The sequence below is a fragment of the Buttiauxella cochleicola genome (assembly GCF_021282435.1).
GTDB lineage: Bacteria > Pseudomonadota > Gammaproteobacteria > Enterobacterales > Enterobacteriaceae > Buttiauxella > Buttiauxella massiliensis.
The window spans coordinates 1,209,336-1,261,385 of the sequence record NZ_JAJSOT010000001.1; the positions used below are offsets into that span (position 1 = coordinate 1,209,336).

The following is a 52,050-nucleotide window of genomic DNA, read 5'->3' on the forward strand; positions in this document are numbered from 1 at the left end:
GCTAATTAACGCCAGTGTGCGGTAAAACGGCGTTGTAGAATGCGCTTCGACTTTGCCAAGGAAAGTGCCAGCCCACGGCATCAGATAGTCGTCAAACAAGCGAACTTGCGCTTCAAACTCATCTTCCTGTGACTGATCTTCAAGCCAGGAGGCTGCCAGCAACAAAGTACCAAAATGATCGGCAGGTGTTTCGGCAAGCGGCATGCCGCGCTGTTTTAGAAACTCGCGCACATCGCCCTCATTACTACCAGCTTCCCATACTGAGCGATAAGGCGGCACGCTACACTCTTCACCAATAAACAGCGCATTGTAATCAGCAGCCAGTTGTTGAGGATCGCAGCTCTGTTGCAGACGAGTCAGTAACTCATCTTGTTCCAGCGGCCAGTGCTCTGCCAGTTTGCCTTCGCGGATCATCGTCAACAATGGAACCAAAAGCGGATCCTGAGGCTGGCGATAATAAAGTGATCCTAAAATGCGGCAAATAATTGAAAACTCATTCATGCTAACGATCCATTTAGTAGAGATTTAACAAATAGAAATTAAAGTGTGGCGAACTCTTCGATTGGCGCCATACCGCGAGCTTCAAGGAAGCCAAGCATACGGGCGACTGAAACATTCAGAATACGATCTTCCGGGAACTCAACTTCGTCGAGAATTTTGCGGCACTCATCAAAATCCCCGAGAGTAAAGGCGGTGTGGGAATCTGAACCCAACGATAACCAGCCACCGGCATCACGCACTGCGGCAGCAATCGCACGGCAGTTCGGGCCGCTACCCTTACGTGAATGAGTAAATGAGGAGTTATTGAGCTCCAGCGCGACATTATATTTTGCTGCCGCCTGCGCTATAGCAGGAATATCGACCGGGAATTTCGGGTTGCCTGGATGGCTGATAATGTGGACATTGCCACTCGCCATTGCAGCAATCATCGCTTCGGTGTGAGTAGCACTATCCTGAGGCGGGAAAACAGGCTCATGGAAACCAGCGATAATCAGATCCAGTGAGTCCAACATCGGCCCGGTGCAGTCAATTTCACCAGCGGTATTTTTTATATTAGATTCGATACCACGCAAAATACCGACACCATCAACCAATCTCGGCCAGATGCGCATATTCACAAAGTGCCAGTAATGAGGCGCGTCAGCCATGTCCGGGCCGTGATCGGTGATAGCAAACAACTTGATGCCTTTGCTTTTAGCAATCGCAATGTAGTCATGAAGGGTGCTATAGGCGTGGGTGCTGGCGACGGTGTGCATATGCAGGTCAACGGGATACATGGCTCTCTCCTTATATGTCTTTCTCGCAAGGATAGCAGTTATCACCGTGGTTTTTTAGCCCGGCGCAAGCCGGGCTGTGCATTAATAACCGTGATGCAAAGAAACCTGGCCACTCGGCGACTCACCGTTTTCAATCTGGCGAATCGTTTTGGCAATATATTCCATTGCTTCCTGAGGACGAGTGACGGCTGCCAGATGCGGGGTTATGGCAATACGCGGGTGTTTCCACAGTGGGCTTTCCACTGGAAGCGGCTCCTTGGCGAAGACATCGAGCATCGCCCCTTTCACTTTTCCACTCTCAAGAGCGGCGAGCAAATCACTTTCAACCAGATGCACCCCACGCGCCAGGTTCATAACGTAAGCCTCATCCGCTAGTTGATTGAGCAACTGGCTGTTAATAATACCCACAGTTTGTGGAGTATTCGGCAGCAGGTTAATCAACACACGAGTGCCTTTAAGGAAGTCACCCAGTTGTTCAGTACCCGCAAAGCTGGTTACGCCCGGATACTCTTTTTTGCTGCGGCTCCAGCAACGCACCGGGAACCCCCAGGCCGCCAGGCTTTCTGCAACTTTCCCGCCCAGTACACCCGCGCCAAGCAGCCCGATAGTGAAGTCTTCACGGCGATAATCATCCAGCGGCTGCCATTTTGCCTGCTGCTTTAATGCCTGATAATCATCGAACCTACGGAACCAGTGCAATACCTGACTCACCGCGTATTCCTGCATCTGCAGCGCCATACCGGTATCTTCCAGGCGAAATAGTGGAACACCTGCTGGCAGCATATCCGGATGAGCCTGAAGCTTACTCAGAATAGAGTCCACACCCGCTCCCAATGCAAATACCCCCTTCAGCGTCTCGCGCCCACTGAGCATCTCCACCGGGGGATGCCACACCAGGGCGTAATCCGCAGGCTGGTTATCACCAGGATGCCATTGGCGAACCGTGACACCAGGAAGTTGCTGCTGCATACCTTCCAGCCACAGTTGCGTATTAAATGTTGGGTGATGAAAAATAATGTCCATGCTTTCTCCATTTATTCTTAGGCTTACGCGCAGCCCTAAACAATACATGAGATGAATGTAATAAAAAATCAGCGTGTAATGCTGTTTTAAGAAGCAAGTTGCTTGAAGTTTGGCTGAACGCACCAGATTTACTCAAAAGTGAATTGACGCAGGCCGTTCTTTTCCCTACATTAGCGCCCGTTCCAGATGTCAGGGAACAACAAAACGGTGAGGTGTCCGAGTGGCTGAAGGAGCACGCCTGGAAAGTGTGTATACGGCAACGTATCGAGGGTTCGAACCCCTCTCTCACCGCCATATTTAAAGAAGAGCTCGCATGTAAATGCGGGCTTTTTTTTCGCCCGAAACCCGTGGAGAGATGGGTGAGAACCCTCGACCCGAGGTTCGACAAATGCTTTAGCATTTGGACGTCAGGGACGCTTGCGGCCATGACGCCCGTAGGGCAAGCGCAGCGCAGTCAGCCCCTCTCTCACCGCCATATTCCAGGAGAAAGTCTGAATTCGCGTTCAGACTTTTTTTTGCCTAAAATCCGGCATCGTTCATGCCTTGACCAAACGGTATAGAAACAGAAGATTAAACTTGACCGAATGCGGTCTACTCCCTATAGTAGCGCCCCGTTGCCCCATGATATTGGCAACAGATTCAAAACGGTGAGGTGTCCGAGTGGCTGAAGGAGCACGCCTGGAAAGTGTGTATACGGCAACGTATCGAGGGTTCGAACCCCTCTCTCACCGCCATCTTCTAAGAAGAGCCCGCATGAAAATGCGGGCTTTTTTTCGTCTGGATTTTGTGTTCTGCCTGTCGGATGACGCTGCGCTTATCCGGCCTACCCGGTTTCAAATGGTTTTGTAGGGGTGCACGATTTACCATAAAAAAGCCCGAACCTTAGTTCGGGCTTGTCAGTGCTGTTATACCTTACCTTTGCTAAACCGTTTTCGTATCACCACAAAGAACACCGGCACAAAGAAGATGGCGAGCAAGGTTGCCGAGAGCATTCCGCCCATTACCCCTGTGCCCACTGCATTCTGCGCCCCGCTGCCAGCACCGCTGCTTAATACCAGTGGCATCACCCCCAGAATAAATGCCAGTGATGTCATCAGGATAGGTCGCAGACGCATACGCACTGCCTCAAGCGTGGCCTCTATTATCTCTTTGCCTTCCTTTTCCATCAGGTCCTTAGCAAATTCGACGATTAGAATTGCATTCTTCGCCGACAGACCAATAGTGGTCAACAATCCGACCTGGAAATAAACGTCGTTATTCATTCCCCGCATTACCGCCGCCAGAAGTGCGCCAACCACGCCTAATGGCACAACCAGCATGACCGAGAATGGTATCGACCAGCTTTCATAGAGTGCAGCCAGACAAAGGAACACGACCACTAACGAGATGGCATAGAGTGCAGGAGCCTGGTTTCCAGAAAGCCTTTCCTGATATGACATTCCCGTCCAGTCATAGCCTATTCCAGCGGGTAATTTTGAAGCCAATTGCTCCATTAACACCATGGCCTCTCCGGTACTTTTTCCCGGTGCTGCCTCGCCCAATAGTTCCATCGATGGCAAACCGTTATATCGCTCCAGACGCGGCGAACCATACATCCAGTGCGATGACGAAAATGCCGAAAGTGGAGCCATTTGCCCAGAGCTACCACGGACATAGAGATTATTAATATCCTGCGGCAACATGCGGAAGCGGGCATCAGCTTGCACATAAACCTTCTTCACGCGGCCGTGATCGATAAAATCGTTCACGTAAGTACCACCCAGAGCACTGGCTATGGTTTGATTAATATCCGCAAGGCTAATGCCAAGGGCTTGCGCCTTTTCCTGGTCAATTTCCAGCTTGTACTGTGGGGTGTCTTCAAGCCCATTAGGGCGAACACGCGTCAATATCTCAGGATGTTTGGCGATCATCGCCAATAATTGATTACGGGACTGCGTTAATTGCTGATGGCCAAGGTTTGCCTGGTCAATCAGTTCAAAGTCAAAACCCGTCGCCGTACCTAATTCGATAATCGCCGGTAAGTTAAACGGGAACACCAGTCCATCATGAATCCGACCAAATGCTTTGGTCGCGCGTTCAACAATCGCACCGACCGCATTCTCTTTTCCAGACCGTTCCTCCCAGGGTTTCAGGCTAATAAAGGCAATCCCGGAGTTTTGCCCCTGCCCGCTGTAGCTAAAACCATTCACCGTAAACACGGATTCGACGTTGGCTTTTTCGGTATTCAGGTAGTAATCGGTGATTTGATCGAGCACTTTTTGTGTTCTTTCCTGCGTCGCACCAGCGGGCAGCTGCACCATCGTCATAAACACACCCTGATCTTCTTCGGGCAGGAATGCGGTAGGTAAACGCAGGAATAGCACCGCCATTCCTGCAACAATAATCACATACACCAGTAAATAACGCCCGGTGCTGCGTAAAATGTTACTGACACTATCTGTGTAGTGATGAGCACTTTGGTTGAATTTCTTGTTAAACCAGCCAAAGAAGCCCGTTTTTTCATGCACCTGCGGGTCAACTGGTTTTAGCAAAGTCGCGCAGAGTGCTGGTGTCAGGATCAAAGCAACCAACACCGAAAGCGCCATTGCCGAAACGATAGTAATCGAGAACTGGCGATAAATTGCCCCGGTCGAGCCACCGAAAAAGGCCATCGGAATAAACACCGCCGACAGCACCATAGCGATACCGACTAACGCCCCCTGGATCTGGCTCATCGATTTCCTGGTGGCTTCTTTCGGTGAGAGATGCTCTTCGACCATCACGCGCTCAACGTTTTCCACCACCACGATCGCATCATCCACCAGCAGGCCTATCGCTAACACCATGCCAAACATCGTCAGGATGTTTATCGAGTAGCCAAAGGCAGATAGGACGGCAAATGTCCCCAGTAATACGACCGGCACCGCGATAGTCGGAATCAGCGTGGCGCGCAGATTTTGCAAGAAGAGATACATTACCAGGAACACCAGGATGATCGCTTCGAACAGTGTTTTCACCACCTCGTGAATGGATATTTTCACAAACGGCGTGGTGTCATAGGGATAAACAACCGTCATCCCTTGGGGGAAGTAAGGTTGTAGTGAGGCCAGCTTTGACTTGATAGCGGCAGCGGTATCCAGGGCATTTGCACCCGTCGCAAGCTTAATTCCCAGGCCTGCCGCCGCCTGGCCATTAATTTTCGCAACCGTATTGTAGTTTTCACCACCCAGCTCAATGCGCGCCACGTCGCTTAAATGAACAACTGAACCATCCGGGTTCACTTTCATGGTTACTTTGCCGAACTCAACCGGATCACGTAAGCGTGTCTGCGCAATAATCGATGCGTTAAGCTGCTGATTTTTAACCGCAGGCGTGCCACCGAGTTGCCCGGCAGCCACCTGGTCATTCTGCAATTTGAGCTGATTGACTACATCGCCCGGATTAAGCTGGTATTTGTTCAGCGCATTCGCATTAAGCCAAATACGCATCGCGTACTGGGCGCCAAATAGCTGCACATCCCCCACCCCGTTGGTTCGGCTGATTGCATCTTTAATATTCGATGCCACATAGTCGGAAATATCATCCTGTGTCAGGCTTGGGTTATTAGAGATAAAACCCGCTACCAGCAAGAAACTGCTCGAGGATTTTTCGACACTAATCCCCTGCTGCTGCACTTCTTGTGGCAGTAATGGCATCGCCAGTTGCAGCTTGTTCTGCACCTGGACTTGCGCAATATCCGGGCTGGTGCCTGATTTGAAGGTCATGGTAATAGTCACGCCACCCGCAGAATCACTGGTGGAGGACATATACATCAGGTTATCGATACCGTTCATATTTTGTTCGATAACCTGCGTCACGGTATCCTGCACCGTCTGGGCATCAGCACCAGGATAGGTTGCCGTCACCGCAACAGCCGGTGGCGCAATCGTTGGATACTGTGCGACCGGAAGCTGTAAAATTGCCAAGCCACCAGCAATCATCAAAATGATCGCCAGCACCCAGGCAAAAATTGGTCGTTCGATAAAAAACTTAGCCATTGTGCAAACCTTAGCGTGTTTGAGTGTCAGCGCTATCTGGCACTATCTGGACAGCGACCCCAGGACGCACGCGCTGAAGCCCGCTGACGATGATTTTATCGCCAGGCTTCACACCCTTGGTTACCAGCCATTTATCACCAATCGCCTGAGGGGCCACCACTTCGCGGACGACCGCTTTATTATTCTCGTCGACCACCATCACGGTGGCGTCACCACGCGGATTGCGCGTGACCCCCTGTTGCGGCACTAAAATCGCTTCGGGCTGAATGCCTTCATCGATTTTTGCCCGCACATACATACCTGGCAGTAATTGATGCTGCGGATTGGGGAATACGGCTCGCAAGGTAATGGAGCCAGTCGTTTGATCAACAGTGACATCGGAGAACTCCAGATCGCCATTTAGCGGATAAGGTTGACCATCCTCCATAAGCAATTGCACCGTAGTTTTACCGTTCGCTTTTTGCAAACTGCCCTTTTCCACAGCCTGTTTCAGTTGCATAAAGTCAGTGCTGGATTGCGTGACATCAACGTAGATTGGGTCAAGCTGCTGAACAGTAGCCAGCGACGAGGCCTGCCCGTTTGTCACTAATGCCCCTTCGGTGACATTCGATTTTCCAATACGCCCATCGATTGGCGAGGTGACTTTGGTATAAGCGAGGTTAATGCGCGCATTTTCCACTTCAGCCTGCGCAGCTTTCACTTCTGCATCAGCCTGTTGTGCGTTCGCGACGGCCTGATCGTATTCCTGCTTGCTGATGTAACTGGTACCGAGCAATGGCACATAACGTTTCACTGTTAAATGTGCAATGTTTGCAGCAGCTTTAGCCTTTGCGAGTGAGCCTTGTGCGCTATTCCAGGCGGCCTGATACGTGGCCGAGTCAATCTGATAGAGGGAATTTCCAGCAACGATATCGCTGCCTTCAACAAAGTTACGTTTCAGGATAATGCCGCTCACCTGCGGGCGAACTTCCGCCACACGAAAAGCATCGGTACGCCCTGGAAGTTCAGTCGTCACAGCCAGTGGCGCCGCTTTAACGGTAAACACATTGACCTGCGGCGTGGGCATTGCTGCCTTCTCGTCGCCTTTATCATTACAACCCGTTAAGGCACCCGTTGCTAACAACAGCATGGATGACAGGATGATGAACTCGCCATATTTCTTCATTACGATTCCTTAAAGCATGACTCTTAAAGTAAAAACCGAACGTCGATGGGGAAATGAAACCCACCGGCAACGTATTCCTGTTATTTCGCCTTACCAAAGCGGCGGCTAATCACGACAAAAAATACCGGGACAAAAAAGACCGCCAGCAGCGTTGCGGAAACCATCCCGCCCATAACGCCTGTACCGACGGCATTCTGCGCACCACTCCCCGCTCCGCGGCTAATCACCAGAGGCATAACACCGAGAATAAATGCCAACGAAGTCATGAGAATTGGGCGCAGGCGCATACGCACCGCGTCGAGCGTGGCTTCAATTAATCCTTTACCTTCTTTATCAATAAGATCTTTGGCGAACTCGACTATCAGAATGGCGTTTTTGGCCGACAGGCCAATGGTGGTCAACAACCCAACCTGGAAATAAACGTCGTTATTTAATCCACGCAGCGTGGCCGCAAGCAGTGCGCCGATGACGCCAAGTGGTACCACCAACATGACTGAGAACGGAATTGACCAACTTTCATAGAGTGCCGCCAGGCATAAGAAGACAACCAGCAACGAGATGGCGTACAGAGCCGGGGCCTGATTACCGGATAAACGTTCCTGGTAAGACATGCCGGTCCAGTCAAAACCAATACCCGCGGGTAATTTCTCGGCCAGACTTTCCATCAGTAACATAGCTTCACCGGTACTTTTACCCGGAGTCGCTTCACCAAGGATCTCCATAGAAGGCAGACCGTTGTAGCGTTCAAGTCGTGGTGAACCATAGATCCAGTGTGAACTGGCAAAAGCGGAAAACGGCACCATTTGCCCACTGCTTCCGCGCACATACCAGGTATTGATATCGCTCGGCAGCATACGGTTCGATGCCCGCCCCTGAAGGTAAACTTTTTTCACACGTCCGTGGTCGATGAAGTCATTGACGTAAGTGCTGCCCAACCCAGTGGCAATAGTCTGGTTAATATCGGAAATGCTAACGCCCAGCGACTGCGCCTTTTCCTGATCAACTACCAACTTAAATTGCGGTGTATCTTCCAGCCCATTAGGGCGCACGCGCACCAGCAAATCCGGGCGTTTGGAAATCATGCCTAAAAGTTGGTTTCGCGCTTGCGTCAACGCCTTATGGCCCTGACTTGCCTGATCGATTAATTCAAAGTCAAAACCTGTGGCAGTGCCCAGCTCCGTAATTGCGGGCAGATTAAAAGCAAATACCATTCCCTCGTGAATTCGGCTAAAAGCGCGGGTTGCGCGACCCACGATAGCGGTCACTTCATTCTCTTTGCCAGGGCGTTTACTCCAGTCTTTCAAACGCACAAAAGCCAGGCCGTTGTTCTGGCCTTTGCCGCTAAAACTAAAGCCATTAACGGTGAAGACTGAATCAACATTGGCGGATTCATGAGTCAGGTAGTAATCGGTTATCTGATCCATGATTTTCTCAGTTCTGGCCTGCGTCGCTCCTGCGGGCAAAGTCACCATAGTGAGGAAAACGCCCTGGTCTTCTTCGGGCAAAAATGAGGTAGGTAAATGAAGGAAGAGTGCTGCCATGCCCGCAACAATCAAGACATAAACCACCATATAGCGCCCGGTAGAACGTAAAATCAGCCTTATGCTATTGGTGTAATGGTGGGTACTTTGCTCAAAACGAGCATTAAACCAGCCAAATAGGCCACGGGGTTTACCATGGCTACCTTTGACGACCGGTTTGAGCAAAGTGGCACAAAGCGCAGGGGTGAGGATCAACGCAACCAACACCGACAGTGCCATTGCCGAAACAATTGTTATCGAGAACTGGCGATAAATAACCCCGGTCGAACCACCGAAAAACGCCATCGGAATAAACACCGCCGAGAGCACCATCGCGATCCCTATCAGCGCCCCTTGTATCTGCGACATTGATTTTTGGGTTGCTTCTTTAGGGGACAGTCCCTCTTCAGCCATCACGCGTTCAACGTTTTCCACCACCACAATGGCATCGTCCACCAGCAAGCCTATCGCCAGCACCATGCCAAACATCGTTAATGTATTAATGGAGTAACCGAACGCAGCGAGCACAGCAAAAGTGCCGAGCAACACAACCGGCACGGCAATGGTAGGAATCAGCGTTGCGCGGAAGTTCTGTAAAAATAGGTACATCACCAGGAAGACCAGAATGATGGCTTCAACCAGGGTTTTAAATACTTCGCGAATGGAGATTTTGATAAATGGCGTGGTGTCGTAGGTGTACACCACTTTCAAGGAGTGCGGGAAAAAGGGTTGCAGGCGGGCCATTTGTGTCTGGACGGCTTTGGCGGTATCCAGCGCGTTAGCACCCGTCGCCAATTTTATCCCAATACCCGCAGCCGGTTTTCCGTTGTAGCGGGCGATAACGTTATAATTTTCACCACCCAGTTCAATGCGGGCGACATCGTGTAATTGAACTTTGGAACCGTCTGCCTTCACCTTGAGCAAAAGGTGCCCGAACTGTTCGGGGTCGCGCAAACGAGTCTGCGCAATAATAGAAGCATTCAACCGCTGGCCCGGAATGGCTGGAGTGCCACCCAGTTGCCCCGCGGCTACCTGCGCATTCTGGGTTTTTATCTGGTTAATCACATCAAGAGTGGTGAGTTGGTATCTATTTAGCTCGTTAGGATCAAGCCAGATACGCATTGCATATTGCGCCCCGAAAAGTTGCACATCTCCCACCCCCGCCGTACGGCTAATCGGGTCTTTAATATTCGAGGAAATATAGTCAGCGATGTCGTCCTGACTCATGCTGCCATCTTCCGAGATAAAACCGGCAACCATCAGGAAACTGCTGGAGGACTTCTTCACACTGATTCCTTGCTGCTGCACTTCTTGCGGCAACAAAGGCATGGCGAGCTGAAGTTTATTCTGCACCTGAACCTGCGCGATATCTGGATCGGTGCCTGACTTGAAGGTAAGCGTCACCGTCACACTACCTGAGGCATCGCTGGTAGAAGACATGTACATCAGGTTATCCAGACCATTCATGTTCTGCTCGATAACCTGGGTCACGGTATCCTGAACAGTACTGGCGTCTGCTCCTGGGTAGGTTGCGTTAATGGCAACCGCAGGTGGAGCGATTGTCGGGTACTGCGCCACTGGCAAATTAATGATCGACAGGACACCCGCCAGCATCAAAATGATCGCCAGCACCCAGGCAAATATGGGGCGCTCGATAAAAAACTTCGCCATGTGAAAAGTTCTCTGTTTAAAGTCTAATTTTGTAATGGATATAGAGGGAATTAGCTTAACAGAGGCTTTATCGATTAATGATTCATGCTTGTATGTATAATCTTCCATATCGCTACTGGACATCGAAAAATTTAAAGCCCACAATAATTCTTTATTTAATTAGAAACCGTTTTTAAATAACACCTAAAAGAAAAATAATATTTAACCCTGTTAATTCTTGTAACTAACATCCAGAAAGAGTTAATTAACTATGGCCAGAAAAACTAAAGCTGAGGCATTAAAAACGCGTCAGCACCTGATCGATGTCGCAATCACACTTTTTGCTAAAAATGGCGTATCTACTACCACACTTGCTGACATTGCCGATGCAGCGGGCATGACTCGTGGTGCGATTTACTGGCATTTCGATAGTAAGGTCTCGTTATTTAATGAAATCTGGAACACTCAACCTTATATCGGTGAAGAGATAAGAAAGAAACTTAAAGCGAAATATCACGATAACGATTTAATACTGCTTCGTGAAATGATTATTGAGGCCTTAAGATTCATTGCTACCGATCGTTGCCAGCACGAATTACTACAAATTCTTTATCATACGTGTGAATTTACTGGGGAAATGTATTCGGAGAGGGAAATAAGAGAGCGTTTTTGGTTTAACCGGGAAAGAATGAGGAAGATATTACGCAATTGTATTTCGAAAGGTCAAATTCCTGTTAATACTAATATCGATCTCACCATAACGCTTATTCATGGCTATCTGAGCGGGATCATCAAAAACTGGCTAATGCAGCCGGAGAATCTTAATCTTTATGAGCAAGCACCTGATGTGGTCGACAGCCTTTTCATCATGCTGACAAAATCAGTGTGACAAAAAGGGCAATGGTTTGAACCATTGCCCCTGGAGACTACAAATCTTTAAACGAACCCAACCGATAGCCACGTTCCGCAATCGCATATTTTAACGACGCAGAAGTCAGTACATCCAGTTCAGCAAGACGTGGATAGCAATACTTGCTGTTAAGAATGGTGTTATCAATAAAGGAAGGGTGAGTCATTATTTCTAACGATTGCTCACCACGCGCCATGGAACGGTCAAGTGTATCGAGGAATAACGTTTCCGATATCGCCTCACCATAAAAACCACTGTCAAAACCTTGCGCCGTTTTTACGCCCTGGCACTCAAGCCCGCCAGGTATGGCAGCATCGTAATCAAAACGGATTGCCACGCCCTGCTCTTTCGCAAAGGCTTCGACGATCGGATAGATCTGCGGGATCATATGCACATGGTGATGGCTGTCGAGATGCGTAGGTTTGCGGCCAAATAATTCGACGAATCTCGCGAACTGGCACGCCAACTCTTGCTCGATTTCGGCAAGTGGCAGAGTGTCATCTTCCGCTCGCTGCCAAATCCATTTACCCAACTCGCCCTTTTCATCAACCAGGCCTGGCATTGCAGATAATGGTCGACCCAGCGTCAGTACAAAATGCATCCCAATAGCCAGACCTGGATGTTTTGCACTGAGTGCAACAGCATGTTCAATACCTGCGGCGTTAACCATCGCGGTGGTAGACGTCACTACACCGTTGGTGAATGCGTCGATAATTCCGTAATTTTGCGCCTTACACAGCCCAAAATCGTCCGCGTTAACAATTAATAACTTATCCATTGTCGCCTCGGTAAGCTGCCTTCCCTTTGCAGGGAAGGCCTCCAGTTATTTAAGTGCAGCGATTGCTTTTGCAAAGTTTGGCAGATTAGCTTCGTGAGCTAACAGCATATCGCGGGCAATTTTCTCGGCATCTTTATCAGAATGAATCAGCGGGCTTAGATTCAACGCCAGCAGAACATCATTAAAGTTTCCGCTAAGCGCCGCTTCACTGGCCGCCACTTCGAACCCTTTGATGGTGTAAATCAGGCCCAGCACTTTTTCATCAAAATGAGTGATGCGCGAGCTTGGGGTGGCGCCATCACGGCCGATGGTACAGGTCATTTCAACCGCCCAGTCAGCAGGAATATTATCAACATGCCCATGGTGTGGTACGTTAACGTAATGCTCGCTTTGCTTGTCGTTATAGATATCGCTGATAACTTCACAAGCCGCATCAGAATAGTAAGCCCCGCCACGCAGTTCCAACTCTTTTGGTTTCACATTCAACGCAGGGTCTTTGTAGAGTTCGAACAGTTGCTTCTCAACTTTCTGCACAACGGTTGCGCGCGCGCCGCCTTTGTAGAACTCGCCCATTTCGATAGCCAGCATCTCTTTTTGCTTGAAGTAGTAGAGCAAATAAGAGCACGGCAGCAGGCGCAGAGAACGAATCAGACCTTCACTGAATGGCAGATCAAAGATGTTTTTCACCGAACCTGCAGTCAGCGTACCGGACGCCACGCCATCAAGCAGTTCGTCAAAGCGAGAAGTGCCGTTAACGATGACATCTTTGATGAATACCATGTGGTTCAGGCCGAACAAATCGATATTCAACTCATCTGTTGGTGCGAGTTTCAATACATCCTTAATGAACATTTTCATGCCCACTGGAATGTTGCAAACACCGATGAATTTTTTGAAGTCAGTGTGGCGATATACCGCTTCGGTTACCATGCCGGCCGGGTTAGTGAAGTTGATAACCCATGCGTCTGGGCAGATCTCTTTCACATCATTAATGATGTCGAAAATCACCGGAATAGTACGCAGGCCTTTAAACAAACCACCCGCACCGTTAGTTTCCTGGCCCAAATAGCCATAGCTTAGTGGGATACGCTCATCAAGTTCACGGGCTTTAAGTTGCCCAACACGCAATTGCGTAGTAACAAAATCGGCATCAACCAAGGCTTCGCGGCGATCGAGGGTTTTATACAGTGCAATTGGCACTGCCGCGCGTTCAATCATACGCAAGCAGAGGTCGAAGATAATATCTTGTTTCTCTTTACCCGCCTCAACATCAACCAGCCATAATTCAGTAATCGGCAATTCTTCGTAACGTTTAATAAAACCTTCGAGTAATTCAGGGGTATAGCTGCTACCACCACCGATTGTGACGACTTTCAATTTTTTACTCATGAGGACTCCGCTAGAACTTTCGCTCGATATAAGTGAGATCTATAGATGTATTATTGAAGGTTATATCCAGTAATTAATTTTACTGGAGCCAAAGACCAACCATCATTAATACATTTACAAGTTATTTAATGCTGTATAACTGCTTCCGATAATGCTGCGGGGTAAAAGAAGTTAACTTCTTAAAGTTTTTAATAAACATACTGGCGCTGCTGTAACCGGACTCGAAAGCAATATCGGTGACAGAATAGTTCGTGATCTCCAGTTGTTTCTTGGCAAAATTAATTCTTATCTCATTGATAATTTGCATCGGTGTTTTGCCATAGTGGCGCTGTGTAGCACGGGTTAAGTACTCCTGTGACTTACCGGACAACTCCACCATATTCACTAATGCTTTATCACCAAACATCGACTTGCCATGCATCAACTCGATGGTGTTTTTTAACCAGCCAGGAATATCACCACCTGACTCAGATTCTTTATGATGACGCAGACGGTTCACAATATAAAACGTCACCATCTCAAGAAATTCACTAAACTCGCCCTGACGGAAGTTTAATGAAGCAGTCACAGATTCAATATAAGTCAAAAATTCATTCTTAATTTGATAAACCTGTGACGCAATAAAATACGCTGGGAATAACGGTAAATAATGCTGTTCAAAAAAGGCCTTACTAATACCAACATTCAAAATTCGGGTCGCACCAAAATCATAAAAACTTTGATGATAAGAACCGAGTGGAATGAAAACAAAACTCCCTCTTTCCAACAGCACACGTTTACCGTTGATTTCCTGGTAATAACGTCCCGTCAATACCACCGTGAATTCGTAATAATCATGCTGGTGCAGCCCGGAGACACTTTCGACTTTGTTGTGGATGAACATGTGGAAATGTTGACCATCAAAAAGCTGGCTCTCGCGTGCCGTATTGATTTCCATACTGATTACCGGTGGCTGCATAGGGACTCCAACTTATTTTATTTTTTCGTGAAGCTCAATAAGTTCTGTAACCAGCTCACGCGCCAGCATAGAAGTCATCAGGTGATCCTGTGCATGAACCAGCACCAGGCTCACTTTAGTTTTGCCTTCGCCCTGGTCACCTTCAATCAGTTTGGTCTGTACCAGGTGCGCCTGGTTCAGCGCTTCACGAGACTGCGCCATCAACTCCCATGCCTTTTCAAAATCACCGGTTTTAGCGATTTTGAGTGCGCCGTAAGCCAGGCTGCGGGCTTGTCCAGAGTTGATGATTAAACCCATTACCACTTCTTCAAGGTCGTTAGTATCTACTTCGTTTTCTACTGCATTTTCTAAATCAAACATCAAATTCTCTCCCGGTTTAAAACGGTTGGGGATAACCCTATCCCCAACCCAAGCTACTTAGAACTTCAGTGCGTTAGCAATATCTTCTTCGCTTTCTTCTTCTTCGATTACAGCCTGCGCTTTGTTAGACAGGATAACGAATGGGATGTAGACACATGTCGCGACACCCAAGTTAAACAGTGCGACTAACAATGCTGCGATACTACCGTTACTGTTGAAGAAGGCGCCCAGGCCTGTAGGCATCGTCCACGGTGCCAGGTTGGTAACCGGTGGAATAATTCCCAGAGAGTAAGCCGCAAGTGTGATAGCTGCCAGAATCGGCTGAACCAGCACAAACGGGATGAACATAACTGGGTTCATGATGATTGGCAGACCGAACAGGATAGGTTCGTTAATCTGGAAGATACCTGACGGCAGTGCCAGTTTCGCAACCTGACGGTGGTCGGCGCGACGTGAAACCATGAAGATTGCGATAATTAAGCCCAGTGTCGCCCCAGAACCACCCAACAGGATGTAGGAGTCGAGCATTGGTTTCGCCCAGAAGTGGAACTGTTTACCCGCGTCAAGTGCCGCTTGTACAGAGCCGTACTGGTTGTAGATTGCGATGTTTTCCAGCGCCCATGGGGTCATGATGCCGTTGTCCAGCGCAGTAAGCGCCAGCGAACCATGCACACCGAAGAACCACAGCAGGGAGTTGAAGATAACGTACGCCCAGCCCACTACCGCACCCATCGACGCCAGCGGCGTAGAGATAGAGTCCATAATGATCTGGTGGAAGTTGCTACCGTGATTTGCCAGCAGCCAGGAAATAATCCCGAAAATAGACAGGATAATAAAGCCTGGAATTAATGCAGAGAAAGAACGTGATACCGATGTCGGCACACTATCTGGCAAAGTAATTACCCAGTTTCGGCGGATAACGAAAGTAAATAGCTCCGCGACAACCAGACCAATAACAATACCGGAAATAATATTCTGACCACCTAACCAGTTAGCGCCAACAGCATAAGCTTCGCCTACGCTATATGGAGTAACAGTCATAAATGCCGCAACGGATAATAAACCGGCTGCAAGAGGGTCAACTTTACGTTCCTCAGCTAGCGCCATACCAATGAAAAAAGGAGCCATTAGCGACATAATACCTAACGTACCGTTATATACGTTGCCGCCAATGGCTTTTAACCCATTAAGGGTTTCAATGGTTGAGGGGTCTAAACGAATACCTAAAGAATAAAAAAATGAACCAGCGCCAAAACTCAGAAATACGTTATTGATTAATACAAACATGGCCCCGGCAAGGGTCAATGGCATTAATTTGATGAAACCATTTTTAATTGCGTTGACGTGCGGTTGCTTCCCAATTTTCACTGCGAAAGGAAGCAATATCTTTTCAAGTGAATCAATGACTTTACTCATTTGGAATTTCCTTTATTGCCGCAAGAGTCTTGCGGCCAGGTTGTGTAAGGTCGTTCTTTGACGGAAAAATAAAACAAAATATAAAATTAATTATTTGCTGCTTTCTTGATAGATGCGACTGCTGCTTTCAGCACGCCTAACCCATCAATTTTGCCGTACATTGCTGAATCAATAACTTCTACCGGTTTACCTGGTAATACTTTCTGAATTTCTGGCAGCATATAAGCGATCTGTGGTCCAAGTAATACCAGATCCGCATCCTTGCCTTTTTCAGCAGCCAGAGTTTCAGGCCAGGCTTCGATAATTACAGGCACTTCATACTTCTCTGCCTGCGCCTTCATTTTTGATACCAGCAATGAGGTGGACATCCCGGCAGAACAAAATAGGTAGATACGTCTTTTGGTCATAATAAATTCCTCACGTTGCAATAGCCTGCATGTCTGAAATCAGCACAACCCACGCCTGCAAAAGGGACTGATTGGAAAGTTCTGATTGTTTCTTGTTGAGAGAAGTATACGGCAACACGTCGGCGGGGAATAATATTATGGAGCCCAAAATTGTCTCTCCTTGACCATCCGTTTTGATACCCTTCACATTTTGGGTAAATAATTCGCGCAAAGAAAAAAGCCCAAACAGAGTTTGGGCTTTACAATTCTTTCACACCAGAAATCAGTCGTAGGCATTCAATGCGCGCTGGCAAAGGGCCGAGCGCACACAATCTTGTTTGCCAAAGCGAACTACACCTACCATTTCATCTTCTTCAAAACGTTCCAGAGCATCACTCAGGCCGGACTTAACACCCCGTGGCAAATCGCATTGCGTGATATCGCCATTGACGATGACCGTCACGTTTTCCCCAAGGCGCGTTAAGAACATTTTCATTTGCGCTGCGGTGACATTCTGCGCCTCATCAAGAATAACCACCGCATTTTCGAAGGTACGTCCGCGCATATAGGCGAACGGCGCAATCTCTACTTTGCCAATTTCGGGACGCAGACAGTACTGCATAAAAGACGACCCTAAACGTCGCACCAGGATGTCATACACCGGGCGGAAATAAGGAGCGAATTTTTCCGAAATATCCCCAGGTAAGAAGCCGAGATCTTCGTCAGCTTGCAGGACCGGGCGGGTGACAATTATCCTGTCGACATCCTTATGTATCAGGGCCTCAGCGGCTTTCGCCGCACTGATATACGTTTTGCCGCACCCGGCTTCACCGGTGGCGAATATCAGCTGCTTTTTCTCGATGGCGTTAAGATAGTGCTCCTGAGCCTCATTTCGCGCCGCTATCGGGGAGTTATCACGGCAATCTCTTGCCATACCGATAGATTCAACGCCGCTCATCTGCACAAGCGTTGTGACCGATTCCTCTTCGCGTTGTTTGTGGCTACGCGAATCCCGTCTCAGCACACGTTTTGCTTCACGACGAGCTTTGATCACTGCTTTCTGTCTTCCCATGGATGGCACCTTACAGTTGGTTTCATTTCCCGCGCCACAACACAGTGCGCGATTATGTTCACTAACGGATGAGGTTTGGCTTCCTTTTAAGCCATGAACTGCCGGTTGAGAGGATGCACCAGTTAGACGAATTACGCCGCTTAGCGCATCGTTAATACATTGAGTTGTAAAAGGATCAGGTTTTTTAGCGGTGAAGATAGCGAAGCCGGAGGAGACACCTCCGCGCTGGGTAGTGCGGGTAAGAAGTTTGCTCAATCGTCCAGTACAGGACCCTACCATTCGCGATCTCCATTGTGATTAAGATTCACAGCCGGGAACTACCGCTCGTGCTTTAATTACATCAAAAATTATCTAAATTGCAACTTTTATTTTACTTTAAATCAACATTCGCGTTTCGTCATTCGCTTATTAAATTTATGACATAAAAATATTACACTTTTATATCAATGATGTAGACATATAGAAATTGAATGAATACCTGGCAGGCAAATTGTTAGCAAAAGAAAAATTAGCAGGAGAAGAGAAAGTTAAGCATCCCCTTCTTATATAGAAGAAGGGGATGCTTAGGATGAAGTGATTTCGAGATTACAGAATCAAGCTTCCAGAAGCCCTTGCCCTAAATAGTGCTGCTTATCCACAACACCCGGCAATACAAAGAAGTACCCACCGCCAATCGGCTTCACGTACTCCTCCAGCGCTTCGCCGTTAAGACGTTGCTGCACAGCCAAAAAACCCTTCTCAAGGTCATGCTGGAAGCAGACAAATAACAATCCCATATCCAGTTGCCCGGACTTTGATACACCCAATGAATAGCTGTAACCACGGCGCATCATCAGGTTGGACTGCGTCTCTTTAGTGCGCGGGTTCGCCAGACGAATATGAGCATCCAGCGCAATCACATTACCATCAGGGTCTGCTGCATAGTCCGGCTCGTCGTGCTCATTCTTCATGCCAAGCGGCGCACCACTATGTTTGTCGCGGCCAAAAATAGTCTGCTGCTCTTTTAGCGGCGTTCGGTCCCAGGACTCAACATGGAACTGAATAATACGCACGGCCTTGTAGCTGCCGCCTACCGCCCATGCTGGCTCTTGCTGATCTGCCGTCACCCACACCACATCATTCATCAGCGGTTTGTCTGCGCTGTTAGGGTTCGCCGTACCGTCTTTGAATCCTAACAAATTGATAGGTGTCTCTTTGCCACGCGAACGCGCTGCGTGGTTGGAGATAAACCCTTCGCGCTTCCAACGCACGCTTAGCAGATCCGGCGTGTGTTTGATGATATCTCGCAAGGCATGGATAACCGTATCCGCTGTATTCGCGCAAATCTGGATCAGCAAATCACCATGACACAAGCTGGCATCCAACGAGTCATTAGCGAAGCGCTCCATCTTTTGCAGCTTTTTCGGCATCTGCCCTTTCAGCCCAAAGCGCTCATCAAACAACGATGCTCCCGCAGAGAGCGTAAAAGTCAGGTTATCCGGGTAAATCTGCGCACCAAGAATCCCTGAGTCCATCGGTGGCATCCGTGGATTAGGGGTATCCGGCGCAGGCCCACCCGTGGTGAGGAAATCGAAACGCGCAGACAGCAACTTGAATAAACGCTCAAGGTCAGCTTTATCACTGGCCAACACATCAAAGGCAACCAACATCATTGCAGCTTGCTGTGGCGTCAGTACACCAGCCTGATGCTCACCGTAAAACGGTTGTTTTTCCATGCGCGCATCTGGGGGTAATGTGCCAGGAGAAGTCTCTTGTTTCGCCGCATGAGCCACTGGGCATCCGCCCGCAACGGCAAGGGCGCCACCGAGCGCGCCCAAACCTTTCAGTAAGCGGCGGCGAGCCGGAATATGCCCGCCGTTTTTATTTTTATCTTCCATAAAAACTAGTCCAGACCCAGTACGCCACGCAGTTGTGACAAATCTTCTGCCAGCGCCGTTACCGGCCCTTTCAGCGCATTGCGGTGTGCATCGGTCAGTTTGTCATAAGTCTCGAAGCCGTCTTTAGTACGGTATTTAGCAAGAATGGTGTCCACTTTCTTGAAGTTGGCATCCACTTTTGCCAGCAATGGCGCGTTGTCTTTAGTCAGCAACGGGCGCAGCAAGTTAACAATTTTCTGTGCACCATCAACGTTTGCCTGGAAGTCCCACAGGTCAGTGTGGCTGTAGCGATCTTCTTCACCACTGATTTTGCTGGCCGCCACTTCTTCAATCAGGCCCGCAGCACCGCCGACAACTTTGCTTGGTGGGAATGCCAGTTCAGAAATACGTGTTTGCAGATCCAGCACGTCGCTGTTGAGCTGATCGGCATATTTTTCCATGCCTTTAGTGGAGTTATCACCAAACAGCGCTTTTTCCAGACGGTGGAAACCAGTGAATTTTGGATCATTGGCTTTCTGCTCGTAATCATCTTCGCGGGCATCAATGCTGCCGTCGAGATCCGAGAACAGTTCAGCAATAGGTTCGATGCGCTCGTAATGCTGGCGTGTTGGCGCATACAGAGATTTAGCTTTTTCGATATCGCCGGCTTTCACCGCGTCAGTAAAGGCTTTTGTGCCTTTAACCAATTCTGCAACTTCGGCAGTCACATAAGCTTTGTATTCGGTGATTGGCCCGGCCAATGCCATCAGGTCGTTTTTCGGTGCAGTCTGATCGCCCGCCGCTTTAACGATAAGCTTGCCCTTAGGGTTGCTTAGCAGGCCGCAGGTCATGTCGTATTCGCCCGCTTGCAGGTTGGCAGTCATTTTCTGCGAGAAACCTGGTGCGATGTTTTCACGCTCTTCAACCACCATCACCCCTTTCAGGATTTCCCACTCCAGCGCTTTCTGGCTGTTGTTCTGAATGATGAACTGAGTTTTACCGGCGTTAACCGTAATGTTCATCGGTTCGCACTGTTTATCAGTCACAGTGACTTTTACCTGAGGAACATCAGCGGCCTGTGCGGCAAATGCAGAAGATGCCAGCGCGAAAAGCGCGGCGTGCAAGGCTTTACGACGAAAGTGTGTAGTCATGGCCAATCCCTATCAAAATTAGTATGTTGTAACTAACGAATGTTATTTGTTGCCTGAACGCTCAAGCGAGGCGGCATAAAGAACAGCACCAGCACGGGGATCAGGTAGATAAAGTACATCGCCACTTCGCTGACGCTCGGCGCTTCCTGGTAACCGAAAATACCTTCGAGCAGCGTACCGGTCAGAGAATGAGTGGTAAGAACATTACTGAGGTCAAAAGCGATATCCTGGAAGTGATTCCAAAGTCCCGCTTCGTGGAAAGCACGTACTGCACCTGCTGCAAGCCCTGCGGCCACCAGCAGAATAAACAGGCTGGTCCATTTGAAGAACACGGCCAGGTTCAGACGAATACCGCCCCAGTAAAGTAAGAAACCAAGCACAATCGCGGTGCCCAGGCCAAGCATCGCACCGAGTGGTGGCATGATGCCCACGTCCTGCTGGAATGCTGCCAACAGAAAGAATACTGACTCCAGTCCTTCACGGGCGACAGCGAAGAACACCATTAAAATTAGCGCCCAACCGTGGTTGCCTTTACTGTGCAGCGCTTCGTCCACTTTCTGCTCGAGTTGCCCTTTCACATTGCGCGACACTTTGCGCATCCAGAACACCATCCACGTCAGGATGAAGACCGCGATGACTGCCACGATGCCTTCAAATAACTCCTGCTCTTTTTGCGGGAATTCACCAGTGGTTTCGTTGATAAAGATACCCAGCGCCAGGCACAGTGCAGCTGCCGCCACAACGCCAATCCACATGACGCCAATCCATTGGCCACGTTGAGTACGCTTCAGATAACTGGCAATCAGGCTAACAATCAGCGCGGCTTCCAGGCCTTCGCGTAACATAATGAGAAACGGGACAAACATTACTGACACCCCAACTGTGAACTCAGGTCAAATGGCGTAAAGAAAAGTAAACCATAACGATTGTGATTATCATTACCGCAAAAATAAACACAAGCAGAGAATTTGTATATTTGTGTACAGCTGTAAAAAAGGCCGCGATAAGCGGCCTTCGGAGGATGTTGTGAATTACTCAGGTTGTAATTTGCTCGGTGGTGCGGAGTGATAAATTTCGTCAGCTTGTTCGAAGCGTTTTTGCATGGTTGCACTTGGCGCTTTGCCAAGCAGGCTGACTGCAACAATACCGATGCTGCCGAAGATGAAACCTGGGATGATTTCATACAGGCCCAACCAACCGAACTGTTTCCAGACGATAACAGTCAGCGCACCGATGATCATCCCTGCCAGCGCGCCATTACGCGTCATGCGTGACCACATTACCGAGAACAGCACAACCGGGCCAAACGCGGCACCGAAGCCTGCCCACGCGTAACTGACCAGGCCAAGAACACGGTTTTCAGGGTTAGCCGCCAGTGCGATAGCAATCAATGCGACCAACAGCACCATAAAGCGCCCTACCCACACCAACTCTTTCTGCCCGGCGTCCTGGCGGAAGAAGGCTTTATATAAATCTTCAGTGATCGCACTGGAACAAACCAGCAACTGGCAGCTCAGAGTGGACATCACCGCCGCCAGAATGGCCGACAGCAAGATACCGGCAATCCATGGGTTGAACAGAAGCTGCGCCAGTTCAATGAACACACGCTCGCTATTCTGATTGACCGCACCCGCAAGCGCCGGGTTGTTGTTGAAATAAGCGATACCAAAGAAGCCTACAGCACACGCACCCGCCAGGCACAGAATCATCCACGTCATACTAATGCGACGTGCTTTAACAATTGTGTGATGCGAATCTGCCGCCATGAAGCGCGCAAGAATATGCGGCTGGCCGAAGTAACCCAGGCCCCAGCCCATTAGCGAAATAATCGCCACGAAGTTCAGACCTTTCAGCATGTCGACATTTTCGATACTTTTTTGCTTGATAACCGCCATCGAATCGTCAAATCCGCCAACCGCAATAACCACCATTACCGGTGTCAGGATCAGAGCAAAGATCATCAAACTCGCCTGTACGGTATCCGTCCAGCTTACTGCCAGGAACCCACCGACAAAGGTATAAATGATGGTTGCCGCGGCACCCGCCCAAAGTGCGGTTTCGTAACTCATGCCGAAGGTGCTTTCGAACAGACGCGCCCCGGCCACGATGCCAGATGCACAATAGATGGTGAAGAACAGCAGAATCACTAACGCGGAGATAATACGCAGCACACGGCTTTTATCTTCAAAACGCCCGGTGAAATAATCTGGCAGCGTCAGCGCATTGTTGTTCACCTCAGTGTGAACACGCAGGCGTCCGGCGACCAGTTTCCAGTTGATATATGCGCCAACCGTCAGGCCGATGGCAATCCAGCTTTCCGAAATACCGGAAAGGAAGATGGCACCCGGTAGGCCCATCAGCAGCCAGCCGCTCATGTCGGATGCGCCCGCTGATAATGCAGTAACCACACTACCCAGGCTGCGACCGCCCAGAATGTAGTCATCAAAGTTTTTCGTTGAACGCCAGGCGATAAACCCTATCAATATCATGCCAAAGATATAGATAAAGAAGGTCACCAGCATTGGTGTACTCATGTTCATGCAAGTTCTCCAGATTTTTTCCCCCGTCATCCTTCAAGCCGCAGATGCGTTGGCTGCATCCGCGCGCTCCAGTCACATAGTTAACTATGCTCCTGGAGACATACGGCCTGGCCGCCTTCCTGCAACTTGAATTATTTAGGGGGGTTAGTATTTTTTATTCACAAGCGTTTTAACACACTATTCACAATAAATTCACCGTACAAAAAATAGCTTTTTCCACCAGGTTGCACTCGCTCACGCTTTTCACGGTTGCACCCTTAGAAAGTGTTAACTCTGTCAGTAAATTCACCCTGTCTGCGAATAATTAGCCCGCTTGTTTTCTAATTCCAGATTTAACAATTCAATCTATTTCCCAGCTTGCTATCTGGCTCACATTTAACAAGGTTGCACAAAGTTGCAACATGATAGATATTGCCCGATAACTTTTATCAACCCTTCAATATTTACCCGAGTAATAACGGGTATGGGAGTTACTGGCATGGCCACCACCATGGGCGTAAAACTGGACGACGCGACCCGCGAGCGCATTAAAGACGCCGCTTCACGTATTGACCGCACACCACACTGGCTAATTAAACAGGCGATTTTTAATTATCTCGAACGCCTGGAAAATAACGATGAACTGCCAGAACTTCCGGCCATGCTGGCAGGTGCCGCGAATGAAAGCGAAGAATCTGCCCCGCATATTGAAGAAACACATCAGCCATTCCTTGATTTTGCAGAACAAATTCTTCCTCAGTCCGTTACTCGCGCAGCTATTACCGCAGCCTGGCGCCGACCGGAAACCGATGCGGTGCCGATGATTCTGGAACAGGCACGTTTGCCAGTGAATATTGCAGAAAAAACTCACAAACTGGCGTACCAACTCGCTGAAAAGCTTCGTAATCAGAAGAGCGCATCAGGCCGGGCGGGCATGGTACAAGGTTTGCTGCAAGAATTCTCACTTTCCTCACAAGAAGGTGTGGCGTTGATGTGTCTGGCTGAAGCGTTATTGCGCATCCCGGACAAAGCCACGCGCGATGCGTTAATCCGCGACAAAATCAGCAACGGCAACTGGCACTCGCATATTGGCCGTAGCCCATCACTGTTTGTGAACGCTGCCACCTGGGGTCTACTGTTTACCGGCAAACTGGTGTCCACACACAACGAGGCTAGTCTGTCGACATCCCTGAACCGCATCATCGGGAAAAGCGGTGAGCCATTAATCCGCAAAGGTGTGGATATGGCGATGCGCCTGATGGGCGAGCAGTTTGTGACCGGTGAAACCATTTCCGAAGCGTTAGCTAATGCCCGCAAACTGGAAGATAAAGGTTTCCGCTACTCCTACGATATGTTGGGTGAAGCAGCACTGACCGAAGCCGATGCACAGGCTTACATGGTTTCTTATCAGCAAGCGATTCACGCGATTGGTAAGGCCTCTAATGGGCGTGGCATTTACGAAGGCCCTGGCATTTCCATCAAGCTTTCCGCACTGCATCCGCGCTATAGCCGCGCGCAGTACGATCGCGTAATGGAAGAGTTGTACCCGCGTTTGAAATTCCTGACGTTGCTGGCCCGCCAGTATGATGTCGGCATCAACATTGACGCCGAAGAGGCCGATCGCCTGGAGATCTCACTCGATCTGCTGGAAAAACTCTGCTTCGAACCTGAGTTGGCCGGCTGGAACGGTATTGGTTTTGTGATTCAGGCGTACCAAAAACGCTGTCCGTTTGTGATTGATTACCTGGTGGATCTCGCCACCCGCAGCCGTCGCCGCCTGATGATTCGTCTGGTGAAAGGCGCGTACTGGGACAGTGAAATCAAACGTGCCCAGATGGATGGGCTGGAAGGCTACCCGGTTTATACCCGCAAGGTTTACACCGACATCTCTTATCTGGCCTGCGCGAAAAAACTGCTGGCAGTACCCAACCTGATTTACCCGCAGTTTGCGACACACAACGCCCATACGCTGGCAGCAATCTACAACCTGGCCGGGCAGAACTACTATCCGGGCCAGTATGAATTCCAGTGCCTGCACGGCATGGGTGAACCACTTTACGATCAAGTGGTGGGCAAAATTGCCGATGGCAAACTGAACCGCCCTTGCCGTATTTATGCACCTGTTGGTACCCATGAAACGCTACTGGCGTACCTGGTGCGCCGCCTGTTGGAAAATGGCGCGAACACCTCGTTTGTTAACCGTATTGCCGACAACACCTTGCCGCTAGATGAATTGGTTGCCGACCCGGTTACCGCCATTGAAGCTATCGCGGTTAAAGAAGGCCAACTCGGTCTGCCACATCCAAAAATCGCTGTACCGAAAGAGCTTTACGGCCCGAACCGCACCAACTCCAGCGGCCTGGACCTGGCGAACGAACATCGCCTCGCCTCCCTCTCCTCTGCCCTGCTTAACAGTGCGGCGCAAAAATGGCAGGCGCTGCCGATTCTGGAGAATGCCGTCGCACCAGGCGATATGGTGGCAGTGAAAAACCCAGCGGAACCGACAGATGTCGTTGGTTATACGCGTGAAGCCACGCGCGAAGAGGTTTCACAAGCACTCGTGAGTGCCGTTAACAATGCACCAATCTGGTTCGCCACCCCGCCACAAGAACGCGCCGCGATTCTTGAGCGAGCGGCCGTGATGATGGAAGGCCAGATGCAGAAGCTGATTGGCGTTCTGGTGCGTGAAGCCGGTAAAACCTTTAGCAACGCCATTGCCGAAGTGCGTGAAGCCGTGGATTTCCTGCACTACTACGCAGGCCAGGTACGCGATGATTTCGATAACGAAACACACCGCCCGCTCGGCCCGGTCGTTTGCATCAGCCCGTGGAACTTCCCTCTGGCTATCTTTACCGGGCAAATTGCTGCAGCCCTCGCAGCCGGTAACAGTGTGCTGGCAAAACCGGCTGAGCAAACCCCGCTGATTGCCGCCCTCGGTATCAATATTCTGCTGGAAGCCGGTGTACCTGCGGGCGTGCTGCAACTTCTGCCAGGCCGTGGTGAAACCGTGGGCGCACAGTTAACAGGCGATGCCCGTGTGCGTGGCGTGATGTTTACTGGTTCCACCGAAGTGGCTACTTTGCTGCAACGCAATATCGCCGACCGTCTTGATCCACAAGGTCGCCCGACGCCGCTGATTGCAGAAACCGGTGGTCTGAACGCAATGATCGTCGATTCTTCAGCGCTTACCGAACAAGTGGTGGTTGATGTGCTGGCCTCGGCCTTTGATAGCGCAGGCCAGCGTTGTTCCGCACTGCGCGTGTTGTGTATCCAGGAAGATGTCGCCGAGCATACGCTGCAAATGCTGCGCGGTGCGATGGCGGAATGCCGTATGGGCAACCCTGGTCGCTTAACCACAGACATCGGCCCGGTTATCGACGCAGAAGCCAAAGAGAATATCGAGAAGCATATTCAAACGCTGCGCAGCAAAGGCCGCAAAGTATTCCAGGCGGCTCGTGAAAACAGCGTGGATGCGAAAGAGTGGCAGAGCGGTACTTTCGTCGCACCTACATTGATTGAGCTGGAAAGCTTCGATGAGATGCAAAAAGAGGTGTTTGGCCCGGTGCTGCATGTGGTGCGTTATAACCGCAACAACCTGGAAACGCTGATTAACCAAATCAATGCGGCGGGATACGGTCTGACGCTTGGCGTACATACGCGTATTGACGAAACCATTGCCCAAGTTACAGGTTCCGCACACGTCGGTAATATGTACGTCAACCGCAATATGGTTGGCGCGGTCGTCGGTGTGCAGCCATTTGGTGGCGAAGGTTTATCGGGCACCGGCCCGAAAGCCGGTGGCCCACTGTATCTGTATCGCCTGCTGGCAAACCGCCCGGACAACGCGCTGCAAACTACCTTTAACCGCCAGGATGCTGAGCTACCGGTAGATTCCACGCTTAAAGCCAGCCTTCAGGAAGCTCATCAGGCTTTCGCACAATGGGCGGTAAAAAAAGGCGAATTGCCTGCTATCTGCGCACGCTTCGCGCAACTGGCACAAAGCGGCACGTTACGCCAGTTACCGGGGCCAACGGGTGAACGTAACACCTACGCCCTTATGCCGCGCGAGCGAGTGTTGTGTATCGCAGATAATGAGCAAGACGTACTGGTGCAACTAGCAGCAGTGACGAGCGTGGGCAGCCGTGCGCTATGGGCTGATGACAAACTCCATCGCGAACTGGCGAAAGCGCTACCGGATCTGGTACAGAAGCATATCGATTTCGCGAAAGAAGATTCGTTGCTGAGCCAGCCGTTTGATGCGGTGATTTACCACGGTGATTCCGACCAGTTACGCGCATTGTGTGAACAGGTAGCGGCGCGGGATGGGGCCATTGTTTCGGTGCAAGGCTTCGCACGCGGTGAAACTAACCTGTTGCTGGAGCGTTTATACGTTGAACGCTCACTGAGCGTGAATACTGCGGCAGCAGGTGGTAACGCCAGTTTGATGACAATCGGCTAAGTTTTCACTACGCTAAAAAGGCTCCTTTTTGGGAGCCTTTTCTTCGAGGAATAATGATGAAACGCGTTTGTTTACTGATAACGGGGTTGTTGTTGAGCGCCAATGCGCTGGCCGATAGTTGCGACTCGGCAACTTCACAAGCCGGGCTTAACGAGTGCGCCAGTAACGAATATAAAAAGCAGGATGATTTACTTAATCAGACTTACAAAGAGGCGATGAAACTCGCCACGGACACCCAGAAAACCCAGCTCAAAGCGGCGCAAAATGCGTGGATTGCATTTCGCGACGCCGACTGTGCATTCTTAACGTCTGGTGCTGACGGCGCATCCGTCGCACCGATGGTTCACGCGCAATGCATGACGGATAAAACCCGCGAACGCACTGAACTGCTAAAAAGCACGCTGCAATGCGAAGAAGGGGATGTCAGTTGTGTCTTCCATCCACAACAAAACTAACGCACTCGAATTCCTTCAATAATCATTCGCTGCACGTTTTCCACCGTGCGGCGGAAAAACGCCTCGTCCTGTAGATTGCTGCCCGCCACTGCTTCAACCTGGCTTGCGAAATCAGCGTAATGCTGAGTGGTTGCCCATAGCATAAAGATCAAATGATGCGGATCGACCGCCGCCAGTTTTCCGCTTTCAACCCAACCGGCAATGATTGCGGATTTATCATCAACCAGCGTTTTCAAATCTCCGCTCAACTCTTCTTTCAGCAGCGGAGCGCCTTGTAGCATTTCAAGGCAGAACAGCCGCGAAGCCTGCGGGTAATCGCGGGAAACTTCCAGTTTCAGCCGGATGTATTCGCCTATCGCTACCAGCGGCTGTAAATCCTCACGAAACGCACGCAAAGGGGCAAGCCAGATATCAAGGATCTGCTTAAGCACTGCAATATAGAGCGCTTCTTTAGAAGGGTAATAATAGAGAAGGTTTGTTTTTGACACTTCCGCACGCTCAGCTACCTGTTCGATGCTGGTGCCGTGAATGCCATATTGGGAGAAGAACTCCAGTCCTGCCGCCAGAATAGCCTGCTTTTTCGCCGCTACCGCTTTGGAACGCCGTCCGGTTTCTTTCGTTGCTGCCGCACCTTGTGCCATGCGCCCTCTCATCGTTCTGTTTTGCCCGACAGCATAGCAAAGACCACGTCAGAAGTGCGCGTTGTATGCACCCTGAACGCGCACGAACGCCTGTTTTTTGTGCACCAGTTTTGACCAAACAGTCTGGTTTCAATCACCCATAAACAGCAACCAATAAACAACACACTGATAACAAATGGCTTTCTTAACCTGGCATCAGGTTTGCAAAGACTGAAATGACAAATCTTTACCCATTAGCATTCGAGTTGCAGCAAGGCACCAAGGACGATTGTCCCCAGGAGCTTACTTGAGTAAGTGACTGGGGCGAGCGTTTGCAGCCAACGCCACTGCGGCTTGAAGGATGATGGGTATACCACCTGTGATGAGAGGCTTGCGATGAAAATTGGCGTATTCATTCCTATCGGTAACAACGGCTGGTTAATCTCCACGACTGCGCCGCAATACATGCCCACTTTTGAGCTCAATAAAGCGATTGTGCAAAAAGCGGAATACTACGATTTCGACTTTGCCCTCTCGATGATCAAGCTGCGTGGCTTTGGCGGAAAAACAGAATTCTGGGATCACAACCTGGAGTCTTTCAGCCTGATGGCGGGCCTTGCCGCGGTGACCACCAAAATTCAGATCTACGCCACTGCCGCCACGCTGACTTTACCGCCCGCCATTGTGGCCCGCATGGCATCAACCATTGACTCCATCGCGCCGGGGCGTTTTGGCGTCAATCTGGTGACCGGTTGGCAAAAACCAGAATACGAGCAAATGGGGATCTGGCCAGGGGACGAATATTTCGCTCGCCGCTATGACTACCTGTCTGAATACGCCACCGTGCTGCGCGATTTATGGGGAACCGGGCAAAGTGATTTAAAAGGCGAGTTCTTCACCATGAACGACTGCCGCTTAAGCCCGCGCCCTGCCCAACCAGTGAAAATGATCTGTGCCGGGCAAAGCGACGCGGGCATGGCGTTCTCCGCAGAATACGCCGACTACAACTTCTGCTTTGGCAAAGGTGTTAACACGCCAACCGCGTTTGCCCCCACTGCCGCACGCATGATGGAAGCGGCTGAGAAAACCGGGCGCGATGTCGGCTCTTACGTGCTGTTTATGATCATCGCCGATGAAAGCGACGAAGCCGCTCGCGCGAAATGGGAGCACTACAAAGCCGGGGCCGACGAAGAAGCCCTGGCGTGGCTAACCGAGCAAAGCCAGAAAGACACCCGTTCGGGCACTAATACCAACGTGCGGCAAATGGCCGACCCAACCTCAGCGGTGAATATCAATATGGGCACCCTGGTTGGCTCTTATGCCACCGTCGCCCGCTTGCTGGATGAAGTGGCTACCGTGCCGGGCGCTGAAGGTGTACTGCTTACCTTTGATGATTTCCTGAGTGGCATTGAAGCCTTTGGCGAAAAAATCCAGCCGCTGATGCAATCACGCGCGTACCTTTCCCCATCAACCCGCGAGGTGGCGTAATGAAAAACATCACCCTGGATGCTCGCCCGGAAGCCATTACTTTCGCACCTGAACAAACGGCACTGATTGTCGTGGATATGCAAAACGCTTATGCAAGCAAAGGTGGCTATCTCGATCTTGCCGGGTTTGATGTTTCGGCAACTAAGCCGGTTATCGAAAACATTAAAACCGCCGTTGCCGCTGCGCGTGAAGCGGGGATGTTGATCGTCTGGTTCCAGAACGGTTGGGATAGCGATTACGTCGAAGCAGGCGGTCCAGGCTCGCCAAACTTCCATAAATCCAATGCATTGAAAACCATGCGCAAGCAGCCGGAATTACAGGGCACGCTATTGGCAAAAGGCGGTTGGGACTACCAACTGGTGGACGAACTGGTGCCACAGGCAGGTGACATCGTTTTGCCCAAGCCACGTTACAGCGGCTTCTTTAACACGCAACTCGACAGCATCTTGCGTTCGCGCGGTATTCGCCACCTGGTGTTTACCGGCATTGCGACTAACGTCTGCGTGGAGTCGACGCTGCGCGACGGGTTTTTCCTTGAGTATTTCGGCGTGGTGCTTACCGATGCCACCCATCAGGCCGGGCCTGCTTTTGTGCAGCAAGCTGCCTTATTCAATATCGAAACCTTCTTTGGTTGGGTAAGCGACGTCGGCACATTTTGCCAGGCGTTGCAGCCACAATCTTTCGCCCGCATTGCCTGATAAGGAATAACCCATGCCGAAATCCGTAATCATTCCGCCAGGAACCACAACGCCTATCGCTCCGTTTGTGCCAGGCACCCTCGCCGATGGCGTAGTGTATGTCTCCGGTACGTTGCCGTTCGATAAACAAAACAATGTGGTGTATGTCGGCGACGCTAAAGCCCAGACGCGCCATGTGCTGGAAACCATTAAGTCGGTGATTGAAACCGCAGGTGGCACCATGGATGACGTGACCTTTAATCAGATTTTTATTACCGACTGGACAAACTACGCCGCCATCAACGAAGTGTATGCCGAGTTTTTCCCAGGTGATAAGCCTGCACGGTTCTGCATTCAGTGTGGTCTGGTCAAACCGGATGCGTTGGTCGAAATCGCAAGCATCGCGCACATCGGGAAATAGCTTATGCAGATTGAGCTGACTCAAGCGCCCTTCCCCAACGCCCCGGTCTTGCTGCTAATAGCCGGGATCGGTGGCATGGGCAGCTACTGGCTGCCACAACGTGCGGCACTGGCTGAACATTATCAACTGGTGGTTTATGACCAGCGCGGCACCGGTGTGAATAAGCAACCGCTGCCCAATGATTATTGCCTGTCTGATATGGCGCAGGAAATTCACACCGCCATGCTGCAACAGGGCATCACGCATTACAGCGTGCTTGGACACGCCCTGGGTGGCCTGGTCGCAATGCAGCTGGCGCTGGATTATCCCGCAGCCATCGACAAGCTGGCGATAATCAACGGCTGGTTGCAGCTCAACGCCCATACCCGGCGCTGCTTTGCGGTACGTGAAACGCTGTTGCAAGCTAGCGGCCCCGCTGCTTATTTGCAGGCGCAACCGCTGTTTCTCTACCCGGCAGACTGGATGGCCGCCAACCAGCCGCGCCTTGAAGCCGAAGAAGCGATGCATAACGCGCACTTTCAAGGGCAGGAGAATCTCACTCGCCGCCTGAATGCGTTAAAGGCCGCTGACTTTCACGCCACCGCCGCCCGCATCCACCAACCGGTGGTGGTGATTTGTTCCCGTGACGATCTGCTGGTGCCGTGGAGTTGCTCTGAAGAACTGCATGATGCACTACCTGACAGCCAGCTTGAAATCATGCCGTGGGGCGGGCACGCCTGCAACGTCACCGCGGCCAGTGATTTTAACCAGCGACTACTGAGTTTGCTGGAAACCGAACCTGCTTATCACAAGGAAATTGTATGAGTCATGCTATTACTTCCGAAGCGCTGGAAACCTTATTTACTGGCGCGCATACCCATAGCGTCTGGCTGGATAAACCAGTGAGTGATGAACAAATTGCTGAGATTTATAACCTGCTACGCCTTGGCCCAACATCAGCCAACTGTTCGCCTGCCCGCTTTTTGTTTGTGCGCAGTACTGAAGCGAAAGCGCGCCTGAAACCCACTCTTTCTGCGGGCAATGTCGAGAAAACCATGACCGCCCCGGTTACCGCGATTGTGGCCTGGGACCCGGTATTCTTTGAGCAACTACCCAAATTGTTCCCTTACGCCGATGCCCGCGCCTGGTTTACCTCAAGCCCGGAACTGGCGCAGGAGACCGCCTTTCGCAACAGCTCGATGCAAGCGGCGTATCTGATTTCTACCTGCCGGGCACTCGGTTTAGATACCGGACCAATGTCCGGCTTTGACCCAGAAAAAGTGGATGCCGAGTTTTTTGGTACAAGCGGCTGGAAAAGTAATTTGCTGGTTAATATTGGCTACGGTGATCCGGCGAAAACCCATTCACGCTTGCCACGTTTAGCGTTTGAAGAAGCATGTATTCTCGCCTGAGGAGTTAAAGATGATCGAAAAACAAGCCTTTCGCGATGCGATGTCATGCCTTGGCGCTGCGGTGAATATTGTCACCACCGATGGTCCTGCCGGACGTGCTGGGTTTACCGCCTCGGCGGTATGTAGCGTAACGGATGAGCCACCAACATTGCTGGTTTGCCTGAATCGTAGCGCTTCCGTGTGGCCAATTTTTAGCCGCAATCAGGCGCTGTGCGTCAACACGCTGGCGGCCGGGCATGAAGATCTTTCGAATTTATTTGGTGGGAAGACGGCGATGAGCGAACGCTTTTCAGCTGCCCGCTGGCGGCACGGTGTAACCGGCTGCCCGCAACTGGAAGGCGCACTCGTATCGTTCGACTGCCGCATTAGCCAGGTCGTCAGTGTAGGTACACATGACATTTTATTTTGTGAATTAGTCGCCCTTGAACGTAACGACGATACCCATGGCCTGGTGTGGTTTGACCGTGGCTACCATCAACTGATGCGGCCTGCCTGTTAGCCGACACGATATCTGCTGGAGATGAATATGGCGAATACCTGGTTTCCACAATGGCGTAAAAAAACTGCGGTAGAAGGTGGTGTGGTGGCTCCGGACGAAACGCTGCCGCTGGGCCAGACGCTGGTGATGGGGGTGCAACATGCGGTAGCGATGTTTGGCGCCACGGTGCTGATGCCGCTACTGATGGGGCTTGACCCGAATCTGTCGATATTGATGTCGGGTATTGGGACATTGCTGTTCTTTATCGTGACTGGCGGACGGGTGCCGAGTTATTTAGGCTCAAGTGCTGCGTTTGTTGGTGTGGTGATAGCCGTTACTGGTTTTAACGGGCAAGGGCTGAACCCGCATTTGAGCGTAGCGCTCGGCGGAATTATCGCCTGCGGCCTGGTATATACGCTGATTGGTTTTGTGGTGATGAAAGCTGGAACAGCCTGGATTGAGCGTTTAATGCCACCAGTCGTGACCGGTGCGGTGGTGATGGCGATCGGCCTTAATCTCGCGCCAATTGCGGTGCGCGGCGTTTCAGCCAGCAGTTTTGATAGCTGGATGGCAGTCATGACGGTGTTGTGTATCGGGCTGGTCGCAGTGTTTACCCGCGGCATGATTCAACGCTTGCTGATTCTCATTGGCTTGATTCTCGCCTGCGCCATTTATGCGGTTCTGGCGAATGGGTTTGGCTTTGGCAAACCGGTCGATTTCGCCCTGCTAAGTTCAGCCGCCTGGTTTGGCATTCCGCAAATCACTTCCCCGACATTTAACGCGCAGGCGATGATGTTGATTGCCCCCGTTGCGGTGATTCTGGTGGCTGAAAACCTTGGGCACCTGAAAGCCGTCGCCGGGATGACGGGCAAAAATATGGACCCGTACATCGGCAAAGCCTTTGTTGGCGATGGACTTGCAACGATGCTTTCAGGTTCCGTTGGCGGCAGCGGTGTCACGACCTATGCCGAGAATATCGGCGTGATGGCAGTAACCAAAGTCTATTCAACGTTGGTATTTGTGGCGGCATCCGGGATCGCGATGCTTTTGGGATTTTCACCTAAATTTGGCGCCTTGATTCATACCATTCCTGCCCCGGTTATCGGCGGGGCCTCTATTGTGGTGTTTGGTTTGATTGCCGTGGCAGGCGCACGCATTTGGGTGCAACACAATGTTGATTTAAGCCAGAACGGCAACCTGATTATGGTGGCGGTAACCCTGGTTTTAGGCGCGGGGGATTTCGCCTTAACACTGGGTGGCTTCACGCTTGGCGGCATTGGCACGGCAACGTTCGGCGCGATTATATTGAACGCTATTCTGAGCCGACGCCCGGTTGTTATAGGCCAAAGTACCGTCATTCCGTAGGCCGGATAAGCGAAGCGTCATCCGGCACAATTGCTGGAGTGGGTGGATGGCGCTACCCTACAAAGCTGATAATGATGTTTCTTTCTTCTTACGTTTAAGCTTCAACTCACTTACCAGAACGCCCAACACAATTAACGCGCCGCCAAGCAGAGCTAACACAGGTAAGCGTTCCCCGGCTATACGCCCGAAAATCCCTGCCCACACCGGCTCGCCAGTGTAAATTACCGTAGCACGGGTTGGTGAAACGCTGCGTTGCGCCCAGTTCATCGTCACCTGAATAATGGCGCTGAAAATGCCTAGCCCTAATGCAATCACCAGCAAACCGGGGGTAAACGATGGCACGCTTTCCCCGGCAGGTATCATGGTGGCAAAAGCCACAATCGAGGCGGTAGCGAGCTGGACAATGGTGACACGCTTAATATCCACTTTGCCCGCCCAGGCGCTGATGAGGATAATTTCTGCGGCAATCGCCAGAGCGCTTATCAGCGTGATAATTTCGCCCGCGCCGAGTGTGAGTGAGGTATTTTCCGGCCCGGCAAGGAAGACCAAGCCAATAAATGCCAGCACCACACCCACCCAGGACATCACCCCCGGCATTTTACCAAGGCATATCCATTGCAGCACAGGCACCAGCGGGACATACATCGCCGTGATAAACGCTGATTTACTGCTGGGAATAGTCTGCAAACCCCAGGTTTGCATGCTGTAACCGATGGCAATAGAAATCCCGATAAATACACCGGCCTTCACTTCAAGCCAGGTCAGGCCACGCAGCGATTTTATTGACAGCAACCCAACGGCTAACGCGGCCGTCGCGAAACGTAAACCAACAAAAAAGAATGGCCCGCTCATGGTCATCGCATATTGTACAGCAAGGAAAGTCCCACCCCAGAACATGGTGATGAGGATCAGAATCGCTTCTTGAGGTTTGACGGATAGTTGATAACGACGAAGTAAGGCAGACATGACATGACCTGGACGAGATAAGCAAGCCGGATAGTGTGCGATGAGGTGCAGAGCCATGCAATGGGGGAGTCAAAATAAAACCGCCGGTAAAAACCGGCGGTTGGGGTTAGTCTGGCGAGTGACTACTTACTACTGCCTTTGCCGTGACTATTTTTGCCCCCTTTTTGGCCTGCTTCTGAGGCGCGCTGCGGGTCATTCTTGAAATTCCCGCCACTATGCTGGCCACCTTTACGACCTGCTTCTGATGCTCTTTCACGGTCTTCAGCGAAATTACCTGAACCACCACGATGGTTTGCCATTTCTAACCTCCGGATTGGTGAAATAGTTAAGTCATCATATTGCATTCAGTCAAAGAAGATTCTTTCACCGCGCAGCTTAAGTACCGCTACGTGGAACTAAGCTTAGTGCAGTCAGGGCAATTGACCAGTTAACCGTAATATCTTGCAACATGTAATCGCCAAAATGGGTGATTTCTTTGCCGCTTAATCCATAAGACTTTCTTATTTTTAATGAAATAGTCACCTAATGAAAATGTGACGTAATTTTACGGAAATAGGCCCCCTCTTGTGCAAAATCAAGGAAACAGCTCTCCAGGTTGCACTCTGGGCCACAGCACATATCTTTAGAGGAGTGCAGCAACTCGCTGCGTCACAGTAGGAGTGAAGCGAAATGGCTAAAGTTCTGGTGCTTTATTACTCAATGTACGGACACATCGAAACCATGGCACGTGCTGTGGCAGAGGGTGCACAGAAAGTAGATGGCGTGGAAGTGACGGTGAAGCGAGTCCCGGAAACCATGTCAGGTGAAGCTTTCTTAAAAGCCGGGGGGAAGACGCAAAATACCCCGCAAGCCACACCGCAAGAGCTTGCCGATTATGACGCTATTATTTTTGGCACTCCCACTCGCTTTGGCAACATGGCCGGTCAGATGCGCACATTCCTCGATCAAACTGGCGGCTTATGGGCATCGGGCGTTTTGCACGGCAAACTTGCCAGCGTATTTAGCTCGACAGGCACCGGCGGTGGCCAGGAACACACAATCTCCTCAACCTGGACAACTCTTGCTCACCACGGGATGGTCATTGTTCCCATCGGCTATGCTGCGCAAGAATTGTTTGATGTCTCTCAGGTTCGCGGCGGGACGCCGTACGGTGCAACAACAATTGCCGGAGCTGATGGTTCGCGTCAGCCAAGCCAGGAAGAGCTTTCCATTGCTCGCTATCAAGGTGAACACGTAGCGGGCCTTGCCGTTAAACTACATGGTTAAATAATTCTGGAGGAGTACATGCAGAATCAACAATCAAAAGTTCATCACGTAGGTGAATGGGCGAGTTTACGTAACACCTCTCCTGAAATCGCTGAGGCTATTTTTGAAGTGGCTAAATACGACGAAAAAATGGCGGAGAAAATTTGGGAAGATGGCAACGATGAGGTACTGGCGTTGGCATTTGAAAAAACAGATAAAGATTCGCTATTTTGGGGCGAACAGACTATAGAACGCAGAAACGTTTAGTCTGCACCGACCTCCCCCGCATCAGGCGGGGGAGACAGTCACTTACTTCACGCTCTGCGCCAATACTTGCGTAAATTTATCCCGCGGACAAAAACCATTAGCATCAGTTGGACAACCATTAAGCTGAAGCGTAACCCGCTGCGGTGGCTGTTGTAGACTTAGCACATCAGCTTTACGCAGTTGTTCCGCGCTTTGATAAACGTATTCCACCTTCATCAATTCACGATTGTTATTCGCATCATGCCAGCGCTGGAACATAATTTTCCCGCCAATTGGCGTGCGTTCATACTGTTCAGGCAACTGATAAGGTTTGAAATCCAATGCCGTCAAAAGCGATGCAATATTGGAGTCATGCCCCACCAGCAAAGTGATTTTTGGCCCTTTATTATTACTGCCCGCCAACGCTTTCTGAATATATTTAATCAGCGGTGCCGCCACATTCTGAGCAACCTGTGGTGAGGTGAATAATGTATCCTGATAGCCATTTTTCAGCTGCGATAACACTTTCCACTGCTGATCCGTTTTGATTTGCCCCCAGGCAACTTGATCCAGTGGGAACCCTTCGTAATATTGCAATGTGAACGCATCGACCAGCGAGTTCCCCACTTTTAGTGGGCCGCTCACTCCCGGCTCCTCTGTGGCATTAGCAGTGAATTTATCTTTTTCCGCCGTGAGATCGCACTGCTGCTTTTCTTTACAGCTTGGTGAGTCTTTAAAAGCAACTATCTGCTCAAGCAACTGATAGCTGTCGCCCAGTTTGTATTGCTCGCGCTGGGTTTCCATCGCCTTCACAGCTGCTTGTTGAAACTCAGGTGAACCATTGGTGATCACCGGATTAAACGTTGGGTCCATCGTACCCATTTTCTCCTGGTGATGGACAGGCACATCACAACCAGGGAACGCACCAGTGATAAAGAACTGTGCTGTGGCAACGGTGCGTTGCAAACTGTTCGCGTAGGCATAAATGCTTTGTGGCGTTGGGCATTCACCGCTGGTCACCAACCCCTGCTCCGCAAACCATTCACGCAAATAATGGCCCATATACACTTCCAACACACCACCTTTGGTGGTGAGTTGGCCACCTGGCACATCCCACTCCGGCCATGATTGCGCCGTCGACTGTTCCAGTACGCTGCCATTATTGGCAAGAGGCGCACGCAGATTATGACGACTCATTAGTAAAACCTGTTGAAGCTGGTAACCCTGTGGTTCTGTTTCGGCTTGAGCCAACGCAGGAGCGAAGTAAGCCATTGCCAGTAATGCCGCGATCGTTTTTTTATTCATCTCTTCATCCTCAAGATGTTATTGCACAAAAGTGCCGCATTCAGTTTGGCAGAAAAAACTGACACCGCCTTCCGGGCCGCTCGCAAAACGGTGAGATGAAGGAAAACTACTCAATCCCGGCGGGAGGTTTTATAATAAAACTAATAAAGGCCCTAAGCCTGTGGAGGATTAATGAAACGCAAAAGTATGGAGGGTAACGTCTGCCCGGTTGCCCGTTCACTGGATATCATTGGTGACTGGTGGTCATTGCTTATCGTGCGCGATGCTTTAAACGGCCTGACACGTTTTGGTGAGTTCCAGAAAAATCTCGGCATCGCCAAAAACATGCTTACTCAGCGACTCAAGCAACTGGTGGAACAAGGTATTTTGACCGTGCGTCCTGCCACTGACGGCAGCGCCTGGAATGAGTATGTGTTGACCGAAAAAGGCCGCGCTCTGCAAACGGTGCTGGTTGCGCTGGCACAATGGGGTGGTGACTACTTGTTTGATAGCCATGAAAAATGCAGCGTACTTGTTGATGGCGAGCATCATCAGCCGCTGCGTAAACTCCAGCTACAAGCGCAGGATGGCCGCACGCTTGCGCCTGATGAGGTGGTGGCACAGCGCCCTGAGTTAGTTTAAGAACGAGATATCCGGGGCGACTAGTGCAACGACATCCACTATTCGCCGATTCCCTTTTATTATTAATCTCTTAATCCACCAGCAAGCGTTCGTCTCAATGCAGAAATAAAAAAATTCACGCAATGTGGTTGCATTATAGAACCAATAAGCCTAATTTTAATTTAGTTTCATTATGAAACCACAAATCAACTTTCACGACGAGGCTTTACCATGACCACTTCCCCTTCTGTTGCAGTCATCACGGGCGCATCTTCAGGTATTGGCACGATATATGCTGAGCGCTTTGCTGCTCGCGGTTTCGACCTGTTATTAGTCGCACGCCGTGAAGAGCGTTTGCGTGAACTGGCGAGTAAGCTTGAAGCCCTGCATGGCATCTCCGTTCAGATACTACCGGCCGATCTGGCGGCAGAAAGCGGTATTCAGGTGGTTGAAGCAGCGCTGCGCAGTAATGAACGAATCAGTGTGCTGGTCAATAATGCCGGAACCGCGCACCTTGCTCCTTTCACCGCAGGCAGCGCTGAATTACACCAGACGGACATAATGCTGAATATCACCGCGCTGACCCGTCTAAGCCTCGCCGTCCTGGGCCGTTTCCAGGCACAAAATAGTGGCACCATTATCAACATCGCCTCGGTCGTCTCACTCCACGCCATCGCGGGGAGCGCCGTGTATAGCGGTACCAAAGGCTATGTGCTGAATTTCACGCGTGGTTTGCAGCAAGAGATTGCGGGCAGCAATGTGCGCATTCAGGCGGTATTACCTGCGGTCACCGCAACGGAAATCTGGGAAGTATCAGGTGTATCAATGGATCATTTAGCCCCGGATTCCATTATGACCGCTGATAATATGGTTGATGCCGCACTGGCGGGATTGGATCAAGGCGAGGAGGTAACGGTGCCACCCCTGCACGATCTGGCATTGTGGGAAGCCTATGAATCAGCACGACTGGCGATTTTCGATGCTTCCCGAACAGGAATTCCTGCTCCGCGATATCAGAAGCAATAAGCGTAAAGCGCGGGATTCGTCCCGCTGCTATGAAAGCCTGCATTTTATTGAAAAGATGATAAATACCAAGGTTGATTAAGTTTCTCGCGATTAAGACGAATATTTTCTGCTCATCTTCCCCTGCATTCCAAATAACTCAAACATTACCAGGGGACAGACCTCTGTACTCCCTCCAGATATTGGCGAAATCACAATCCACCTGCTACAAATTGTAGTGTCTAAATAGAATTTGCTATAACAAATATTGTTCATAATACATACGTTTCGGCTATAGCGTGGCGTTTGTGTGGTTACAATAAAATACATCATCTCTGAAGTTAGTTGATTAATGTTGTTTATCAATCCGCAGGCCCGAAGTACAGGTGCTAATACATTTTCAGATGGCGGATAAACATAAATCATTAATAGATGATAATAATGAAGCAAAAGTAAGGCTGCAGGCACATGAAAAAAATCGCCGTAATATTCTCTGGGTTGTTCTTTTCAACATTTTCACACGCTAGTGCACTCTATTTTTATGAAATTGGTACGGAAGATACGGCTCTGGCTGGTGCTGGTCAGGCCGCTCGTGCGCAGGATGCGTCAACGATTGTGACCAACCCGGCGGGGATGACTCGCCTGCCGGATCATATGTTCACCGGTGGCCTGCAAGCATTAGGTGGCGACATAGACTACCAGTTAGATAATTCAGCACAGCGCAGCCCTGGCAACGTGATGAATGTGATGCCAAATGCCAGTAGTTTCTACAGCCAAAAAATTAATGACGACCTCTACGCGGGCATCGGGCTCTATGGTAACTACGGGCTGGGTATCGATTTTGGCAATTGGGCAGGCGAGCGCCTGATCAAGAAAAGCACATTGATGGCGATGACTCTTAGCCCTTCTTTAGCGTATAAGCTCAGCGATCGCGTATCTATCGGGGCTTCTGCCAATATTAACTACGGTTTCCTATCACTGACACGTGATGTCGATGGCGTTGATGACAAACAAAAAGATCATGACTGGGCGATGAGTTACCGTCTTGGCCTATTGATGCAGTTGACCGACCAGACTCGGGCTGGTGTCACCTGGAACAGTAAAACCGAATACGATTTTAATATTGACGGCAAGGCTCGCTTACCAAACCTGCCAAACGTGCAATATGACCTGCCGATTACTGCCCAGGTTAATGCTCCACAGCAGATAATGTTGAGCCTGGTGCATGACATTGATAAACAGTGGTCAGTGATGGGTGACCTGGGTTGGCAGGACTGGAGTGAGTTTGGTGCACCGCAAATTACCGTGGTCGGCCAGCAGGTGGATAAAAATAGCCGAATGAAAGATACCTGGCATACCGCACTTGGGGTGCAGTATCGCCCGACGGAACAATGGCGTCTGAATGCTGGCGTCGCGTTTGATAGCACGCCGTACAAAGATCAAAGCGATGTAGCCATGACCATACCAACCGGGGATGAATGGCGCTTTGGTACCGGTGCGCAATACCAGATTACTTCAGCCAGTAATATTGGTGTAGCCGTCGAATACCTGCATATGCAGTCTTCAAAAGTACAGTCACCCGGAATATTCCAGGGCAGTTATGACCACCCTTATCTCTGGTTTACCAGTGTCAATTACAGCTATCAGTTCTAAACTTTAAAGCTGGGCCAGTTAGCCGGACTTTTATGTTTGCTTATTTTCGCCTGTCACGTCGTCAAGACCATCGGAGGCTACTAGTCACATATGACTGTCCCGTTACCTGGCGCTCACATTTTGCTGGCAGCACTGCTATTCAGCCCGATCTGTTTTGCAGTAGACGGCGGTCGTCTTAAGCAACGCGCAGATGCGGTTCTCACGCTGATGAGCTACACCGTCGTGCCAGACGTCACCGCCAGCGATCTTAATATTGGCAATGGTAATAACGAGAGCCATGAACTTACCATTACCCAATTTGGCGGCGGAGCAACACTCAGTGAATCCTTTCCCCTTTATCTTGAAGGGACGATGAGTTACAGCCGTTATGACCCGCAATTTGTGCTGACCAACGGTGAAGAGAGCCGCAAGATCCCAACAAAATGGAACAGCGTGACCGCGACCGGTGGCGTTGGCTGGGATTTTCATCTGTATACCGATAAACGAGGGGGAAATCTGGTGCTACGCCCGATTGCCAATTTCATGCTGGGCACCATGGTGAGTGATTTGCGCGTTGGCACTTACGTGCTTAAGCAGCGTAGAGATAGTGATTTTGATTTTCTTGATGGTGGACGGCTCAACGCTTATGGCCTGGGAGGCTCGTTAATGCTCGACTACGAGCTATTTTCCAGGCAACAGGACATCGATATTGAGCTGCGTTATTCCGGAATGAGCCTGCAAACCTTCGGTAATACCTCACGTGCCGTCAAAGGGCACGCCAGCACGGAGAACCTCGGGCTTTATCTGCGTCGTCGGGCACCGTTATTTGACTGGAAGTTGCTTAAAAGCCCGGTTCGCTATGTGCTTGAAGGTGCACATACTGAATATCTTGGCGATCAACGCGGCCAACTTGGCTTTAATAGTCTCTCATCTGTGGGGCTGGGCTTTGAGCTTGATAGCAGTAAGTATGATGTTTTTATTACCCGAACTCGCCTGGTGGCTCGCTACATGTTCGGTAATAACACCACGGGTTATGGTATCGGCCTGGCTATGAGTTTCTGACCACCAGCAATTGTAAAACTCCCCGAATAGCCTCTCGCAATTAAAATCGAAAACTAAGGTTTTTATAAGGTTGATCCTGTCTGATTAATGAAAATTAAAAGACGGGAGGTCACATGGCTATTAACCCTTATTTCTATGTGAGAATAAATGATTATTTCTCTGGCGACTTCACAACTCACCTCTTGCCAGAGTACAACCGTGATTTTCGCATGATACGCTTGCCTGGTCTGTTTTCGTTATTTTCCCTACGGCAGGTTATATGAAGCGTAGATTACCTTTTCAGGTAAAACTCTTTTTATCTCTGGTGCTCTTTTCGTGCCTGCTATTGGCTTTGCTGGGTGTGATGTTGTTCCACTTTATGGACCGGCAAATACAACACGACCTGGGTCAACGTGCACGTGTTCAGGCCAGTGAAATTGCTCTAATTCCGGGGCTTGCGGAAATGGTAGCAAACCGGGACATGGCGGGAATTGCCCGTTTAATCCAGCCCTTACGTAAACAAAGTGACGCCAGTTACATTGTAATTGGCGACGTCCGCGAACAGCATCTTTACCACTCTGAATCCCCGGAACGCATTAACCTACCAATGATTGGAGGAGATAACGCCGAAGTTTTGCAAGGCAAAACGATTATTTCTATGCGTAAAGGTGGTATCGGTGTTTCATTACGTAGCAAAGCGCCAATCTTTAACGCTAAAAACCAAGTGATTGGCATTGTCTCTGTTGGTTATCTCACTTCATATATCGCCAATATTAATGCCAACCGGCTCTGGCAAGCGGGTTTATATGGCCTGCTGTTATTGATTCTGCTGTTTATTTTTTCATGGGTATTCACCCGCAATGTCAAAAAACAAATGTTCTGGCTGGAGCCAAAGGATATTGCTCTGCTTGTTCTCCAACAAAAAGCGTTGCTCGAAGCAATGTATGAAGGTGTATTTGCCGTTAACGCGCAGAAGCAGCTGATATTAATTAACCGTGCCGCGCGCGAATTGCTGGATATTCGCCAGCCTGAAAATGAACTACTCGGCAAACCACTGGATGAGATATTACAAACGCCACCCACATTTTTTAATCAACATGGCGTGACAGAAAATAACAGCCATCACGATCAAATAACCGTGCTGAATCAACGGCAGGTGATTGTTAACCGTGTACCGATTGAACTCGAACCAGGGGCTGAAAGCGGCTGGGTTTTTAGTTTCCGCGACAAAAATGACATGAACACTCTGAGCAGCCAATTAAGCCAGGTGAAGCGCTACGCAGACAACCTGCGCATTATGCGCCACGAACAGTTGAACTGGACTGCAACACTCGCCGGTTTGTTGCAGATGCAGCGCTATGACGATGCGATGCGCTATATCCAGGCGCAATCCGAGGGTGCTCAGAATGTGCTGGATTTTGTCTCAGCGCATTTCACCTCCCCTGCCCTTTGTGGCCTGTTATTAGGGAAATACGTCAGCGCACGCGAAAAAGGTATTGAGCTTACATTTGACCCGGCCTGCCAGTTAACCCGTATTCCCGCGACAATTGGTGAAACCGAACTTATGTCTGTGATCGGCAATTTACTCGATAACGCTGTGGACGCCACGTTGAAAGCCCCCATACATTCGGTACCTGTGGAGCTCTATATTTCAGACAGAAATCAGGAACTGGTGATTGAAGTAGCCGACCAGGGCTGCGGTGTGGATGACGCGCTAAAACCCCATCTTTTTGAGCAAGGCGTCACCACTAAACCATCAAGCATTCATGAGATGGCAGGCTCAGAACATGGCATCGGTTTATATCTGGTTGCCAGCTACGTCCATCAGGCACACGGCAGTATCGAAATCACAGACAATACGCCGCAAGGTACAATATTTTCTGTTTTTATCCCCTTTCCGGTAAGTGTTTGAGCAGGGTAATACCATGAATAACAGCAACTCATTTGATGTCGTCATCGTGGAAGATGAACCCCACCTTGCCGGTTTGCATCGCGACTTTATCGAGCAAAACTTTCACCTGCGCGTCGTGGGAATTGCCGCAACACTTGAGCACGCTCGCTCCCTGCTGGAACTACATCAGCCACGACTGATATTGCTCGACAACTTTTTGCCGGATGGCCAGGGGGTGGATTTAATCGACAGCCCGCTTCTTAAGAGCTTCGACTGTTCGGTGATTTTCATTACTGCTGCCAGCGATATGCAAACTTGCAGCCAGGCGATGCGCAGCGGCGCGTTTGACTACATCATCAAGCCCGTCTCATTTCACCGCCTGCGCAGTTCGCTGGAGCGCTTTATGCAACTGGTCAAAACGTTGCGTCATGTGAAGACAGTTGATCAGAATGCGCTGGACCGATTGTATAACCTACCCGTCATCAATGCGGCCTCAGCCCCATCCACGAAAGGAATTGAGCCAAACACGCTGGAGAAAGTTCAGCGCATTTTTACGAGCAGACCTGATATCAGTTGGTCGGTAGAACAGGTGGTAGAAGAAGTCGGAATAAGCAAAACCACAGGGCGCCGTTATCTCGAGTATTGCGTGGAAATGGGTATTATCGGCGTCGAGATGCAATACGGAAATATCGGCCATCCGCGACGTCTGTACCGCAAAATTGGGGGATAACACCTGCGGTTTCTCCCACCTTCAACGGTGGGTAAATGCATATTTTTGTAGCGCGAATCAGCGTAGCGTCATCCGATATAGCCGCACGCTTTCGCGGTTTTAATGGTGTTAATTGCCGAAAAAAAGCCCCGAATCACAATTCGGAAAGTTAAAAAACTCCCCCCATTGCCTGTCAAACCCCATGCGCTATGTTGACCATTAGTTACTCAAATGCAGCTAAAGGTTAATAATAATGTTAAATAAAATACATCTCTCTGTAATCACTACCGCTGTACTGATGTCTTGCTCCGCAATGTCTGCACTTCCTCAAGGCTACCCGGCTGACTACCAAAAAGTCGTCGATGCTGCGACTAAAGAAGGCAAAGTGGTCATCTATTCAACCACCGATACCAAAGCCGCTGGCCCGCTAATTCAGGGGTTTGAGACTGCATACCCAGGTATTAAAGTTGAATATAACGATATGAACAGTACCGAACTGTATAACCGTTATATCAGCGAACAAGCGGCGGGTGGCACCAGCGGCGATGTGGTCTGGAGCTCCTCAATGGACACCGCGCTGAAACTGGCTGTCGACTATGCCCAGGAATATAAATCCCCTGAGCAGGGTCAGTTGCCAAAATGGGCTGTGTGGAAAGACAAAGCCTACGGCACAACTTATGAGCCGGTAGTGTTTATCTATAACAAACGTTTGATTCCGGCGAATGAAGTGCCAGATTCCCACACCGCGCTGGCAAAACTTATCACCAGCCAGCCTGATAAATTCAGCAAAAAAGTCACCACTTACGACATTGAGAAATCCGGTCTCGGCTTCATGCTTTCTGTACAGGATTTCAGAGCTGACCCGAATTACTTCAAAACTCTGGCTGATATCGCTAAAGGCGGCCTGTCTGTGCAGTCGTCCACCGGCACCATGATGGAGAGGGTCTCATCAGGTGAAAACCTGATCGGCTTTAACATTCTGGGTTCTTACGCTGAAGCTCGCGCCAAAACCGATCCGTCTCTGGGGATTTCCTATCCGAAGGATTACACCCTGGTGCTGTCGCGCGTGTCGTTTATCAGTCAGCAAGCGCAAAACAGCAATGCCGCGAAACTGTGGTTGGACTACGTGCTGTCTGAAAAAGGGCAAAGCATCCTGGCCAATCAGGCCGACATCCCATCCATCCGCAACGATATCGAAGGCAAAAATGATATCGACGGCATGACGAAAATGTTAGGCAATGCACTCAAGCCAATCCCTGTGGATGAAACACTGCTGGAATATCTGCAACAGAAAAAACGTCTGGATTACATCAAACAGTGGCGTGCTGCCGCGGCTAAATAAATTTCCCCTACGTCATTCACGCTACAGGTGAGCGATTGCCTCCTGCCTGTAGCGCGAATGACTTGGGTAAATCAGTCGTTGAAAAAGGAAGTCGTATGAGTGCATTGCTAAGAAAGTGGCAGAGCCTGCCACGCGGCATTGTGGTGTTAATAACAGCGCTGGTTATCTACATACCGCTGTCGTTCATCGTGATACAAAGTTTCCTCTCTGCACCGTTCTTTTCGCCCTCAAAAGAGTGGAGCCTTGAATCTTTTGGCTTCATCTTTACCGATCCTGATTTCTACAGGGCATTGAAAAGCGGATTTATTCTGGCTATCGGCCTTGTGGTTATTGCCATCCCACTGGGTGGAATTCTGGCATTCCTGATGGTGCGCACCGATTTGCCAGGCAGACGTTTGATTGAACCGCTGATCCTGGTGCCAATTTTTGTTTCGCCGATGGTTCTGGGGTTTGGCTATGTGGTCGCCGCCGGGCCGGTAGGTTTCTTCTCGCTGTGGGCCCAATCCATTCTTGGTTTCGTGCCGTGGAATATCTACGACATGTCGAGCATTGTGGTAATCGCCGGGCTAACGCATGTTCCGCATGCATATCTCTATATTTCTTCAGCGCTGCGCAGCGTGGGGTCTGATGTCGAAGAAGCTGCACGTATAGCCGGTGCCTCGCCGTTACAGGTAATGACCGCCGTCAGCCTGCCGATGGTGCGCCCTTCTATTCTGTACGCCACCGTCTTGCTGTTCTTCCTTGGGCTGGAAGTGTTCGGCCTGATGCTGGTGCTGGGCGATCCGGAAGGCAACATGGTGTTGGCCACTTATCTGTATCAGTTGACCAATAAACTCGGCACACCTTCCTATCATCTGATGGCCGCGGTTGCCGTGGTGCTGATTTGTATCACCATTCCGCTGGTGATGTTGCAACGTCGCCTGATGCGTACCGCCAACCGCTTTGTAACGGTGAAAGGCAAAGCATCACAGGCACGCGCATTACCGCTGGGTAAATGGCGCTGGGTAGCCGGTGCGGTAGTGGCATTCTGGCTAACAGTGACTATCGGTGTACCGTTAATTGGCGTGATGTTGCGCGCGTTTATTTCTAACTGGGGCGTAGGCGTATCCATCTGGGATGAACTGTCGCTTCAAACTTTCCGCACGATCTGGGAGCAACCGAACCTGCTGCGCGCCATTGTTAACTCGATGGCGATTGGTGTTATTGGTGGCGCACTGGCTGTTGCCTGTTATCTGTTTATCGGTATCGCTATGCACCGCAAACCAGACAACATCACGCGTTTCCTCGACTACAGCGTACTGGTGCCACGCGCGGTTCCAGGGCTACTGGCGGGTCTGGCATTCCTGTGGGTATTCCTGTTCCTGCCGATGTGGCTCGACAATGCACTCAAATCCGGCTGGCTTTCCGGAATGCCGTGGTCGCAGTGGTTGCGCGATAACCTGGTGGTATGGCTGCGTTCGTTGCGCAGTACCATTTTCAGCGTCTGGCTGGCTTATACCGTCGTATGGATGGCGTACGGTCTGCGGCTGATTTCCTCAACGTTGCTGCAAGTCGGGCCTGAACTGGAAGAAGCTGCGCGCAGCACCGGTGCGACACGTGGGCAAATCACTCGCCACGTCACTATTCCGTTATCGCGCTACGGCCTGATTGGATCATGGTTGCTGATGTTCCTGATTTTTGAGCGCGAATATTCAACCGGCGTGTACCTACTTGCACCAGGCACAGAAACCATCGGCTCAATGCTGGTTTCCCTGTGGGCCGCCGGAGCCATAGATATTGTTGCCGCTCTCTCGTTTATTAACATCCTGCTGGTGGTGGTAGGTCTGGGGATTGCCCTTCGTTTTGGAGTCAAACTGCATGATTGAATTAACGGTCGAGAACCTGCACTTAACCTACGGTGACAACCCGGTATTAAAGGGTGTTTCCATGAATCTGAAACGTGGCGAAGTCGTCTCTTTGCTCGGGCCATCAGGCAGCGGCAAAACCACATTATTACGCGCCGTCGCCGGGCTGGAAAAGCCCACCCAGGGAACGATTACCATCGGGAAAAACAAAGTTTACGACGGCACACCGCGTAGCGAGATCCCTGCCGAAGAGCGCAACCTTGGGCTGGTATTCCAGTCTTACGCACTGTGGCCACACAAAACCGTATTCGAAAACGTGGCCTACCCGCTGAAGCTGCGCAAAGTTGCTGCCGCTGAAATCACTCAGCGCGTACAAGACGTGCTGAACCAACTTGGCCTTGGGCATCTGGGTAAACGCCATCCACATCAACTCTCTGGTGGCCAGCAACAGCGCGTAGCGATTGGCCGAGCGCTGGTTTACAACCCGCCGGTGATTCTGCTTGATGAGCCACTATCAAACCTTGATGCCAAATTGCGTGAAGAAGCCCGTGTATTCCTGCGCGAGTTGATTATCAAACTGGGATTGTCAGCCCTAATGGTCACGCACGATCAGAATGAGGCGATGGCGATATCTGACAGAATTTTGTTGCTCAATAACGGCAAAATCGAACAGCAAGGCACTCCACAGGAAATGTACGGCTCACCAAAGACCCTCTTTACCGCAGAATTCATGGGCAGTAACAACCGTCTGCACGGCAAAGTCACCGAGGTGCGTGACGGAAAAGCGCGTATCGAAGGCAAAGGCTGGACGTTGTGGGGACAAGCTGGGGAAGGTGTGCAAAGTGGTCAGGAAGCGACGGCTGTTATCCGCGTGGAACGCGTAATGCTGGTTGACGGCCCTGGCGAAAACCAACTTGAACTCCCGTTGCTTACCAGCATGTATCTTGGCGATCGCTGGGAATATTTGTTCCGTACCTCGGGCGATGATTTTGTCATTCGCGCCTATGGCACCAGCCTTCGCGATCCCCAACATTGCCATCTGGCATTACCTGAGGAACATGTCTGGATTTTCCCTAAATCCTGATGCTTGCAGGGAGCAGTGATTCGCTGCTCCCTGCACTAATTAGTTCTATATGAATAAATTTTGCAAATCACTAACGTATCAAAATTATCCCTCACGCTTATATATCATCAGCAACTTACGCATTGCTTTTCATTTCGTTATTGGTTTAAATCACCACGCAACAATCTAAAGCCGCGACTAATTTATATTTTTCATGACGAATAACAAATATTTTGTCAAAAAAATGTGAAGACAATTAACAATAAAATGCTTTAGGTAAACACATCATTACTTAATGAAACTTGTCTATATAAAATAAAACATCGTTAATGGCAGGGATGTTTATTATATATATCGATAAGTATTTCTTTTTGTGTGCGACAGGAATAAATGTGGAAATAAATCTCTTTCAGGTTTTATCAACGATTGCATTAGCGATCGAAACCAGTGCGCCTGAATTGAATGGTCATCATAAACGGACGGCGTTCATCGCGAATGAGCTGGCTGCTGAACTCAAGCTAGTGCCTAAATACCGCGAAGATGTTTTTATTTCTGCATTGCTGCATGATATTGGTGGTCTGGTAAAAAAAGATTATTTAATCGCCATCGACGATCAAGAACCTTATAGTCACGCACATGCAACCTATGGTGCTTCCATTTTTAAGATGGTGCCGTTATTGGCGGATAAAGCATCAACCATCCTCCATCATCATAGGAAATGGGGTTATGGGCAGGGTGAATACCAGGATGATGAGCGTATTCCGTTCGCCAGCCATATCATCTACCTGGCTGACCGCATCGATATTCAATATCTTAAATTAAGAAATAGTGGGCATGAGTCGCCAGCTGAACGCTGCGTTGAATTGATAAAAGATGAAGTAGAAACACGTTTTCATCCACTCGTGTTAGAAGCGTTTCTTCGCCTGGCAAATAAAACTTATTTTTGGCTGGGACTAACCAGACCATTGCCATTACATCTCTTGAGAATGTACTCACCCATAGCTGATAAAACAATCAGCCTCGATGAATTAATGGATTTTGGGCTACTACTTAATACCATTATTGATATGCACTGTAACTTCACTTGCCGCCACTCATTACATGTTGGAATTGTTGCCAGATTTCTTGCTGAGAAATGCCACTATTCTGAAGTTGAGTGTAAGAAAATTGAATTGGCAGGCTATCTGCATGATATCGGGAAGCTGGCCATACCGATGAGTTTATTGCACAAAGAAGGCAAACTTGATGATGCAGATATCGCGATACTAAAAAGTCATAGTTATCATACCTTTGAGCTGCTTTCATCCATCGACGCTATCACTGATATCGCGCGCTGGGCAGCACTTCATCATGAGAAACCGAATGGTTATGGTTATCCATTTAGTCTGGCTGGTGATGAGATTGGGCAAGAGTGTCGGATAATTTCGGTTGCCGATGTGTTTGTGGCACTGACTGAAAACCGCCCTTATCGCACTGCAATGCCTGCGAATAGAGTGAGCGAAATCCTTCATCAGGAAGCCGAAAATAACTCGCTTGATAGCGAACTGGTTAATATTTTGCTGGAACACCGACAAGAGGTGATGACTCTTACTGATAATATGGATTTGGCACAATTGTATTGATAGAGTATATAGCGCCCATACTGTTAACTGCCAGATATATCCAGTCAGCTTAAGCATGGGCGCAAGTAATATTACTTCTGCAATTACAGCTTAACTCTAATTTGCATATATATCTTATCGATTCAATATTTCCTGCGGGATTGGTTCGCCGTGATACTTTTCGTATATAGCATTTAACTTTCCATTTTTAATATTGGTTTCAATCCACTCATTAAGTTTTCCTTTTAACTCAGGCTGGTTTTTTTGCAGCCCAATCGCCAAATCAAAAACGGTCAGCGTCATCTTTGGTTCAAAATTCAGTTTTGGATTCTGTTTTTTTATCTGATTAACGAGTGTCGCTGAAGTTGCAACGGGGTAAGCCTGGAGTGATAAACGACAGAAACGAAAAAGCCCCAGCTTATTTCTAAGCTGGGGCTAAAATGTTGGTGGAAGCGTAGAGATTCGAACTCTAGAACCCTTTCGGATCGCCGGTTTTCAAGACCGGTGCCTTCAACCACTCGGCCACGCTTCCAACGAGGCGAACTATAAACATACCCAAACTGCATGTAAAGAGTGATTTTGTTCGTTCGCCTGAAAAATCATCAAATCTGGTTTATTTGTTTGAAACACCAACAAACAGAAACGAAAAAGCCCCAGCTTATTTCTAAGCTGGGGCTAAAATGTTGGTGGAAGCGTAGAGATTCGAACTCTAGAACCCTTTCGGATCGCCGGTTTTCAAGACCGGTGCCTTCAACCACTCGGC

The 52,050-nt window shown here is 49.9% G+C and carries 44 protein-coding genes and 3 tRNA genes (1 of these 47 cut by a window edge); 24 read left to right on the top strand and 23 right to left on the bottom strand.

The genetic code is table 11. The features are described from left to right. From LVQ77_RS05590 to ghrA, 3 genes are all read right to left on the bottom strand, one after another. Positions 1-501, bottom strand: partial view of a TorD/DmsD family molecular chaperone gene (locus LVQ77_RS05590; RefSeq protein WP_232903892.1) — the 5' portion only. It extends 54 nt beyond the left edge of the window; 501 of the gene's 555 nt are visible here — the first part of the coding sequence; it begins with the start codon at positions 499-501; its stop codon lies off the left edge, out of view. A 38-nt stretch (positions 502-539) separates the two neighbouring features. Beyond that, the gene (locus LVQ77_RS05595) at positions 540-1,277 is read right to left on the bottom strand and encodes a phosphatase (RefSeq protein ID WP_232865577.1); all 738 of its coding nucleotides are present in this window, start codon (positions 1,275-1,277) and stop codon (positions 540-542) included. A gap of 81 nt (positions 1,278-1,358) precedes the next feature. After that, the gene (ghrA, locus tag LVQ77_RS05600; protein WP_232865578.1) at positions 1,359-2,300 is read right to left on the bottom strand and encodes a glyoxylate/hydroxypyruvate reductase GhrA; all 942 of its coding nucleotides are present in this window, start codon (positions 2,298-2,300) and stop codon (positions 1,359-1,361) included. Between the two features lie 206 nt (positions 2,301-2,506). Here ghrA and LVQ77_RS05605 point away from each other — a divergent pair. Beyond that, positions 2,507-2,594, top strand: a tRNA-Ser gene (locus tag LVQ77_RS05605). A 352-nt stretch (positions 2,595-2,946) separates the two neighbouring features. Beyond that, positions 2,947-3,034 (top strand) — tRNA-Ser (locus tag LVQ77_RS05610). Between the two features lie 171 nt (positions 3,035-3,205). Here LVQ77_RS05610 and LVQ77_RS05615 read toward each other — a convergent pair. The 3 genes from LVQ77_RS05615 to LVQ77_RS05625 form a co-directional block, all read right to left on the bottom strand. Beyond that, positions 3,206-6,316 carry an efflux RND transporter permease subunit gene (locus LVQ77_RS05615; RefSeq protein WP_232903893.1) on the bottom strand — a complete coding sequence of 1,037 codons (3,111 nt, stop codon included), beginning with the start codon at positions 6,314-6,316 and terminating at the stop codon, positions 3,206-3,208. Between the two features lie 10 nt (positions 6,317-6,326). After that, entirely contained in the window at positions 6,327-7,481 is a 1,155-nt protein-coding gene (locus tag LVQ77_RS05620) for an efflux RND transporter periplasmic adaptor subunit (RefSeq protein ID WP_232903894.1), read from the bottom strand. Between the two features lie 80 nt (positions 7,482-7,561). Then, on the bottom strand, positions 7,562-10,672 hold the full coding sequence (locus LVQ77_RS05625) for an efflux RND transporter permease subunit (protein WP_232903895.1): 3,111 nt from the start codon (positions 10,670-10,672) through the stop codon (positions 7,562-7,564). 250 nt (positions 10,673-10,922) lie between these two features. On the opposite strand from LVQ77_RS05625, the gene LVQ77_RS05630 reads away from it, so the two are divergent. Further along, on the top strand, positions 10,923-11,540 hold the full coding sequence (locus LVQ77_RS05630) for a TetR family transcriptional regulator (RefSeq protein ID WP_232866511.1): 618 nt from the start codon (positions 10,923-10,925) through the stop codon (positions 11,538-11,540). A 37-nt stretch (positions 11,541-11,577) separates the two neighbouring features. Here LVQ77_RS05630 and chbG read toward each other — a convergent pair whose 3' ends face one another. The 11 genes from chbG to putP all read right to left on the bottom strand — a co-directional run bounded on the left by chbG (position 11,578) and on the right by putP (position 23,467). Then, positions 11,578-12,339, bottom strand: a complete 762-nt coding sequence (gene chbG, locus LVQ77_RS05635; protein WP_232866514.1) for a chitin disaccharide deacetylase — start codon at positions 12,337-12,339, stop codon at positions 11,578-11,580. A 45-nt stretch (positions 12,340-12,384) separates the two neighbouring features. After that, on the bottom strand, positions 12,385-13,728 hold the full coding sequence (locus tag LVQ77_RS05640) for a 6-phospho-beta-glucosidase (protein WP_154149441.1): 1,344 nt from the start codon (positions 13,726-13,728) through the stop codon (positions 12,385-12,387). 121 nt (positions 13,729-13,849) lie between these two features. Beyond that, entirely contained in the window at positions 13,850-14,686 is an 837-nt protein-coding gene (chbR, locus tag LVQ77_RS05645; protein ID WP_232903896.1) for a transcriptional regulator ChbR, read from the bottom strand. A gap of 12 nt (positions 14,687-14,698) precedes the next feature. Then, positions 14,699-15,046 (bottom strand): PTS N,N'-diacetylchitobiose transporter subunit IIA, encoded by a 348-nt coding sequence (gene chbA, locus LVQ77_RS05650; protein WP_232866517.1) that lies wholly within the window; start codon positions 15,044-15,046, stop codon positions 14,699-14,701. A gap of 57 nt (positions 15,047-15,103) precedes the next feature. Then, positions 15,104-16,462 carry a PTS N,N'-diacetylchitobiose transporter subunit IIC gene (gene chbC / locus LVQ77_RS05655; protein WP_034456264.1) on the bottom strand — a complete coding sequence of 453 codons (1,359 nt, stop codon included), beginning with the start codon at positions 16,460-16,462 and terminating at the stop codon, positions 15,104-15,106. A gap of 86 nt (positions 16,463-16,548) precedes the next feature. Then, on the bottom strand, positions 16,549-16,869 hold the full coding sequence (locus LVQ77_RS05660) for a PTS sugar transporter subunit IIB (RefSeq protein ID WP_034456265.1): 321 nt from the start codon (positions 16,867-16,869) through the stop codon (positions 16,549-16,551). A 262-nt stretch (positions 16,870-17,131) separates the two neighbouring features. Continuing rightward, complete coding sequence (phoH, locus tag LVQ77_RS05665; protein ID WP_208326128.1) at positions 17,132-17,920, bottom strand: phosphate starvation-inducible protein PhoH; 789 nt, start codon at positions 17,918-17,920, stop codon at positions 17,132-17,134. Positions 17,921-18,513: 593 nt separating this feature from the next. Continuing rightward, a complete protein-coding gene (efeB, locus tag LVQ77_RS05670; protein WP_232903897.1) occupies positions 18,514-19,797 on the bottom strand; it encodes an iron uptake transporter deferrochelatase/peroxidase subunit in 1,284 nt (427 codons plus the stop codon). A 5-nt stretch (positions 19,798-19,802) separates the two neighbouring features. Further along, a complete protein-coding gene (efeO, locus tag LVQ77_RS05675) occupies positions 19,803-20,927 on the bottom strand; it encodes an iron uptake system protein EfeO (protein ID WP_232903898.1) in 1,125 nt (374 codons plus the stop codon). Positions 20,928-20,959: 32 nt separating this feature from the next. Further along, complete coding sequence (gene efeU / locus LVQ77_RS05680) at positions 20,960-21,793, bottom strand: iron uptake transporter permease EfeU (RefSeq protein WP_232866528.1); 834 nt, start codon at positions 21,791-21,793, stop codon at positions 20,960-20,962. Positions 21,794-21,958: 165 nt separating this feature from the next. Then, positions 21,959-23,467, bottom strand: a complete 1,509-nt coding sequence (gene putP, locus LVQ77_RS05685) for a sodium/proline symporter PutP (protein WP_232866530.1) — start codon at positions 23,465-23,467, stop codon at positions 21,959-21,961. A gap of 478 nt (positions 23,468-23,945) precedes the next feature. On the opposite strand from putP, the gene putA reads away from it, so the two are divergent. Together putA and LVQ77_RS05695 are read left to right on the top strand one after the other, a co-directional pair. After that, a complete protein-coding gene (gene putA, locus LVQ77_RS05690; protein WP_232903899.1) occupies positions 23,946-27,905 on the top strand; it encodes a trifunctional transcriptional regulator/proline dehydrogenase/L-glutamate gamma-semialdehyde dehydrogenase in 3,960 nt (1,319 codons plus the stop codon). Between the two features lie 56 nt (positions 27,906-27,961). Next, the gene (locus LVQ77_RS05695) at positions 27,962-28,360 is read left to right on the top strand and encodes a lysozyme inhibitor LprI family protein (protein ID WP_232903900.1); all 399 of its coding nucleotides are present in this window, start codon (positions 27,962-27,964) and stop codon (positions 28,358-28,360) included. On the opposite strand, the gene rutR is transcribed toward LVQ77_RS05695, so the two are convergent. Continuing rightward, complete coding sequence (gene rutR, locus LVQ77_RS05700) at positions 28,357-29,001, bottom strand: HTH-type transcriptional regulator RutR (RefSeq protein WP_232903901.1); 645 nt, start codon at positions 28,999-29,001, stop codon at positions 28,357-28,359. The two genes, LVQ77_RS05695 and rutR, sit on opposite strands and share 4 nt — an antisense overlap. Positions 29,002-29,376: 375 nt before the next feature. Here rutR and rutA point away from each other — a divergent pair, with 375 nt between their 5' ends. From rutA to rutG, 7 genes are read left to right on the top strand one after another with little or no spacing between them, the layout of a single operon-like run. Continuing rightward, on the top strand, positions 29,377-30,468 hold the full coding sequence (gene rutA, locus LVQ77_RS05705; protein ID WP_232903902.1) for a pyrimidine utilization protein A: 1,092 nt from the start codon (positions 29,377-29,379) through the stop codon (positions 30,466-30,468). Continuing rightward, positions 30,468-31,166: a pyrimidine utilization protein B gene (rutB, locus tag LVQ77_RS05710; RefSeq protein ID WP_232903903.1), complete on the top strand. Its 699-nt coding sequence runs from the start codon at positions 30,468-30,470 to the stop codon at positions 31,164-31,166. Before rutA ends, rutB begins: the two co-directional genes overlap by 1 nt. A 13-nt stretch (positions 31,167-31,179) precedes the next feature. Beyond that, positions 31,180-31,566 (top strand): pyrimidine utilization protein C, encoded by a 387-nt coding sequence (gene rutC, locus LVQ77_RS05715; protein WP_151992658.1) that lies wholly within the window; start codon positions 31,180-31,182, stop codon positions 31,564-31,566. 3 nt (positions 31,567-31,569) lie between these two features. Beyond that, positions 31,570-32,370 (top strand): pyrimidine utilization protein D, encoded by an 801-nt coding sequence (gene rutD / locus LVQ77_RS05720; RefSeq protein WP_255666816.1) that lies wholly within the window; start codon positions 31,570-31,572, stop codon positions 32,368-32,370. After that, positions 32,367-32,957 (top strand): malonic semialdehyde reductase, encoded by a 591-nt coding sequence (locus tag LVQ77_RS05725; protein ID WP_232903904.1) that lies wholly within the window; start codon positions 32,367-32,369, stop codon positions 32,955-32,957. The genes rutD and LVQ77_RS05725 overlap by 4 nt, the downstream gene beginning before the upstream one ends. Before the next feature lie 10 nt (positions 32,958-32,967). After that, a complete protein-coding gene (gene rutF / locus LVQ77_RS05730) occupies positions 32,968-33,456 on the top strand; it encodes an NADH-dependent FMN reductase RutF (RefSeq protein ID WP_232903905.1) in 489 nt (162 codons plus the stop codon). Positions 33,457-33,483: 27 nt separating this feature from the next. Then, complete coding sequence (gene rutG / locus LVQ77_RS05735) at positions 33,484-34,800, top strand: pyrimidine utilization transport protein G (protein WP_232903906.1); 1,317 nt, start codon at positions 33,484-33,486, stop codon at positions 34,798-34,800. 57 nt (positions 34,801-34,857) lie between these two features. Here rutG and LVQ77_RS05740 read toward each other — a convergent pair whose 3' ends face one another. Then, positions 34,858-35,766 carry a DMT family transporter gene (locus LVQ77_RS05740; protein WP_232903907.1) on the bottom strand — a complete coding sequence of 303 codons (909 nt, stop codon included), beginning with the start codon at positions 35,764-35,766 and terminating at the stop codon, positions 34,858-34,860. A gap of 122 nt (positions 35,767-35,888) precedes the next feature. Next, on the bottom strand, positions 35,889-36,065 hold the full coding sequence (locus tag LVQ77_RS05745; protein WP_034456279.1) for a con-10 family general stress protein: 177 nt from the start codon (positions 36,063-36,065) through the stop codon (positions 35,889-35,891). Between the two features lie 370 nt (positions 36,066-36,435). Here LVQ77_RS05745 and wrbA point away from each other — a divergent pair, with 370 nt between their 5' ends. Both wrbA and LVQ77_RS05755 read left to right on the top strand, forming a co-directional pair. Continuing rightward, a complete protein-coding gene (gene wrbA / locus LVQ77_RS05750) occupies positions 36,436-37,032 on the top strand; it encodes an NAD(P)H:quinone oxidoreductase (RefSeq protein WP_232903908.1) in 597 nt (198 codons plus the stop codon). Between the two features lie 18 nt (positions 37,033-37,050). Beyond that, positions 37,051-37,278 carry a YccJ family protein gene (locus tag LVQ77_RS05755; protein WP_064517714.1) on the top strand — a complete coding sequence of 76 codons (228 nt, stop codon included), beginning with the start codon at positions 37,051-37,053 and terminating at the stop codon, positions 37,276-37,278. 42 nt (positions 37,279-37,320) lie between these two features. On the opposite strand, the gene agp is transcribed toward LVQ77_RS05755, so the two are convergent. After that, complete coding sequence (gene agp / locus LVQ77_RS05760) at positions 37,321-38,562, bottom strand: bifunctional glucose-1-phosphatase/inositol phosphatase (RefSeq protein WP_232903909.1); 1,242 nt, start codon at positions 38,560-38,562, stop codon at positions 37,321-37,323. A 171-nt stretch (positions 38,563-38,733) separates the two neighbouring features. On the opposite strand from agp, the gene LVQ77_RS05765 reads away from it, so the two are divergent. From LVQ77_RS05765 to LVQ77_RS05810, 10 genes are all read left to right on the top strand, one after another. Beyond that, entirely contained in the window at positions 38,734-39,183 is a 450-nt protein-coding gene (locus LVQ77_RS05765; RefSeq protein ID WP_232866563.1) for a winged helix-turn-helix transcriptional regulator, read from the top strand. A gap of 210 nt (positions 39,184-39,393) precedes the next feature. Next, positions 39,394-40,188, top strand: coding sequence for an SDR family NAD(P)-dependent oxidoreductase (locus LVQ77_RS05770; protein WP_232903910.1), 795 nt, complete (start codon positions 39,394-39,396; stop codon positions 40,186-40,188). 444 nt (positions 40,189-40,632) lie between these two features. Further along, a complete protein-coding gene (locus LVQ77_RS05775; protein ID WP_232903911.1) occupies positions 40,633-41,817 on the top strand; it encodes an OmpP1/FadL family transporter in 1,185 nt (394 codons plus the stop codon). A 90-nt stretch (positions 41,818-41,907) separates the two neighbouring features. Continuing rightward, positions 41,908-42,858, top strand: coding sequence for a hypothetical protein (locus LVQ77_RS05780; RefSeq protein WP_232903912.1), 951 nt, complete (start codon positions 41,908-41,910; stop codon positions 42,856-42,858). Between the two features lie 259 nt (positions 42,859-43,117). Beyond that, positions 43,118-44,749 (top strand): ATP-binding protein, encoded by a 1,632-nt coding sequence (locus LVQ77_RS05785; protein ID WP_232903913.1) that lies wholly within the window; start codon positions 43,118-43,120, stop codon positions 44,747-44,749. 13 nt (positions 44,750-44,762) lie between these two features. After that, the gene (locus tag LVQ77_RS05790; protein ID WP_232903914.1) at positions 44,763-45,458 is read left to right on the top strand and encodes a response regulator; all 696 of its coding nucleotides are present in this window, start codon (positions 44,763-44,765) and stop codon (positions 45,456-45,458) included. Positions 45,459-45,690: 232 nt separating this feature from the next. Beyond that, positions 45,691-46,779 (top strand): ABC transporter substrate-binding protein, encoded by a 1,089-nt coding sequence (locus tag LVQ77_RS05795; RefSeq protein ID WP_232903915.1) that lies wholly within the window; start codon positions 45,691-45,693, stop codon positions 46,777-46,779. Positions 46,780-46,874: 95 nt separating this feature from the next. Further along, positions 46,875-48,644, top strand: coding sequence for an ABC transporter permease (locus tag LVQ77_RS05800; RefSeq protein ID WP_232903916.1), 1,770 nt, complete (start codon positions 46,875-46,877; stop codon positions 48,642-48,644). Beyond that, on the top strand, positions 48,637-49,707 hold the full coding sequence (locus LVQ77_RS05805; protein ID WP_232866586.1) for an ABC transporter ATP-binding protein: 1,071 nt from the start codon (positions 48,637-48,639) through the stop codon (positions 49,705-49,707). The genes LVQ77_RS05800 and LVQ77_RS05805 overlap by 8 nt, the downstream gene beginning before the upstream one ends. 371 nt (positions 49,708-50,078) lie before the next feature. Beyond that, positions 50,079-51,308: an HD-GYP domain-containing protein gene (locus tag LVQ77_RS05810; protein ID WP_232903917.1), complete on the top strand. Its 1,230-nt coding sequence runs from the start codon at positions 50,079-50,081 to the stop codon at positions 51,306-51,308. A gap of 114 nt (positions 51,309-51,422) precedes the next feature. On the opposite strand, the gene LVQ77_RS22465 is transcribed toward LVQ77_RS05810, so the two are convergent. Together LVQ77_RS22465 and LVQ77_RS05820 are read right to left on the bottom strand one after the other, a co-directional pair. After that, positions 51,423-51,590, bottom strand: coding sequence for a hypothetical protein (locus LVQ77_RS22465; protein WP_503489106.1), 168 nt, complete (start codon positions 51,588-51,590; stop codon positions 51,423-51,425). A 141-nt stretch (positions 51,591-51,731) separates the two neighbouring features. Further along, positions 51,732-51,819: transfer RNA gene (locus LVQ77_RS05820), tRNA-Ser, on the bottom strand. Positions 51,820-52,050: the final 231 nt, after the last annotated feature.

Bases quoted from the DNA above. Each gene is read 5' to 3' on its own strand.
- LVQ77_RS05595 (WP_232865577.1), bottom strand. From the start codon at position 1,277: ATGTATCCCGTTGACCTGCATATGCACACCGTCGCCAGCACCCACGCC.
- ghrA (WP_232865578.1), bottom strand. From the start codon at position 2,300: ATGGACATTATTTTTCATCACCCAACATTTAATACGCAACTGTGGCTG.
- LVQ77_RS05615 (WP_232903893.1), bottom strand. From the start codon at position 6,316: ATGGCTAAGTTTTTTATCGAACGACCAATTTTTGCCTGGGTGCTGGCG.
- LVQ77_RS05620 (WP_232903894.1), bottom strand. From the start codon at position 7,481: ATGAAGAAATATGGCGAGTTCATCATCCTGTCATCCATGCTGTTGTTA.
- LVQ77_RS05625 (WP_232903895.1), bottom strand. From the start codon at position 10,672: ATGGCGAAGTTTTTTATCGAGCGCCCCATATTTGCCTGGGTGCTGGCG.
- LVQ77_RS05630 (WP_232866511.1), top strand. From the start codon at position 10,923: ATGGCCAGAAAAACTAAAGCTGAGGCATTAAAAACGCGTCAGCACCTG.
- chbG (WP_232866514.1), bottom strand. From the start codon at position 12,339: ATGGATAAGTTATTAATTGTTAACGCGGACGATTTTGGGCTGTGTAAG.
- LVQ77_RS05640 (WP_154149441.1), bottom strand. From the start codon at position 13,728: ATGAGTAAAAAATTGAAAGTCGTCACAATCGGTGGTGGTAGCAGCTAT.
- chbR (WP_232903896.1), bottom strand. From the start codon at position 14,686: ATGCAGCCACCGGTAATCAGTATGGAAATCAATACGGCACGCGAGAGC.
- chbA (WP_232866517.1), bottom strand. From the start codon at position 15,046: ATGTTTGATTTAGAAAATGCAGTAGAAAACGAAGTAGATACTAACGAC.
- chbC (WP_034456264.1), bottom strand. From the start codon at position 16,462: ATGAGTAAAGTCATTGATTCACTTGAAAAGATATTGCTTCCTTTCGCA.
- LVQ77_RS05660 (WP_034456265.1), bottom strand. From the start codon at position 16,869: ATGACCAAAAGACGTATCTACCTATTTTGTTCTGCCGGGATGTCCACC.
- phoH (WP_208326128.1), bottom strand. From the start codon at position 17,920: ATGGGAAGACAGAAAGCAGTGATCAAAGCTCGTCGTGAAGCAAAACGT.
- efeB (WP_232903897.1), bottom strand. From the start codon at position 19,797: ATGGAAGATAAAAATAAAAACGGCGGGCATATTCCGGCTCGCCGCCGC.
- efeO (WP_232903898.1), bottom strand. From the start codon at position 20,927: ATGACTACACACTTTCGTCGTAAAGCCTTGCACGCCGCGCTTTTCGCG.
- efeU (WP_232866528.1), bottom strand. From the start codon at position 21,793: ATGTTTGTCCCGTTTCTCATTATGTTACGCGAAGGCCTGGAAGCCGCG.
- putP (WP_232866530.1), bottom strand. From the start codon at position 23,467: ATGAACATGAGTACACCAATGCTGGTGACCTTCTTTATCTATATCTTT.
- putA (WP_232903899.1), top strand. From the start codon at position 23,946: ATGGCCACCACCATGGGCGTAAAACTGGACGACGCGACCCGCGAGCGC.
- LVQ77_RS05695 (WP_232903900.1), top strand. From the start codon at position 27,962: ATGAAACGCGTTTGTTTACTGATAACGGGGTTGTTGTTGAGCGCCAAT.
- rutR (WP_232903901.1), bottom strand. From the start codon at position 29,001: ATGGCACAAGGTGCGGCAGCAACGAAAGAAACCGGACGGCGTTCCAAA.
- rutA (WP_232903902.1), top strand. From the start codon at position 29,377: ATGAAAATTGGCGTATTCATTCCTATCGGTAACAACGGCTGGTTAATC.
- rutB (WP_232903903.1), top strand. From the start codon at position 30,468: ATGAAAAACATCACCCTGGATGCTCGCCCGGAAGCCATTACTTTCGCA.
- rutC (WP_151992658.1), top strand. From the start codon at position 31,180: ATGCCGAAATCCGTAATCATTCCGCCAGGAACCACAACGCCTATCGCT.
- rutD (WP_255666816.1), top strand. From the start codon at position 31,570: ATGCAGATTGAGCTGACTCAAGCGCCCTTCCCCAACGCCCCGGTCTTG.
- LVQ77_RS05725 (WP_232903904.1), top strand. From the start codon at position 32,367: ATGAGTCATGCTATTACTTCCGAAGCGCTGGAAACCTTATTTACTGGC.
- rutF (WP_232903905.1), top strand. From the start codon at position 32,968: ATGATCGAAAAACAAGCCTTTCGCGATGCGATGTCATGCCTTGGCGCT.
- rutG (WP_232903906.1), top strand. From the start codon at position 33,484: ATGGCGAATACCTGGTTTCCACAATGGCGTAAAAAAACTGCGGTAGAA.
- LVQ77_RS05740 (WP_232903907.1), bottom strand. From the start codon at position 35,766: ATGTCTGCCTTACTTCGTCGTTATCAACTATCCGTCAAACCTCAAGAA.
- LVQ77_RS05745 (WP_034456279.1), bottom strand. From the start codon at position 36,065: ATGGCAAACCATCGTGGTGGTTCAGGTAATTTCGCTGAAGACCGTGAA.
- wrbA (WP_232903908.1), top strand. From the start codon at position 36,436: ATGGCTAAAGTTCTGGTGCTTTATTACTCAATGTACGGACACATCGAA.
- LVQ77_RS05755 (WP_064517714.1), top strand. From the start codon at position 37,051: ATGCAGAATCAACAATCAAAAGTTCATCACGTAGGTGAATGGGCGAGT.
- agp (WP_232903909.1), bottom strand. From the start codon at position 38,562: ATGAATAAAAAAACGATCGCGGCATTACTGGCAATGGCTTACTTCGCT.
- LVQ77_RS05765 (WP_232866563.1), top strand. From the start codon at position 38,734: ATGAAACGCAAAAGTATGGAGGGTAACGTCTGCCCGGTTGCCCGTTCA.
- LVQ77_RS05770 (WP_232903910.1), top strand. From the start codon at position 39,394: ATGACCACTTCCCCTTCTGTTGCAGTCATCACGGGCGCATCTTCAGGT.
- LVQ77_RS05775 (WP_232903911.1), top strand. From the start codon at position 40,633: ATGAAAAAAATCGCCGTAATATTCTCTGGGTTGTTCTTTTCAACATTT.
- LVQ77_RS05780 (WP_232903912.1), top strand. From the start codon at position 41,908: ATGACTGTCCCGTTACCTGGCGCTCACATTTTGCTGGCAGCACTGCTA.
- LVQ77_RS05785 (WP_232903913.1), top strand. From the start codon at position 43,118: ATGAAGCGTAGATTACCTTTTCAGGTAAAACTCTTTTTATCTCTGGTG.
- LVQ77_RS05790 (WP_232903914.1), top strand. From the start codon at position 44,763: ATGAATAACAGCAACTCATTTGATGTCGTCATCGTGGAAGATGAACCC.
- LVQ77_RS05795 (WP_232903915.1), top strand. From the start codon at position 45,691: ATGTTAAATAAAATACATCTCTCTGTAATCACTACCGCTGTACTGATG.
- LVQ77_RS05800 (WP_232903916.1), top strand. From the start codon at position 46,875: ATGAGTGCATTGCTAAGAAAGTGGCAGAGCCTGCCACGCGGCATTGTG.
- LVQ77_RS05805 (WP_232866586.1), top strand. From the start codon at position 48,637: ATGATTGAATTAACGGTCGAGAACCTGCACTTAACCTACGGTGACAAC.
- LVQ77_RS22465 (WP_503489106.1), bottom strand. From the start codon at position 51,590: ATGACGCTGACCGTTTTTGATTTGGCGATTGGGCTGCAAAAAAACCAG.